Annotated in this window: 57 protein-coding genes (2 of these 57 only partly in view); 24 read left to right on the top strand and 33 right to left on the bottom strand. The window is 62.3% G+C overall.

Annotated features, from left to right (window positions below):
- Positions 1-280, top strand: partial view of a hypothetical protein gene (locus V7M64_RS05495; RefSeq protein ID WP_333677612.1) — the 3' portion only. The gene continues 113 nt to the left of window position 1, outside the view; 280 of the gene's 393 nt are visible here — the last part of the coding sequence; its start codon lies beyond the left edge, outside the window; its stop codon occupies positions 278-280.
- A gap of 3 nt (positions 281-283) precedes the next feature.
- Here the strand turns inward: V7M64_RS05495 and V7M64_RS05490 are convergent, their stop codons facing one another.
- Positions 284-1,486: a crosslink repair DNA glycosylase YcaQ family protein gene (locus tag V7M64_RS05490; protein WP_333677611.1), complete on the bottom strand. Its 1,203-nt coding sequence runs from the start codon at positions 1,484-1,486 to the stop codon at positions 284-286.
- Positions 1,487-1,674: 188 nt separating this feature from the next.
- On the opposite strand from V7M64_RS05490, the gene V7M64_RS05485 reads away from it, so the two are divergent.
- Together V7M64_RS05485 and V7M64_RS05480 are read left to right on the top strand one after the other, a co-directional pair.
- Positions 1,675-2,088, top strand: coding sequence for a hypothetical protein (locus tag V7M64_RS05485; RefSeq protein ID WP_333677609.1), 414 nt, complete (start codon positions 1,675-1,677; stop codon positions 2,086-2,088).
- A gap of 119 nt (positions 2,089-2,207) precedes the next feature.
- On the top strand, positions 2,208-3,290 hold the full coding sequence (locus tag V7M64_RS05480; RefSeq protein WP_333677607.1) for a phospholipase A: 1,083 nt from the start codon (positions 2,208-2,210) through the stop codon (positions 3,288-3,290).
- A gap of 37 nt (positions 3,291-3,327) precedes the next feature.
- On the opposite strand, the gene V7M64_RS05475 is transcribed toward V7M64_RS05480, so the two are convergent.
- Positions 3,328-4,506, bottom strand: coding sequence for an NAD(P)/FAD-dependent oxidoreductase (locus V7M64_RS05475; RefSeq protein WP_333677606.1), 1,179 nt, complete (start codon positions 4,504-4,506; stop codon positions 3,328-3,330).
- 49 nt (positions 4,507-4,555) lie between these two features.
- Positions 4,556-5,038: a peptidylprolyl isomerase gene (locus tag V7M64_RS05470; RefSeq protein ID WP_333677605.1), complete on the bottom strand. Its 483-nt coding sequence runs from the start codon at positions 5,036-5,038 to the stop codon at positions 4,556-4,558.
- Between the two features lie 130 nt (positions 5,039-5,168).
- Between V7M64_RS05470 and V7M64_RS05465 the strand changes: the two genes are divergently transcribed.
- Positions 5,169-6,506 (top strand): MATE family efflux transporter, encoded by a 1,338-nt coding sequence (locus V7M64_RS05465; RefSeq protein ID WP_333677603.1) that lies wholly within the window; start codon positions 5,169-5,171, stop codon positions 6,504-6,506.
- Positions 6,507-6,544: 38 nt separating this feature from the next.
- Positions 6,545-8,089, top strand: a complete 1,545-nt coding sequence (gene dacB / locus V7M64_RS05460) for a D-alanyl-D-alanine carboxypeptidase/D-alanyl-D-alanine-endopeptidase (protein WP_333677602.1) — start codon at positions 6,545-6,547, stop codon at positions 8,087-8,089.
- A gap of 59 nt (positions 8,090-8,148) precedes the next feature.
- On the opposite strand, the gene V7M64_RS05455 is transcribed toward dacB, so the two are convergent.
- On the bottom strand, positions 8,149-8,625 hold the full coding sequence (locus V7M64_RS05455) for a glutathione peroxidase (protein ID WP_333677601.1): 477 nt from the start codon (positions 8,623-8,625) through the stop codon (positions 8,149-8,151).
- Between the two features lie 148 nt (positions 8,626-8,773).
- Here V7M64_RS05455 and V7M64_RS05450 point away from each other — a divergent pair, with 148 nt between their 5' ends.
- From V7M64_RS05450 to V7M64_RS05440, 3 genes are all read left to right on the top strand, one after another.
- Entirely contained in the window at positions 8,774-9,784 is a 1,011-nt protein-coding gene (locus tag V7M64_RS05450; protein WP_333677641.1) for a methionine ABC transporter ATP-binding protein, read from the top strand.
- Positions 9,781-10,473 carry a methionine ABC transporter permease gene (locus V7M64_RS05445; RefSeq protein WP_333677600.1) on the top strand — a complete coding sequence of 231 codons (693 nt, stop codon included), beginning with the start codon at positions 9,781-9,783 and terminating at the stop codon, positions 10,471-10,473. Before V7M64_RS05450 ends, V7M64_RS05445 begins: the two co-directional genes overlap by 4 nt.
- 69 nt (positions 10,474-10,542) lie before the next feature.
- Entirely contained in the window at positions 10,543-11,340 is a 798-nt protein-coding gene (locus tag V7M64_RS05440) for a MetQ/NlpA family ABC transporter substrate-binding protein (protein WP_333677599.1), read from the top strand.
- 72 nt (positions 11,341-11,412) lie between these two features.
- Here V7M64_RS05440 and pncB read toward each other — a convergent pair whose 3' ends face one another.
- Complete coding sequence (gene pncB / locus V7M64_RS05435; RefSeq protein WP_333677597.1) at positions 11,413-12,612, bottom strand: nicotinate phosphoribosyltransferase; 1,200 nt, start codon at positions 12,610-12,612, stop codon at positions 11,413-11,415.
- A 385-nt stretch (positions 12,613-12,997) separates the two neighbouring features.
- On the opposite strand from pncB, the gene V7M64_RS05430 reads away from it, so the two are divergent.
- Together V7M64_RS05430 and V7M64_RS05425 are read left to right on the top strand one after the other, a co-directional pair.
- The gene (locus V7M64_RS05430; protein ID WP_333677596.1) at positions 12,998-13,816 is read left to right on the top strand and encodes a cytochrome c; all 819 of its coding nucleotides are present in this window, start codon (positions 12,998-13,000) and stop codon (positions 13,814-13,816) included.
- Positions 13,817-13,835: 19 nt separating this feature from the next.
- A complete protein-coding gene (locus V7M64_RS05425) occupies positions 13,836-14,660 on the top strand; it encodes a DUF72 domain-containing protein (protein WP_333677595.1) in 825 nt (274 codons plus the stop codon).
- Between the two features lie 57 nt (positions 14,661-14,717).
- Here V7M64_RS05425 and V7M64_RS05420 read toward each other — a convergent pair whose 3' ends face one another.
- The 4 genes from V7M64_RS05420 to V7M64_RS05405 form a co-directional block, all read right to left on the bottom strand.
- Positions 14,718-15,779, bottom strand: coding sequence for an aminopeptidase (locus V7M64_RS05420; protein WP_333677593.1), 1,062 nt, complete (start codon positions 15,777-15,779; stop codon positions 14,718-14,720).
- Positions 15,780-15,857: 78 nt separating this feature from the next.
- Positions 15,858-16,244: a hypothetical protein gene (locus tag V7M64_RS05415; RefSeq protein WP_333677592.1), complete on the bottom strand. Its 387-nt coding sequence runs from the start codon at positions 16,242-16,244 to the stop codon at positions 15,858-15,860.
- A 150-nt stretch (positions 16,245-16,394) separates the two neighbouring features.
- Entirely contained in the window at positions 16,395-16,973 is a 579-nt protein-coding gene (locus tag V7M64_RS05410; RefSeq protein WP_333677591.1) for a hypothetical protein, read from the bottom strand.
- Positions 16,974-17,047: 74 nt separating this feature from the next.
- A complete protein-coding gene (locus V7M64_RS05405) occupies positions 17,048-17,662 on the bottom strand; it encodes a rhomboid family intramembrane serine protease (RefSeq protein WP_333677589.1) in 615 nt (204 codons plus the stop codon).
- 107 nt (positions 17,663-17,769) lie between these two features.
- On the opposite strand from V7M64_RS05405, the gene V7M64_RS05400 reads away from it, so the two are divergent.
- A complete protein-coding gene (locus V7M64_RS05400; RefSeq protein WP_333677587.1) occupies positions 17,770-18,657 on the top strand; it encodes a PhzF family phenazine biosynthesis protein in 888 nt (295 codons plus the stop codon).
- Between the two features lie 14 nt (positions 18,658-18,671).
- Here the strand turns inward: V7M64_RS05400 and V7M64_RS05395 are convergent, their stop codons facing one another.
- Positions 18,672-19,556: an NAD(P)-dependent oxidoreductase gene (locus V7M64_RS05395; protein ID WP_333677585.1), complete on the bottom strand. Its 885-nt coding sequence runs from the start codon at positions 19,554-19,556 to the stop codon at positions 18,672-18,674.
- Positions 19,557-19,617: 61 nt separating this feature from the next.
- Positions 19,618-20,796: an NAD(P)/FAD-dependent oxidoreductase gene (locus V7M64_RS05390; protein ID WP_333677584.1), complete on the bottom strand. Its 1,179-nt coding sequence runs from the start codon at positions 20,794-20,796 to the stop codon at positions 19,618-19,620.
- Between the two features lie 74 nt (positions 20,797-20,870).
- Here V7M64_RS05390 and V7M64_RS05385 point away from each other — a divergent pair, with 74 nt between their 5' ends.
- Positions 20,871-21,353: a YajQ family cyclic di-GMP-binding protein gene (locus tag V7M64_RS05385; RefSeq protein ID WP_333677583.1), complete on the top strand. Its 483-nt coding sequence runs from the start codon at positions 20,871-20,873 to the stop codon at positions 21,351-21,353.
- A gap of 272 nt (positions 21,354-21,625) precedes the next feature.
- Here the strand turns inward: V7M64_RS05385 and V7M64_RS05380 are convergent, their stop codons facing one another.
- From V7M64_RS05380 to V7M64_RS05370, 3 genes are all read right to left on the bottom strand, one after another.
- Complete coding sequence (locus V7M64_RS05380) at positions 21,626-22,306, bottom strand: DUF1345 domain-containing protein (protein ID WP_333677582.1); 681 nt, start codon at positions 22,304-22,306, stop codon at positions 21,626-21,628.
- Complete coding sequence (locus V7M64_RS05375; RefSeq protein WP_333677581.1) at positions 22,303-22,578, bottom strand: GNAT family N-acetyltransferase; 276 nt, start codon at positions 22,576-22,578, stop codon at positions 22,303-22,305. Before V7M64_RS05375 ends, V7M64_RS05380 begins: the two co-directional genes overlap by 4 nt.
- Positions 22,579-22,647: 69 nt before the next feature.
- Entirely contained in the window at positions 22,648-23,727 is a 1,080-nt protein-coding gene (locus V7M64_RS05370; protein ID WP_333677580.1) for a 3-deoxy-7-phosphoheptulonate synthase, read from the bottom strand.
- 226 nt (positions 23,728-23,953) lie between these two features.
- Between V7M64_RS05370 and V7M64_RS05365 the strand changes: the two genes are divergently transcribed.
- Positions 23,954-24,439 carry an FKBP-type peptidyl-prolyl cis-trans isomerase gene (locus V7M64_RS05365; RefSeq protein ID WP_333677579.1) on the top strand — a complete coding sequence of 162 codons (486 nt, stop codon included), beginning with the start codon at positions 23,954-23,956 and terminating at the stop codon, positions 24,437-24,439.
- A gap of 169 nt (positions 24,440-24,608) precedes the next feature.
- The gene (locus V7M64_RS05360; RefSeq protein ID WP_333677578.1) at positions 24,609-25,358 is read left to right on the top strand and encodes an SH3 domain-containing protein; all 750 of its coding nucleotides are present in this window, start codon (positions 24,609-24,611) and stop codon (positions 25,356-25,358) included.
- 35 nt (positions 25,359-25,393) lie between these two features.
- Here the strand turns inward: V7M64_RS05360 and V7M64_RS05355 are convergent, their stop codons facing one another.
- Positions 25,394-27,685, bottom strand: coding sequence for a winged helix-turn-helix domain-containing protein (locus V7M64_RS05355; protein ID WP_333677577.1), 2,292 nt, complete (start codon positions 27,683-27,685; stop codon positions 25,394-25,396).
- A gap of 399 nt (positions 27,686-28,084) precedes the next feature.
- Positions 28,085-29,650, bottom strand: a complete 1,566-nt coding sequence (locus tag V7M64_RS05350; protein WP_333677576.1) for a protein adenylyltransferase SelO family protein — start codon at positions 29,648-29,650, stop codon at positions 28,085-28,087.
- A 207-nt stretch (positions 29,651-29,857) separates the two neighbouring features.
- On the opposite strand from V7M64_RS05350, the gene V7M64_RS05345 reads away from it, so the two are divergent.
- The gene (locus V7M64_RS05345; protein ID WP_333677575.1) at positions 29,858-30,004 is read left to right on the top strand and encodes a hypothetical protein; all 147 of its coding nucleotides are present in this window, start codon (positions 29,858-29,860) and stop codon (positions 30,002-30,004) included.
- A 307-nt stretch (positions 30,005-30,311) separates the two neighbouring features.
- On the opposite strand, the gene V7M64_RS05340 is transcribed toward V7M64_RS05345, so the two are convergent.
- The 4 genes from V7M64_RS05340 to V7M64_RS05325 form a co-directional block, all read right to left on the bottom strand.
- Entirely contained in the window at positions 30,312-31,022 is a 711-nt protein-coding gene (locus V7M64_RS05340) for a pseudouridine synthase (RefSeq protein WP_333677573.1), read from the bottom strand.
- Positions 31,019-32,080, bottom strand: coding sequence for a class I SAM-dependent methyltransferase (locus tag V7M64_RS05335; protein ID WP_333677572.1), 1,062 nt, complete (start codon positions 32,078-32,080; stop codon positions 31,019-31,021). The genes V7M64_RS05340 and V7M64_RS05335 overlap by 4 nt, the downstream gene beginning before the upstream one ends.
- Before the next feature lie 120 nt (positions 32,081-32,200).
- Entirely contained in the window at positions 32,201-34,198 is a 1,998-nt protein-coding gene (locus tag V7M64_RS05330; protein WP_333677570.1) for an oligopeptide transporter, OPT family, read from the bottom strand.
- A gap of 222 nt (positions 34,199-34,420) precedes the next feature.
- Positions 34,421-34,942: a hypothetical protein gene (locus V7M64_RS05325; RefSeq protein WP_333677569.1), complete on the bottom strand. Its 522-nt coding sequence runs from the start codon at positions 34,940-34,942 to the stop codon at positions 34,421-34,423.
- 161 nt (positions 34,943-35,103) lie between these two features.
- Between V7M64_RS05325 and V7M64_RS05320 the strand changes: the two genes are divergently transcribed.
- Positions 35,104-36,600 carry a peptidase S10 gene (locus V7M64_RS05320; RefSeq protein ID WP_333677568.1) on the top strand — a complete coding sequence of 499 codons (1,497 nt, stop codon included), beginning with the start codon at positions 35,104-35,106 and terminating at the stop codon, positions 36,598-36,600.
- Here V7M64_RS05320 and V7M64_RS05315 read toward each other — a convergent pair whose 3' ends face one another.
- Positions 36,601-36,807: an oxidoreductase-like domain-containing protein gene (locus V7M64_RS05315; protein ID WP_333677639.1), complete on the bottom strand. Its 207-nt coding sequence runs from the start codon at positions 36,805-36,807 to the stop codon at positions 36,601-36,603.
- A 95-nt stretch (positions 36,808-36,902) separates the two neighbouring features.
- Between V7M64_RS05315 and V7M64_RS05310 the strand changes: the two genes are divergently transcribed.
- The gene (locus V7M64_RS05310; protein WP_333677567.1) at positions 36,903-38,027 is read left to right on the top strand and encodes a glycoside hydrolase family 18 protein; all 1,125 of its coding nucleotides are present in this window, start codon (positions 36,903-36,905) and stop codon (positions 38,025-38,027) included.
- Positions 38,028-38,045: 18 nt separating this feature from the next.
- Here V7M64_RS05310 and V7M64_RS05305 read toward each other — a convergent pair whose 3' ends face one another.
- From V7M64_RS05305 to thpR, 3 genes are all read right to left on the bottom strand, one after another.
- The gene (locus V7M64_RS05305; RefSeq protein ID WP_333677565.1) at positions 38,046-38,240 is read right to left on the bottom strand and encodes a hypothetical protein; all 195 of its coding nucleotides are present in this window, start codon (positions 38,238-38,240) and stop codon (positions 38,046-38,048) included.
- Between the two features lie 86 nt (positions 38,241-38,326).
- The gene (locus tag V7M64_RS05300; RefSeq protein WP_333677563.1) at positions 38,327-39,112 is read right to left on the bottom strand and encodes a methyltransferase; all 786 of its coding nucleotides are present in this window, start codon (positions 39,110-39,112) and stop codon (positions 38,327-38,329) included.
- Between the two features lie 128 nt (positions 39,113-39,240).
- Positions 39,241-39,825 carry an RNA 2',3'-cyclic phosphodiesterase gene (gene thpR / locus V7M64_RS05295; protein WP_333677562.1) on the bottom strand — a complete coding sequence of 195 codons (585 nt, stop codon included), beginning with the start codon at positions 39,823-39,825 and terminating at the stop codon, positions 39,241-39,243.
- Positions 39,826-39,897: 72 nt separating this feature from the next.
- Here thpR and V7M64_RS05290 point away from each other — a divergent pair, with 72 nt between their 5' ends.
- Complete coding sequence (locus V7M64_RS05290) at positions 39,898-40,698, top strand: glucose 1-dehydrogenase (RefSeq protein ID WP_333677561.1); 801 nt, start codon at positions 39,898-39,900, stop codon at positions 40,696-40,698.
- Here V7M64_RS05290 and V7M64_RS05285 read toward each other — a convergent pair.
- On the bottom strand, positions 40,695-41,201 hold the full coding sequence (locus V7M64_RS05285) for a DinB family protein (protein ID WP_333677560.1): 507 nt from the start codon (positions 41,199-41,201) through the stop codon (positions 40,695-40,697). The two genes, V7M64_RS05290 and V7M64_RS05285, sit on opposite strands and share 4 nt — an antisense overlap.
- 285 nt (positions 41,202-41,486) lie before the next feature.
- Here V7M64_RS05285 and V7M64_RS05280 point away from each other — a divergent pair, with 285 nt between their 5' ends.
- On the top strand, positions 41,487-42,674 hold the full coding sequence (locus V7M64_RS05280; RefSeq protein ID WP_333677559.1) for a YXWGXW repeat-containing protein: 1,188 nt from the start codon (positions 41,487-41,489) through the stop codon (positions 42,672-42,674).
- Between the two features lie 81 nt (positions 42,675-42,755).
- On the opposite strand, the gene V7M64_RS05275 is transcribed toward V7M64_RS05280, so the two are convergent.
- The 4 genes from V7M64_RS05275 to V7M64_RS05260 form a co-directional block, all read right to left on the bottom strand.
- Complete coding sequence (locus tag V7M64_RS05275; protein WP_333677558.1) at positions 42,756-43,598, bottom strand: DUF3014 domain-containing protein; 843 nt, start codon at positions 43,596-43,598, stop codon at positions 42,756-42,758.
- A gap of 92 nt (positions 43,599-43,690) precedes the next feature.
- Positions 43,691-44,674, bottom strand: a complete 984-nt coding sequence (locus V7M64_RS05270) for a sulfotransferase (RefSeq protein WP_333677557.1) — start codon at positions 44,672-44,674, stop codon at positions 43,691-43,693.
- Between the two features lie 374 nt (positions 44,675-45,048).
- The gene (locus V7M64_RS05265) at positions 45,049-46,599 is read right to left on the bottom strand and encodes a carbohydrate-binding protein (RefSeq protein WP_333677556.1); all 1,551 of its coding nucleotides are present in this window, start codon (positions 46,597-46,599) and stop codon (positions 45,049-45,051) included.
- 253 nt (positions 46,600-46,852) lie between these two features.
- Positions 46,853-48,202 carry a carbohydrate-binding protein gene (locus tag V7M64_RS05260; protein ID WP_333677555.1) on the bottom strand — a complete coding sequence of 450 codons (1,350 nt, stop codon included), beginning with the start codon at positions 48,200-48,202 and terminating at the stop codon, positions 46,853-46,855.
- A 565-nt stretch (positions 48,203-48,767) separates the two neighbouring features.
- Here V7M64_RS05260 and V7M64_RS05255 point away from each other — a divergent pair.
- Entirely contained in the window at positions 48,768-49,265 is a 498-nt protein-coding gene (locus V7M64_RS05255) for a VOC family protein (protein WP_333677554.1), read from the top strand.
- Positions 49,266-49,455: 190 nt separating this feature from the next.
- On the top strand, positions 49,456-50,679 hold the full coding sequence (locus V7M64_RS05250) for an MFS transporter (RefSeq protein WP_333677553.1): 1,224 nt from the start codon (positions 49,456-49,458) through the stop codon (positions 50,677-50,679).
- Between the two features lie 96 nt (positions 50,680-50,775).
- On the opposite strand, the gene V7M64_RS05245 is transcribed toward V7M64_RS05250, so the two are convergent.
- On the bottom strand, positions 50,776-51,150 hold the full coding sequence (locus tag V7M64_RS05245) for a hypothetical protein (protein WP_333677552.1): 375 nt from the start codon (positions 51,148-51,150) through the stop codon (positions 50,776-50,778).
- Between the two features lie 124 nt (positions 51,151-51,274).
- On the bottom strand, positions 51,275-51,664 hold the full coding sequence (locus V7M64_RS05240; protein ID WP_333677551.1) for a hypothetical protein: 390 nt from the start codon (positions 51,662-51,664) through the stop codon (positions 51,275-51,277).
- A 149-nt stretch (positions 51,665-51,813) separates the two neighbouring features.
- Between V7M64_RS05240 and V7M64_RS05235 the strand changes: the two genes are divergently transcribed.
- Positions 51,814-51,984 carry a hypothetical protein gene (locus V7M64_RS05235; protein ID WP_333677550.1) on the top strand — a complete coding sequence of 57 codons (171 nt, stop codon included), beginning with the start codon at positions 51,814-51,816 and terminating at the stop codon, positions 51,982-51,984.
- A 46-nt stretch (positions 51,985-52,030) separates the two neighbouring features.
- On the top strand, positions 52,031-52,705 hold the full coding sequence (locus V7M64_RS05230; protein ID WP_333677549.1) for a restriction endonuclease: 675 nt from the start codon (positions 52,031-52,033) through the stop codon (positions 52,703-52,705).
- Positions 52,706-52,905: 200 nt separating this feature from the next.
- Here V7M64_RS05230 and V7M64_RS05225 read toward each other — a convergent pair whose 3' ends face one another.
- Positions 52,906-53,643 carry a 2OG-Fe(II) oxygenase gene (locus V7M64_RS05225; RefSeq protein WP_333677548.1) on the bottom strand — a complete coding sequence of 246 codons (738 nt, stop codon included), beginning with the start codon at positions 53,641-53,643 and terminating at the stop codon, positions 52,906-52,908.
- A gap of 325 nt (positions 53,644-53,968) precedes the next feature.
- Here V7M64_RS05225 and V7M64_RS05220 point away from each other — a divergent pair, with 325 nt between their 5' ends.
- The gene (locus tag V7M64_RS05220; RefSeq protein ID WP_333677547.1) at positions 53,969-55,219 is read left to right on the top strand and encodes a hypothetical protein; all 1,251 of its coding nucleotides are present in this window, start codon (positions 53,969-53,971) and stop codon (positions 55,217-55,219) included.
- Positions 55,220-55,288: 69 nt separating this feature from the next.
- On the opposite strand, the gene V7M64_RS05215 is transcribed toward V7M64_RS05220, so the two are convergent.
- On the bottom strand, positions 55,289-55,771 hold the end of the coding sequence (locus V7M64_RS05215) for an MFS transporter (protein ID WP_333677546.1). Its footprint extends 780 nt past the window's final position; the window shows 483 of its 1,263 coding nt (coding positions 781-1,263); its start codon lies beyond the right edge, outside the window; the stop codon is at positions 55,289-55,291.

The raw sequence follows: 55,771 nt of genomic DNA, 5'->3' as shown, positions 1-55,771 counted from the left end.
CGTTCCTTCGCAAAAAGCCGCGCTTACCGGCATTCCCGCCTGCGACAGCTACCTGGACAGCTATCTGGCCTGCCACCGTGCAGCCGGCACCTATACCGCCGAAGCCCTGCAAACGCACTACCAGACCATGCGCGACACGCTGCTGCAGGAAGCCAATGATCCCGGCACGCGCCCTTACCTGGCCAATCGCTGCCTTGGGCTTACCCAGCAACTACAGGCAAGCCTGCAAGGCCGTGCCTGCACACCACCAAGCGTGCCGAACACCGCCTCTTCCCGCTAATCGTCAGCGCCAATACGCGCGCAATGCCGGCCCGAGCGAGGCCGGTCGGCATCGCCCCAGCCGCACGTCGGGCGTGCCATGCCACGCCGCGGCCGCGGAGATCGACGCGGCCACGTCGGCAAGCAGGCGGTGCGTTGGCAGCACGGCTTCCTCAAGAAACAGCGCCTTGATCTCGAACATTCCCTCAGCGCGATGCGCCTTGGCGTCAAGGCGCCCGATCAGGCGCCCGCGATGCAGGATCGGTAGCACGTAGTAGCCATAGCGCCGCTTGGCGGCTGGCACGTAGCACTCGATGGTGTAGTCGAAATCGAACATGGCGCGCACCCGCGCGCGATCCCACACCAATGGATCGAAGGGCGACAACACGGTGGTATGGGTCGCCCGCAAGCGCCCTGCACAGGCACTGTCGAGCAAGGCGGCATGATCGCGATGCACGTACGCAGCACTGTCCCAGCCGGCGACTTGTACGCGTAACAAGTCGCCCGAGCTCAGCAATGGTGCAAGTTCCTTCTCATCCACCGCGGGCTTGAGCCGGAAGTAATCGGCAATCCATCGCGCCTGCGTGATACCCAGCGCACGCACACTGTCGAGAATGAAGTGCTGCCGCAGCTCGGCAGTGGGGCGGCGCAGCACCGCATCGTCGAAGGGTGGATCGAGCTTGGCAAGCACGCGTTCGGCCAGATCGTAGACACGCTGGAAGCGTTCGCGGCGGGTCACCATCAATTCGCCTGAGGCAAACCATGCTTCAAGCCAGCGCTTCTCCGGCTTCCATTCCCACCAGCCCGACGCGGCGCGCTCGGCACGCTCGAAATCGGAAGCACGCACCGCACCGGTGGCGCGCACGCGTTCGAGCAAGGCATGCATTTCCTGCGGGTTGGTGTCACGAGCGCGCGCCGCATGCTTGTCCGCCCAGTGATTGCTTTGCGCCTGCGCACGCCATGCGCGATGAAAACCGATATCGGCAGCCGTGACGAAACAGGCTTCGTGTGCCCAGCATTCGGCAATGCGTCCGGCTTCCAATGTCTCTTCCAACCATGCTTGCGGATAAGCGCCCAGCCGCGCGAAGAGAACCAGATAAGGGCTGCGTGCAACGACGTGGATGCTGTCGATCTGCAGCAGGCGCATGCGCTGGATGGTCGCGACCAGATCTTCACGTCGAGCGCGGCGCTTGGATGCTTGCAGCAAACCTTGTGCAGCCAATTGCAAAGCACGAGCCTGTGAGAGTGTTAGAGCTTTGCTGCTCGATAAAAGTTCGCGCAAAGGGAGCCGCCTTCACTAAATGGAGACATCAATATTCTGCTTGGATTTACGCCCTTATTGCTAATTTGGACAGCAAGCTTGGCGGATAGCTGACGCACAGCCACCTCGCGCAAGCGCTGCAAGGAGCCAACTTAATGAAAACCCGTATCCCTACCCTCATCGCGATTCTCGGCACCGGCCTGCTTGCCGCAGGCATGGCATCGGCGCAAACGCAGAACCAGCCGATGCAACCACCCACCACATCTCCCACACAAAGCACCAGCAAGGCCAGCGTCAACAACGCAACCGCCAATACCGGCGGCAACGGGGCAAGCAGCGCCACCTTCAACACGGCCAAGGGCCAGGTCACCATCAACTCCACGATGGGTTCGGCCCCCTCCACCACCTCTCCGCCATCGTTCGAGCAACTGGCCAATGGCAAGAAATACATCAGCAAGGACGACGCCGAAGCGTATCCCCCGCTAGCCAACGATTTCGAATATGCCGCCCACAACGGCAGCCGCATCAGCAAGACGCAATACGAGAACTGGGTGAAGGACCTGAACTAGGCAAGACGCTTGTTTTTTTCACCTGCGCCGGCCGTCCTGAGACGACCGGCGTTTTTATTGCATCCATAGATGGCTAGACTTGCCGGGAGCGCGCCAGGAGTGGCGTTTTAGGAGCCTGCATGAAACCTTGGTCCGGCTTTCTGCTGGTCGGCCTGAGCGCCAACCTGATGGTGTCGCCAGTGCACGCGCAAAATGTTGCCCCCGCCGACATCAAGGCATGCACGGGGGTCAAGAACGACGCTCAGCGGCTTGCCTGCTATGACCGCGCCACCGGTCGCGCGCAGATGCCCGCCGCGCAAAAACGTAGCGAGCCCGCTGAGACGCCGGAATCCAAACTGTTCCATCCCGAACATGAGGTGGCCGACGCGTCGGAAAACACGCCCGCGCCACTTTCGTTGCTCGATAGCCGCTGGGAGCTTTCGCCGCAGAGCAAGCTGGGCACTTTCAACCTGCGTGGCTACAAACCGATTTACGTATTGCCGCTGTTCGCCACCACTCACCAGAACAATCTTCCCTACAGCCCCAATCCGGTCGACGCCGTACACACGCCGCTGGGCATGCAGAGTGTCGAAGGCAAGTTTCAACTGAGCCTAAAAACCAAGTTATGGCAGGGTGTGTTCGGCGATGCCGGCGATTTGTGGGTGGGCTACACCCAGGACTCCTATTGGCAGGTCTACAACGCCAAAATCTCGCGCCCGTTCCGCGAGACCGATTACGAACCCGAAGCCATGCTCGTATTCAATACCGACTACCACCTGTTCGGCTGGAACGGGCGGTTGCTGGGCATCGGCATTGATCATCAATCCAACGGTCAATCCGATCCCCAGTCGCGCAGCTGGAATCGCGTGATGGGGCAGGTCGGCTTCGAGCGCGCGAACTGGACGATCATCTTCCGTCCCTGGTGGCGCATCCCCGAATCCGACAAGGACGACAACAACCCGGATATCAGCAATTACATGGGCCGTGCCGACATGCAGATCATCCATGAGTGGAACGGCCAGGAATTCAGCTTGTTGCTGCGCGACTCGCTACGCGGCGGCAGCCGCCAGCATGGCGCCGGACGCTTTACCTGGAGTTTTCCGTTGGCCGGCAACCTGCGCGGCTACATGGAGTTCTTCAAGGGTTACGGCGAGAACATCCTCGACTACAACCACAACGCTACCTACCTTGGCGTTGGTATTTCGCTATTGGATTGGTATTGATGGCTGCGCGCCCTTCGTAAGGTCGATCCGGCCACTCTCAGCGCCACCACGCCGTCTTCGTGCCCGTCAGTATCTTCAACATCTGGCCGCGCGCCAGTCGCCCTAATGGGCCAAACGCAGCATCGCGCGCTATAGCCAGTGCGCTGCGTTCCGACTGAAACAGCGGCGTCAGCCATCGGCTGAGGCGCTGATAGACCGACAAGTGCGCGCGCCGGCGATGCGCATATGCCTGCAATGCCTCACCGATGCCAGAGCTCGCTGCCAGCGCCTGCGCCAACGCCTCGGCATCGAGCAATGCCATGTTCACGCCTTGCCCAAGCTGAGGGCTCATGGCGTGCGCGGCGTCACCCATAAATACGATCCGGCCATGTACCGGCGCGCGCATCACCACATCGCGATAGCGAGCGCGATTGAGGTGTTGCGGTGAATCGATGCCTTGCAGCAGCCCTGATGCTTCCGGCCATATCGCTGAGACGCGTTCACGCAAATGCTCGAAACCTCGCTCGTCGAACGCATCTACCTGATCGCCGGGCGCGCTGAAGTAAAACGTCAGCCAGCGCCCTGTATGGTTTACGCGACGGCCGACGGGCAGCAACCCGATCATCTCCCGCGTGCCGGCGTAGCGCTGCCGCAACTCATCGGGATACGGCCAGTCGTCTCCGGGCACCAGGCACCACAGCGCTCCCCACGGATACAGGGTTTCGCGTTGTAGCAAGTTCGGCGCGCAGCGGCGCAAACGGGAATGGGCACCATCGGCCACGACGATCAGGTCGAAGGGACCGTGGCATGTGCCTTCGGTATCAAACAGACTAAGCCCATCCTGCGCGATGTGGTCGATGCAAACGCCAGTACGCACCGCATGCGCATCCGGGTACGCCTCACGCAGCACGTTGAAAAGGCTGCCTCGCGTCATGCCCAGGCCGAAGCTGTCGGCCGCATGATGGGCATAGCGCATGTCCATCACCATGCGTCCGCGCTCATTGCAGCCGTGCAGGCGTTCGATGCGTTGCCCTTGCGCAAACGCCACGGCGTGCAGACCCAAGCGCGCGAGCACGCCCAAGCCGGTCGGCTGCAACAGGAACCCGGCGCCGACAGGCCGCAGCACCGGAGCCTGCTCGAACACGGTCAGCACATGGCCTTGCGCGTGCAGCATGATCGCCGCCGCCTGGCCGGCGGTGCCGTAGCCAACAATCGCGATGCGCAAGCGTCCTTGCATGCCGTGCGCCCTTTGGCGTCGAATCCCTTAGATAGCCGGCAGGCGCGGCTTAGTGATGATGGCCATCCGGACCGTGCACGTGCCCGTGCGAAAGCTCTTCCTCGCTGGCCGCACGCACGTCGGTCACCTGGATGTCGAAATGCAGCGTCTGGCCGGCCAGCGGATGGTTGCCGTCGATATGTACGGTGTCGCCATCGAGCTGGGTGACGGTAACGTGCACGACACCTTGCGGACCGTGCGCCTGGAACTGCATGCCGGGCTGGATATCGTCCACGCCCTGGAAAGCTTCGCGCGGCACGGCCTGCATCAGTTCCGCATGATGCACGCCGTAACCTTCCGCAGGCGCCACGTCGACCTTGAACTGATCGCCAGCCACGCGGCCGACCATCGCTTTTTCCAGGCCCGGCACGATCTGGCCGGTGCCATGCAGGTAAGTAAGCGGCTCGCGGCCCTCGGAGCTGTCGAGCACCTGACCCTGGTCGTCGGTAAGCGTGTAGTGGAAGGAAGCAACGGCGTTGTCGGCGATCTGCATGATGGTCTCGCTGGGTAAGGATGAGCGCCGACCTTGGCCGGCGGGGAATGTGCAAGCGTACCACCTGGCACTCGTGCCCCGGCCGAGGCATGCCACAATCCTTGGCAACTACCGGCGAATCCCCCCGTTTATGACGACGCTGCTTGAAGCCTGGCGCCACCGCCCGACGCACCGGCAAGTGTGGGCGCTGGCCGTACCGATGATCCTGTCCAACCTGACCGTGCCCTTGGTGGCACTGGTGGACAGCACCGTGGCCGGCCACCTGCCGCTCACGCAAGACCTCGGTGCCGTCACCGTGGGCAGCGCGGTGTATGCCCTGCCCGTGTGGAGTTTCGGTTTCCTGCGCATGGGCACTACCGGTTTTGCCGCGCAGGCCAAGGGCGCGGGTGATACTTCGGCGGTCCGCACCGTGCAAGCGCAGGCCTTGCTGCTTGCCGCGATGCTTGGCGTGCTGGCGGGCGTCCTGATGGTGCCGCTGTTGCCGTGGCTGGTCGGGCAGATGCACTCCACCCCGCTTATGACCGGCCGCGCATTGGATTACCTGCATCTGCGCCTATTGGGCCTACCAGCGGCGCTACTCAACTATGCGCTCGCCGGCTGGTTCATCGGCGTGCAACGTGCGCGCACCACGCTCAGCCTGCTGCTGGTGACGAACCTGGTCAACATCGCGCTCAATCTGCTGTTCGTGCTCGGATTCGGCTGGGGTGTGCCAGGCATCGCGCTCGCCTCCGTAGTGGGCGAATGGTGCGGCGCTTTGTACGGCATGTGGCAGGCGCGTCGCGTGTTGCGCGGCTTCGGCGGCCAGGTGGATTGGCAAGCCATGGCCGCGTGGCAGCACTGGTTGCCGCTATTGCGCGTGAATCGCGACATTTTTGTGCGAACGATCGCCCTGGAAGGTGTGTTCTTCAGCCTTTCGCTGTTGGGTGCGAGGATTGGCGATGCCACCGTCGCCGCCAATGCGCTCTTGCTCAACGGCCTGTTTCTGACCGCGTTTGCGCTCGATGGGTTGGCCAATGCGGTGGAAGCCTTGTGCGGCCACGCCATCGGTGCCCGCGACCCGCATGCACTGCGCCGCGCCCTGGTGGTGGCGGGCGGATGGTCATTGATCGGTAGCATCGGTTTTGCATTGTTCTTCAGCAGCGCGGGGCATCTGTTCGTCAATTTGCAGACCAGCCTTCCCGAAGTGCGCCATGTCGCGTACCGCTGCTTGCCGTGGTTGGCGGCACTGCCGTTGGTCGGCGTGTGGAGCTATCTGCTCGATGGCCTGTTCATCGGCGCGACGCGTGCACGGGAGATGCGCGATGGCATGCTTGTTTCCGTGTTGTTCTTCGCGTTGCTCGCATGGCTCACGCGCAGCCTTGGCAATGAAGGATTGTGGTTGACGTTTCTCGCCTTCATGGCGATGCGCGCCGTGAGCCTGGGTTGGCTGGGCTTGCGTTTACGCCGACAACGCGCGTGGATCGCGTGAGCTACCGCGCGCTTTATCGTTTCCGCATACTGGCGCCCATGAAACTCTCGCCCTTCCTGTTACGGATCTGCGCGGCATGCATGCTGTTGGGCGGCATGGCCGGCACGCACGCTTACGCCGACACCTCGATCGCCGGGACGATGACGCGCGAACAGCTCGCCAACGCCATCGACGAACAGATCCAACAACCGCGCTTCAATGCCGCCAGCTGGGGCATTGCCGTGGTATCGCTCGATACCGGCCGCACGGTGTATGCGCACGACGCCGACCGACTGCTGCAACCGGCGTCCACCGCCAAGCTCTACACCGCCGCGTTGGTGCTGGACACCATCGGCACCGACTACCGCATTCCCACGCAACTGCTTGCCACGCGCCAAGTCATCCAGGGTCGGCTGCAAGGTCCGTTGATCTTGCGCGGCATGGGTGATCCGACGCTCGGCACGCCGGGCACCAACATGGATTGGGCCGATCAACTGGCCGAACAGGTGGCCGCCAGCGGCATGCATGACGTGCAAGGCGACCTGATCGCCGACGACAGCTACTTCCAGGGGCCGCAGACGGGGTCCGGCTGGGAAGCGCGTGACCTGCAAAGCTGGTTCGCGGTACCGGCTTCGGCGCTCAGCGTGCAGGAAAACGTGGCCGATCTCACCGTGGCTCCGGCAAATATCCCAGGTCATCCTGCATCGCTGATGCTTGATCCGCCCGGCACCCTCATGCACCTGGTGAACAACCTTGAGACCGGCGCACGCGACAGTCGCCCCGACATCAATCTCTACCGCGCACCGGGCACTGACAGCTTGTATGCCTTCGGCACGATTCCCGCCCATGCGGAAACACAAACCTACAAGCTCGCCATGGCGGATCCGGCCTGGTACGCCGGCACGCATTTGCGCGAAGCGCTGGAACGCCACGGCGTGCGGATCCATGGCAACTTGCGCGTGCGGCATTGGCCGGAACAGGACAGCACCGATCTCGGCAAGGCCGTGGTGTTGGCGCAAGTACTGTCGCCGCCGGTAATGGACATTCTCGATCGCGGCTTGAAGCGCTCGCAAAATCTGTATCTGCAAAACCTGCTGCAGATCGCCGGCGTGAAAGCGCAGGCCAATGCCGAACAATCGGGTGATCCCCCGGCCGGCTTTCGAAGCAGCGATGCCTGGGGCATCCGTGCGCTCAAGCAATTGCTCGACAGCATCGGCATCGCGCCGGGCATGGCGCAGATCGAAGACGGCGCAGGCCTGTCGCGACAGGACCTTTCCACGGCCAACGCGATGGTGCATCTGTTGACCTACCTTGCCCACCAACCCTATGGCGATGCCTTGCGCAATGCCCTGCCCTCAGCCGGCGTGGACGGCACGCTCCAATGGCGCATGCGCCATACGGCCGCGGCGGACAACGTGCATGCCAAGACCGGCAGCATGGGCAATGTGCGCTGCCTGGTGGGCTATGTGACGACGGCAGCCGGTGAGCATCTGGCGTTCGCGATCATGCTCAACAACTTTGTGCGTGGCGAGGATGAGCCGAGCCCGAGCCGCAATCTGGATGCGATTGTGGAGTTGTTGGCGTCGTTCCAAGGGCACAGTTGAGCGGACTCCATGAAACACAACCCCAGCCACGTGGCCGTTATTCCCATAGCGCCCTACGTTCACCGTTTCGCCAAATCCTTCTCGATCTTCTCCGGCGTGTCATTGGGCGCATAACGCTTCACTACCTTGCCCTGCGCATCAACCAGAAATTTGGTGAAGTTCCACTTGATCGACTCGCTACCCAACAAACCCTTGGCTTCTTTCTTCAGCCACTGATACAGCGGATGGGTATTGTCGCCGTTGACCTCGATCTTGGCGAACATGGGAAAGGTCACATCGTAGGTGGTTGAGCAGAACTGCTTGATTTCCGCCTCGTCGCCCGGCTCCTGATGGCCGAACTGGTCGCAGGGAAAACCCAGCACGGCCACGCCCTGCTCGCGATGCTTTCGCCACAGCTCTTCCAACCCCTTGTATTGCGGGGTAAAGCCGCACTTGGAGGCCACGTTGACGATCAGCAGGGTCTTGCCGCGCCAATCACCCAGTGAACGCTCGTTGCCATCGATGTCGCGCGCGCTGAAGTCGTATACGGTGGTCATGTCATCGCTCCGGTCCTATCCACTACACAGGTTGGGTTGGCGCAAGCGTAACCCAACTATGTCTCGCGCCTGGAAAGGATTCCCCTGCGCACTGCCGTCACCCAAGTGGCATAGAATGCCCGCCTTCGACCCATCGTCCAGGCCCACCGTGATCCGCTTCATCGACGTGCACAAATCCTACCGTGTCGACGGCAAGGACATTCCGGCGCTGGAGCCTTTCGGCCTGGAGATCGCCGATGGCGAGGTGTTCGGCATCATCGGTCACTCAGGCGCCGGCAAGTCCACGCTGATCCGGCTGATCAACCTGTTGGAGCGGCCCAGCGGCGGGCGCATCCTGATCGGCGATATCGAGATCACCACGCTGCCCGATGACGCACTGCGCACCGCCAGGCAGCACATCGGCATGATCTTCCAGCACTTCAACCTGCTCTCCTCGCAGACCGTCACGGAGAACATCGCCTTTCCGATGCGCCTGGCCGGCAACAAGGATGCGAAGACGATCCGCGCACGCGTGGATGAGCTATTGCAGCGCGTCGGCCTGACCGCGCATGCGAACAAATATCCCTCGCAGCTTTCCGGCGGGCAGAAGCAGCGTGTGGGCATTGCGCGTGCCCTGGCCAACCATCCGTCGATTTTGCTATGCGACGAAGCGACCAGTGCGCTCGACCCGCAAACCACCGCCTCCGTGCTCGATCTGCTGGCCGAGATCAATCGCGAATTGAAACTTACCATCGTGCTGATTACGCACGAGATGGATGTCGTGCGCCGCGTGTGCGATCGCGTGGCGGTCCTGGATACCGGGCGCATCGTGGAGCATGGCGCCGTGGCCGACGTGTTCCTGCATCCGCAACACCCGACCACGCGGCGCTTCGTCAGCGAGGCGCTGCCGGAAGAAACGGCCGGCGAGCACGCCATCTACGAACACGTGCCCGGCCGCATCATGCGGCTTTCCTTCCGCGGCGAAGCCACCTGGTCGCCCACGCTGGGGCGTGTCACGCGCGAAACCGGCGTGGATTTCAACATCCTGGCCGGCCGCATCGATCGCATCAAAGACCTGCCCTATGGCCAGCTGACCCTGGCCATGCAGGGCGACAACGTGGATGGTGCCCTGCGCGCATTGCGCGAAGCCGGCATCGACGTGGAGGAACTTGCCCGATGATCATCAGCGAACTGCCCCTGCTGCACACGCTGTTCCCCAACATCGACGACTGGGGCGAAATGGGCCAGGCGTGCATCGACACGTTGCTGATGCTCGGCGGTTCGCTGCTGCTCACGGTGATCATCGGCCTGCCGTTGGGCGTGCTGCTGTTCCTCACCGGCAAAGGACAGTTGCACGCGATGCCCAAGCTGTATGGCGTGCTGTCGCTGGTGGTGAACGTACTGCGCTCAGTGCCTTTCATCATTTTGATGATCGTGCTAATGCCGCTTACCTACGTGCTGGTCGGTACCAAGCTCGGCATTCGCGGTGCGATTCCGCCCTTGGTGATCGGCGCCGCGCCATTCTTTGCGCGACTGGTGGAAACATCGTTGCGCGAAGTGGAGCACGGCGTGATCGAAGCCTCGCAAGCCATGGGCGCCACGACTTGGCAGATCGTCCGCCACGTATTGCTGCCGGAGGCGCGCGCCAGCTTGTGGGCGGGTGTCACGGTGACTGCCGTGGCGCTGGTCGGCTACACCGCCATGGGTGGCGCGATCGGCTCCGGCGGCCTGGGCGACCTGGCCTATCGGTACGGCTACCTGAGCTACAAATCCGACTACATGGTGGTGACGGTGCTGCTGCTGATCGTACTCGTCCAGATCCTGCAGATGCTGGGCGATCGCATCGTGGTGCATTACAGCCGGCGATAATCCCCTCGCTCTTTTGCATCCGGCCGTATGGATGGCTATTCTGGCGCACCGCACAAGGATAGCCTTCCCATGAAAATGCTGCTTTTCCTGGCTGCCACGGCACTGCTCGTGGCCGGCTGCTCATCATCCGGCCCCGGCAATTCCAACGGCCAGACGCTGACCGTGGCGGCTACCGCCGTGCCGCATGCGGAAATCCTCAAGGAAGTGAAGCCGATCCTGGCGAAGGAAGGGGTGAACCTGGACATCAAGGTATTTGCCGACTACGTGCAGCCCAACACGCAAGTGGCCGAAAAGAGCATCGACCTGAACTACTTCCAGACCAAGCCGTACCTGGACACGTTCAACCGCGAGCATGGCACGCAACTGGTGATCATCACGGGCGTGCATATCGAGCCCTTCGGTGCGTACTCGCACAAGTACAAGTCGATCGACCAGCTTCCCAACGGTGCCACCGTGACCTTGCCCAACGATCCGAGCAACCAGGGCCGTGCCCTGCTGCTGCTGGCCCACAATGGCCTGATCACGCTGAAAGACCCGAACAACGAACTGGCTACGCCGAAGGACGTCGCCACCAATCCGAAGAACCTGGTGTTCAAGCCGCTGGAAGCGGCGATGCTGCCGCGCACCTTGGACGAAGTGGATCTGGCGCTGATCAACACCAACTATGCACTGGCCGCCGGCCTCAGCCCGACCAAGGACGCGCTGCTGATCGAAGACAAGAACTCACCCTACGTGAATTACCTGGTTGGACGTCCGGACAACAAGGACGATCCGCGCGTGCAGAAACTGGCCAAGGCGCTGACCAGCCCGGAAGTGAGGGCGTTTATCGAGCAGAAGTATCACGGGGCCGTGTTGCCGGCGTTTTGAGGCTCCACCCTTTTCGCATAACCATATGGCTGTCATTTCCACGCAAGCGCGAATGACAGCCACATTTTTACCTCACGCTGCAGATTCCGCTTCCATCAATACCGGAATCTCGAATACCTGCCGCAGGTAAGCGAGGTACGCCTTGTCCTCGCACATGTTCTTGCCCGGCGAATCACTGAGCTTCGCCACCGGCTGCCCATTGCAGCGGACCATCTTGATCACGATGTTGAGCGGCGTGGGGCCCACGTCATTGGTGAGGTTGGTGCCCACCCCGAACGCGAGCTGGCAACGTCCGTGGAAATGCTTGAACAGCTCCATCACCTTCGGGATGCTCAAGCTGTCGCTGAATACCAGGATCTTGCTGCGCGGATCGACACGGTTGGCCTTGTAATGCGCCAGCACGCGCTCGCCCCAGGCGAAGGGGTCGCCTGAATCATGGCGGGTGCCATCGAACAGCTTGCAGAAGTACATGTCGAAGTCGCGCAGGAACGCCGTGAGGCCATAGACATCCGATAGCGCAATGCCAAGGTCGCCGCGGTATTCCTTGGCCCAGGCTTCCAGCGCCGCCACCTGCGAATCGCGCAAGCGCGGACCCAGCGCCTGGTGTGCCTGCAAGTACTCGTGCGCCAGCGTGCCGAGCGGACGCAAGCCAAGCTGCCAGGCCAACCACACGTTGCTGCTGCCGGCCAGCTGCGAGCCGAGGCCCTGGTGCAGCGTTTCCGCCACTTCGCGATGCCACTCGCGCGAGAAGCGCCGGCGCGTACCGTAATCGGCGATGCGGCAGTCCTGGTACCCGGGTGTGTCACGCAACAGCGCAATTTTTTCCTTCAGGCGCCTGCGCCCTTCGGCCAGGTCCAGGCCCGCATGCGTGTGGCGGAAATACACTTCGTTAACGATCGCCAGCAACGGCACTTCAAAAAGAATCGTGTGCAGCCAAGGACCGACAATGCGGATCTCGATCTCACCGTTATTTAACGGGGACGGCGTGATCTCCACATATTTCGCATTGAGCTGGAACAGGCCGAGGAAGTCGACGAAATCACTCTTGATGAAGCGCCAGCCGCGCAGGTACTCAAGTTCCGCCTCGGTGAAGCGCAGGCTGCACAGCGCGTGCAGTTCGGCGCGAATCTCTTCGATGTACGGCACCAGGTCGATGCCCGGATTACGGCACTTGAAGCGGTACTCCACCTGCGCGGCAGGATACTGATGCAACACCACTTGCATCATGGAGAATTTGTAGAGATCGGTGTCGAGCAGGGAGCTGACGATCATGGAGCGGCCATGTCGGGGGAAAGAGAAGCGGCGCGTGCGGCGCGCGGCATCTGGCGATTATCCCGCCTAAGTCCCGGCCGTGAATAGTCAGTGCAGAACTGGAAAAGATAAAACCCCGGCAGCCAGGGGAATAACTGCCGGGGTTTGTTAGGTCGCGTTCCGGGGGGAGGGTAAACTTGGAACCGACCCCTGGATACCCCGATGATCTGCGGCATCCTCTTGTCGCCTCACGGCGATTCGAAGAGTTAGTGTGTCCGGTATGGATGAAGTTCAAGGCCCCGGTCGAATTGGTTCAGGTTTCTGATAAGTAACCGCAACGCCATCGATGGTTTCATCTGCACCGTTTTCCCAACTCCTTGTCAGTCAAATACGTAAAGGCCCACGCATGAGCATCCTGCATCGATGTCTTGCCCTGTTCGCACTGTGCTGCGTCCTGCCGCTGCACGCGGCGGATCTGCGTATCGATGTAGGCCCCAGTGCCCATGTCTGGACGACTGCTCAATTATTGAGCAACCAAAATGCACAGAGCGTGACGATTCCCGACGACGTTGCGTTCCACCGCAGCATGACGTATCGCGCCATGCCCCTGCGCGCATTACTGCCTGAGCTTGCACAGGGCGAACGTTTAAAATTTGTTGCGAACGACGGCTTCTCGGTCGACATTCCCGCGGATGCATTGCTCAATCGGTCAGGCGCGCAAGCGTGGCTGGCGGTGGAAGATCCACAGCATCCCTGGCCAGCGTTGCCTGGCCATAAAGGTGACGCAGGTCCCTTCTACGTCGTGTGGACAAAGCCGGCCGCTGCCCACATCGGCAGCGAATATTGGCCGTACCAGTTGGCGCGCATCGAACGTGTGCAAGACGTGGCCTCGCGCTTTCCCGCCACCGCACCGGCAGCTTCGGTGCCTGCGGACAGTCCTGTGCGCCAGGGCTATGCGGTGTTCCAGCGCACCTGCTTTGCCTGCCACACGCTCAACGGCGAAGGCGACGCGCACATGGGGCCGGATCTCAATATTCCCCACAGCCCAACCGAATACCTCAGCACCGACATGCTGCGCGCCTTCGTCCGCAACCCGCAATCGCTGCGCCGCTGGCCGGAAGGCAAAATGGCTGGCTTCCCCACGCAGCAATCACTATCGGATGCGGATCTTGATGCGGTGATCGCTTACTTGAAGTACATGGCGCAGCACAAAGTGCAGAAATAATCTGCGAGGTATTGGAACCATGACCTTGTTCGACGAAGCTCCCTCGCCGGTGAACGGTATTCGCGTCGGCATTGGCGGCTGGACCTTTGCGCCGTGGCGCGACAATTTCTATCCGAAAGGGTTGGTGCAGCGGCGAGAACTGGAATACGCCAGCCGCAAGCTCACAGCGATCGAAATCAACGGCACGTACTACGGCACGCAGAAACCCGCGACGTATGCCAAGTGGGCCGCGGAAACGCCGGAAGGTTTCGTGTTCTCGGCCAAGGCGCCGATGCGCATCATGCAATCGCGCCAATTGCAGAAAACCGGGCCGCAGATCGAAGACTTTCTGGGTGGCATCGCCTCGCTCGGCAGTCGGCTCGGCCCGATCGTGTGGCAGTTCGACGCCGGCCAGCGCTTGCAGCGCGACAGCTTTGCGGCATTCCTCGATTTGCTGCCCAAGCAGATCGACGGCCGCACGCTGCGTCACGTGCTGGACGTACGCGACCGGGAATTCGTCGATGCCGATTACCTTGCGCTGGCCCGCCAGCATGGCATGGCGACGGTGTTCACCGATTCGCCGGACTATCCATCTTTTGCCGATATCACCGCGGATTTCGTCTACGCGCGGCTGATGCGTTCGCGCAGCGACGTGACGACGGGTTACGCAGGTGATGAGCTGGATGGCTGGACGAAACGTACGCACGCGTGGGCGGATGGAGAGCAGCCGGCGGATCTTCCCTATCTTGCTAAGGAACGCGCACCGCAGTGCAAGCGTGACGTCTTTGTTTTCTTCATCAGTGCTGCCAAAGAGCGCAACCCAGCAGCGGCGATGGCATTGATAGAGCGGCTAGGTACCAAATAGGTTGAGTTAGGACTTGATCCGCGGCAACCCAACAATCACCTAGCGCCGAGGCACCCGTCATGATGAAACTCTCCCAAGGGTCGTCATTGAAGGGTTGTGTTTCATGGCAACCTGCAAAAGCGCGCGTAGCGAACCTTCCCGCCGCACCTTCGGCTCCTTCGCCAACGCACGCACGCGCTCAAAGAACGACGGCCACTGACCGCCCGCTTGCTTGAACAACACCGCAAACGCCTGCTTCCATTGATCGTACAAACCAAACGGCAGCAACGTGGCGTTGTTGATCGGCTGCGCCACCCACTTGTCGTAACGATGATCGTTCGGCCAGTTCGCGTCGCGCCATGCGGCGTAGCGATTCCGGAAATCCTCGATCGCCCGTTGCTTCCCTTCCGCCATCGCCTGCTCGTCCACGCCGCTGGCGTAAAGTTTCTTCAGGCGTTCGCGCAGATCGAGCACCAGCTTGGTGAAGCCGTCATCCATCACCTGGTCGTGGTCGTCGCCGACCGGTTCACCACGCGCGTGATGCCACTCGCGCAGGCCTTCATTCTCGACAAACATGGCGTAGCTTTCGTTGAACGCCGTATCGCCTTTCACGTAGATTTTTTGATGCGCCAGCTCATGGAAAATCGTGCCGACCAGCTCGTCGTCATCCCAACGCATCATGCTGCTGAGAATGGGATCGGCAAACCAGCCCAGCGTCGAATAGGCCGACACGCCGCCGATATAGACGTCATCGCCTTTCGCGCGCAAACGTTCGACGCTTGCCCTCGCCTTCTGCTCGTCGAACCAGCCGCGGTACGCCACGCAACCGGCGATCGGAAAACACTGCGGCACCGCGTCCACCGAAAAGCGTGGCGTCGCGAAGACGTTCCACACCACATAGGGGCGATGCAACGACACGTAATAGGTGTAGCTGCGGTTGCGCGGCAGATCGAGCTGTTCGGAAGCGAATTGCCGCGCCTGCTGGGAAAGCTTCAAGCGCGCCGCCAGCTTGGGGTCCGTAGCCGGGTCGCCGATGACCTTGCTGACGGAACGGCGCTTGAGCAGCAAGGCGCTTTCGCCGTGCGTGACGTGCGCGTAGTAGCGCAGATCGGCACAAGCACCCAGGACGGCAACCACCATGATGCAGAGAGTCCATCGCGTGGCGGACAGAAAAATGCGGGGACGAATCATCCCCGCATTCTGGCAAAAGATTGGCGTTCAGTGCCCGTGGCCATGCCAGCCGCCGCCGTGGCCGCCGGACCAATGGCCGCCGCTGTGACCACCGCCATGCCAATTCCCGTGGCCGTCATGCCAATCTCCGCGGCCACCGCGCCAGCCATGATCACCATGCCCCCAATAACGGCCTCGGCCATACCAGCCGCCGTAACCGTAATAACCCACGCCACCGTAATAGCCGTAGGGATAGCCGTAATAGTCATACGGATAATCGTAGACAACGGCAGGAGCACTGCCGTAATACGCGTCGCCGGCGTAACCGTTGCCTCGCACGTAGCTATAGCCCGGGGCGACGTAACAGCCTGAAAGCAGGCTCATCAGGCCCGCCAGCATCACGCCGGCAAATACGCGTTTGACTGAGATGTTCATGGTGGGGACTCCATGCGCTTTACGGTTTGCAGCCTAGTCCTGCGGCAATAAATGCGCCCTGAGCAAAGCCACTCGGCGATGACAACCTTGATCGCACGTCTGGGCACGTCGCGTCATCCCAGCCATCTGCCGGGATGACGACCGGGTCGATCAGCTCTTGCCACCCTTGGCTTGATCGCCACGGGCATGTGAAAGGTGGTGCAAGGGGCCGCTGCCGGGATTGCCGCCGCCATGTTGTGCATGGCCGTTGACGGCACCGGGGTTCAACGTGGCACCGGGCCAATGGGGCCCTTGTTTCAAGCGCTCCTGCTTTGCCCGCAACAATGCCTGGATATGCGCGACGGCTTCTTCAGGGCTGAGATGCGAAGGTTCGGGGGCACGCGCTGCGGCAGGCTTGGGCGATACCTGCGCGGCTTTTTTCGGTGGCTTGGCTTTGGCAGGCGATGTCTTGGCGTTCGCTGTCCTTGGCTTGGCCGGCGCCGGCGATGCCGCCGCTTGCTTGGCCGTTTTCTTCACGACCGCTTTCTTGGCGGTTGCTTTCTTCACTGCTGTTTTCGCTGCCGGCTTGGTTGTCGCCTTCTTCGCCGTTTTCTTGACGGCAGGCTTTTTGGCGGCTTTTTTACTGGACGATGCCGATGTGCCGGCACGCTTCCTCTTGGCCGAATCCTTACCCTGGCTTGCCTTGCGAGCCGCGGACTTCTTCGCGGCAGACTTGCGCGTCGTTGCCATGCGTACGTACTCCAGCGGTGGTAGGTACGCCCATCATCGCGAAGTGCACGCGCCCGGCAAGTGCCAAAGGCTGGCTACATGCCGGGGCGCAGCAAGGCCGCAAGGAAGTGCGGCAATACCGGCGGATTGGCCAGCACCGTAAACACCACGCCGTAGGCCGCACCCCACAGATGGGCACTATGGTTGATGTTGTCGCGCCCCTGCCGATCCATGTAGATGGAATAACCCACATACAGCACGGCGTAGATGATCGCCGGCACGGGTATGAAGAACACCAGGATGCGCGTCCAGGGCGCATACAGAATGAAACCGAACAACACCGCGGACACCGCGCCGGACGCCCCCAGGCTGTGATAGTTCGTATTGCGGCGATTCTTCAAATAGGTCGGCAGGATCGACACGATCAATCCGCCCAGATAGAACAACGCAAAACCGAACGCACCCAAAGCGCCGTTGTAAACCGGCTCCATGATTCGGCCAAAGAAAAACAGCGTCATCATGTTGAACAGCAAATGCATGGGGTCGGCATGCAACAGGCCGTAGGTGACCAGCCGGTAATACTCGCGTTTACGCTCGATCGCGGGTGGCCACAGGATCAGATCGTCCACCAGGCGCCGGTTGTTGAAGGCCATGAAGGAGACGATGCAAGTAGCGGCGAGGATGATGAGCAGCGTAATCGGTATGGACATATGACGAATTGGACGAACTTCGGAATCCGCCCATCTTGACGTTCACGCACCCAGTTGTCGACCGCTAGAATGCACGGCCACCCCCGCTGCGCGCTTTTCCCAGCCGTATGACACCCATCCGCTACATGCACCTGGACGTTTTTGCCGCCAGTCCCGGCGGCGGCAATCACCTGGGGGTGGTCACCGACGCCAGCGGATGGAGCGATGCCGACATGCAGCGCTACGCCCATTGGACCGATCTGGTCGAAACGACCTTTCTATTGCCGCCCAGCGATGCCAAAGCCAGCTACCGCGTGCGCATTTTCACGCCCGATAAGGAAATCGCCTTCGCCGGCCACCCCAGCGTGGGCAGCGCGCATGCGGTGCTCGAATGCGGCCTGGCCGAACCGAAAGACGGCCTGCTGTGGCAGGAATGCGGCGCCAACGTGCTGCCGATTCGCGTCGAGGGCACAGGGCCGCAGCGCCTGCTGATGCTGCAATCACCTGACGCACGCGTCGTAAAAACCGGCCTGCATGCACATCCGCTATTGGCTGCCACGCTCGACAGCATTGGCTTGGGCAGGCTGCCGCCGGCACTGGTGGACGGCGGCCGTCGCTGGTGGCTGGCCGAATGCGTGGATGAAGCCAGCCTGCGTGCGTGGACACCCGACCATAGCGCCATCGGCGCACTTGCGATCGCCAGCGGCAGCATGGGCTTGTGCGCGTTTGCACGCAGCAGCCATCCGGATTACCGGCTGGTGGTACGCGCCTTTCCGTCTGGCGTCGGCATCGTCGAAGATCCTGCATCCGGTGCCGCCAATGGATTGATCGCCGCCTATATCGCGCACGCGGAACCCGGCGGCCCACTGGCGCGTGGTTATGCCGTCAGCCAGGGGCGCGAAATGGGACACGATGCGCAGCTGATTGCGCATATCGTGGATGGCACGATCTGGATTGGCGGGCGCACGAACACCGTCATCGACGGCACGCTGCATTGGAGTGCACGCCATCCGTAATCCCATGATTAGAACTAAGCGCGCCGGTCAAGATTCGCTCGACGCGCGGAGACTTGCGCCAGCGCGGCGAGATCCAATCCTTCGGCGCCATGGGCCACTGCTTCGATCAAACTGTCGCGCAGCACGCTTGCCAGCGGCATCGGCACCTTCTCCGCTTGCGCGGCATCCTGGGCCAGCATCACGTCCTTCAAGCCCAGCGGCAGCGCAAAACCCGGCGGCGTGAAGCGTTCCTCCGCCATCGCTTTGCCATACCCCTGGTACACCGGCGATGCGAACAAGGTACTGGTCATCAATTCAATAAAGTCGACCGCGCTCACGCCATAGGCGCGTGCGAGCACCGATGCCTCGGCCATGCTTTCGATCGCCGACACGATCATGAAATTGCCGGCCAGTTTCACCGCGTTCGCGCGCTCCGGGCTGTCGCCCATTGGCCATAGCTTTGCCGCCATGGTTTCGAGCAAGGGCCGCACTTTTTCGATGGCGCCGTGCGCGCCGGCCAGCAGCATGTTGAGCTTGCCTGCGGCTGCCACATCGGGACGGCCGAATACCGGCGCGGCGACGTAACCCAAGCTGCGCCTGGCATGTTCTTCGGCCAACTGCCTGGCGAGCGCGACGGAAATGGTGGCGTGGTTGACATGCACGGTGCCCGGATCCATCGCATCGAGCAGGCCGCCATCGAGGATCACCTCGCGCACGGCCTGGTCGTTCGCCAGCATGCTGTGCAGCACGTCAACCTGCGCCGCGCGATCCGGCGTGCTCATCACTTTGGCGCCCAGCGATTCCAGTTTCTGCATTGCCGCTTCCGAGCGGTTCCACACCAGCACCTGGTGGCCGGCCGCGACCAGGTTGCTGGCCATGGCGCTGCCCATGGCGCCGAGTCCGATAAAGCCGACTTTCATGGAGAATCTCCTGTGACAGATGCTTAGTGGAACATGGCAGATGTCCAACCGAAGCGAAGTTTCAAACCACTTCGCCGGCGGCATGCCCCGACGCCCAAGCCCATTGGAAGTTATAGCCGCCCAGCCAGCCGGTGACGTCGACCACTTCACCGATGAAATACAACCCGGGCACACGCTTGGACTGCATGGTCGCGGAAGAAAGCTCGTCCGTATCCACTCCGCCCAGTGTAACTTCCGCGGTGCGGTAGCCTTCCGTACCGCTGGCAACGATCGGCCAATCGTGCAATCGCACGCCTGTATCGTGCAGTTCGGCATCGCGATACTGGCGCATCGGCTTGCTGCCCAGCCATAGCTCGCACAGTCGCTGCGCCAACCGGCGCGGCAGCAGATCGCCCAGCACATTGCGCAGTTCCGCCGCCGGACGCGCAGCGCGCTGGGCCACCAGCCAGTCGCCGATGCCCTGCTCCGGCGACAAGTCGACACGCAACTCCTCGCCCGCCTGCCAATAGGAAGAAATCTGCAGCACGGCAGGCCCGCTGATGCCGCGATGGGTAAACAACAATCCTGCGCGAAAGCCTCGCTTACCCACCCGCGTCCCGGCCACCGGCAACGCCACGCCGGCCAGTTCCTGGTAATGCTCCAGATGCTTGCCGCTCAAGGTCAGCGGCACCAGGCCTGCGCGCGTCGGCAACACGTTGTGGCCGAACTGCCGTGCCAGCTCATAGCCGAATCCGCTCGCGCCCATGCTGGGAATTGAAAGGCCGCCGGTGGCGATCACCAGTGAATCGGCATGCACTTCGCCATGGGCCGTCATGACCGCAAAACCCTCGCCCGTTTCGCGAACCCGTTCCACCGCGCAACTGGTTTCGATGCGCACGCCTGCCACCGCGCATTCGTCCAGCAGCATGCGCACGATCAGCTTGGAGGATTCGTCGCAGAACAGCTGCCCCAGCTCTTTCTCGTGATAGGCAATGCGATGCTTTTCCACCAGCGCGATGAAATCCCATTGCGTATAGCGCGCCAGTGCCGATTTGCAGAAATGCGGATTGGCCGAGAGGTATTGCGCCGGCGTCACGCCCAGGTTGGTGAAATTGCAGCGCCCGCCGCCGGACATCAGGATTTTCTTGCCCGGCTTGTTCGCATGATCCAACAGCAGCACGCGGCGCCCGCGCTGGCCGGCGGTGATCGCACACATCAAGCCGGCGGCACCGGCGCCGATCACCAGAACGTCCACTTTCACGCGATCACCGCCCTTCTCATACGTCCGCCCATTATCCAATAAACTTGGCGCCTACCCTGCCACGGACTTAGACCATGCCTTCTTTCGACGTCATCTCCGAAGTCGACAAACACGAGTTGACCAATGGAGTCGACCAGGCCAATCGCGAATTGTCCAACCGCTTCGACTTCAAAGGCAGCGATGCGAAGTTCGAGCTGGACAAATCCGTGATCACGCAAAGCGCACCCAGCGAGTTCCAGTTGCAGCAGATGCTGGACATCCTGCGCGGTCGCCTGGCCGCGCGGAAGATCGACCTGCGCGCGCTCGACATCGCCGATCCGGAAGTGAACCTGGGCGGTGCGCGGCAGAAGATCACCGTGAAGCAAGGCATCGAGCAGCCGATCGCCAAGAAGCTGATCGCCACGCTGAAAGAAGCCAAGCTGAAAGTGGAAGCGCAGATCAATGGCGACAAATTGCGCGTGAGCGGCAAGAAGAAAGATGACCTGCAACTGGCGATGGCTGTATTGCGCAAGGCGGAGGTGGAGCTGCCGTTGCAGTTCGATAACTTCCGCGACTAAAAGCCACGGGTGGATGCAGACCCAACATAGCAATTCATGTTTCAGCCCCCGTGCATGGCTCGCCTCATGACCGTCATTCCCGCAAAAGCACATTGCTGTCCGGGGAAAATGAAGTTCTTCAGAAATGCGCGGGCATAGCACCCGGCATCGAAAATTTCCCATGGAAATTCAGTGCCATCAGCTCGTCATTCCAGCGAAAGCGGGAATCCAGGGCCTTTGCAGATTTTCAAGTCGCTGGATTCCCGCTTTCGCGGGAATGACGGCCGCGCGAGTTACGCCAAACCCGCGGCAATATTCACGCTGATCGCAATGATGAACACGTTGAAGAAAAACGCCACCACGCTGTGCAGCAGCGCCGTGCGGCGCAGCGTGCAGCTGGTGATCTGCACATCCGACACCTGGAAGCACATGCCGATCACGAAGGCGAAATACAGAAAATCCCAGTAATCGGGATGGATGGTGCCGGGAAATTCCAAGCCCTCGTGCTGCTTGCCGAAATCACCGTAGTACCCATGCGCATAGTGCAGCGCATACATGGTGTTCATGAACAACCATGACAGCACGATGCTGAGCGCGGCCACGGCCAGGGCCTGTGCGCCGCCACCCTTGGCCGCATGCAGTTCGGTGGACAACGCTACCAGCACCACCACCGATAGCGTGACGGCGACCCACAACGTACCGCGCCGCCCGGTATCCTGGCATTGCGCCTGCCTGGCCATGTGCTCGGCAGTGGCGCGATGAAACATGCGCGCCACCATGCTCAGATAGAGCAGCGCGCCGGCATCAAAGCCAAGCAGCAAGGCTGAAGCGGGTTTCGCGCCGGTCGTCAGCAGCGCAGCACAAACCGCCACGAACACGATGCTGGATATCGCCAGCCACGGACGCGCACGCACGAAGCGCACCGGCGCCCAGCGATGAAGCCTCGTGCGCTTTTCATGCAAGGTCGTATTCATGCGCGCAGATCGCCATAGGCCGGATGGCGTTCCATCCACACCTGCGCATAGCTGCACGCCGGCACCACTTTCCAGCCTTCGCGGCGCGCCGTATCGAGCGCGGTGCGCACCAGCTCGCTGGCGATGCCGCGTCCGCCAACCTGCTCGGGCACGCCGGTGTGGGTAATGGTCATCACTTGGCCATGCAGGTTGTAATCGAGCTCGCAGACATGGCCATCGACGGTGGTTTCAAACCGATGTGCTGCAGCGAGGTGCCGGATATCCAAAACCATGATGCGCTCCGCGGAAGTCGAAGGCGAAAGCATAGAATGCCGGCACTGCGACGGGGGAGATGCGCGGCATCAGGCAGCCACGACCTGCCCCGCCACCCGCTCGCGGCGCACCCGCACCGCCTTGGCCAGGCGATCGAGCACGTCCACGGTGGCATCCCAGCCGATGCAGCCGTCGGTAATGCTCTGCCCGTAGATGAGTTCGCAGCCCGGGGCCTGATCCTGGCGCCCGGCTACCAGGTGGCTTTCCACCATCACGCCATGGATGCGCGTTTCGCCGCCTTCGAGCTGTGCGGCGATGTCGGCCACCACGCGCGGCTGGTTTTCCGGCTGCTTGGCGCTGTTGGCATGGCTGGCATCGATCATCAGGCGTTCGGCGACGCCCGCTTTGGCCAGTGCGCTGCAGGCGCTGTCGACACTGGCGGCATCGTAGTTGGGCAGTTTGCCGCCGCGCAGAATCACGTGGCAATCCTCGTTGCCCGCCGTCGCGGCAATGGCCGTGCGCCCATGCTTGGTCACCGCCATGAAATGGTGCGGCCGCGCGGCCGCGAGCACGGCATCCACGGCAATTTTCACGTTGCCATCGGTGCCGTTCTTGAAGCCCACCGGACAGGACAGGCCGGAGGCGAGCTCGCGATGCGACTGGCTTTCGGTCGTGCGCGCGCCGATCGCGCCCCACGCCACCAGGTCGGCGATGTATTGCGGCGTGATCAGGTCGAGGAATTCGGTACCGGCCGGCAGGCCCAGCGCATTGATGTCGCACAGCAGGCGCCGTGCCAGGTGCAGGCCCTTGTCGATGTGATAACTCTCGTCCAGGTCCGGATCGTTGATCAGTCCTTTCCAACCTACCGTGGTGCGTGGTTTTTCGAAATACACGCGCATCACGATCTCCAGCGTATCGGCGTGCCGCGCGCGCTCGACGGCGAGGCGCCTGGCGTATTCCAGCGCGGCAGCCGGATCGTGGATCGAGCATGGGCCAATCACGACGGCAAGGCGATCGTCCTGGCCGTGCAGGATGCGGTGCAGCGCGTTGCGCGCGTCCGCTACGGTGGCGAGGGCCTCCTCGCTGGGCGTGCAATCCCGCATCACATCGGCGGGGGTGGGCACTTCCTTGATTTCGCGGATGCGAAGGTCGTCGGTACGGCTGGTCATGGCAATGTGTTCCTCAGTGATTTCCCGGCGACTGAATGAAAAAAGCCGCCAGGGTGGCTGGCGGCTTTTTGGAAAGTGGCTGATCTTGACTCGTTACGATCGCACACCATGCTCCGCCGCCGGCATCGGGTAGCCATACCAAAAGTAATAGCGGCTGGAGGTGGTGAGGATCATGGCGACCAGTGATACCACATCATTGCGGCGCTGCAAACTGAGGGAATGGACTATGGCCGGCCGCTACGATGCGGTACTGTCCCGCCGCCATCATCTTGTGGAGTTTTCCATGCCGCGTCCGCTCGCCTTCCTCGCCGCCGTCCTGCTCGCCCTGGGCGCCCTCGGCTCGCAGCCGGCCAGGGCCGACGACGTCCCGTCGATGGTGATCAAGGATGTGGTGGTGGGCACCGGCAACACCGCGCGCGACGATTCGGAGGTCCGCATCCAGTACACCGGCTGGCTGTACGACGCCAAGGCGCCCGACCACCATGGCGCGAAAATCGATAGTTCCTACGACAACGGCCGACCGCTCACCTTCTCCATCGGCGCGAACGAAGTCATCGAAGGCATGGAAAGCGGCGTGCGCGGCATGAAGGTGGGCGGCAAGCGCACCGTCATCGTTCCTTCCCGCATGGGTTACGGCCGGCGCGGCGCGGCGCCCGATGTGCCGGGCAACAGTGCGCTGGTGTTCGATATCGAACTGGTGGACGTTCGCTAAGCGTTGCGCAGGCGGGGATGAAATCCCGTTTTGTTGAGGTTCTCGATCCATGGATTTCCTCTCAGCCTACGGTGGCTTAGGAATCTTGGGCGGTAGGCGCCTGTGCCGAATGGCGGCATGATGGTCCGGCCATCACGTCGTACGTCCCCCCCGCCTGGAGGATTGCCCGATGAAGCGAATGCTGTGGTCGTTGATCGCCGCTGTTTTCACCCTGGTTCCAGCTGCCGCGTTTGCAGCACAGGGCTACACCGTAGCCACCGTGAACATGCTGGCCGGCCCGGACCCGCAATACCCGTTGATCTATACGCTCGATGCCGGCACGCCGGTGGACGTGCAAGGCTGCACCGACGGCTGGCAGTGGTGCGACGTGATCGCCGCCGGCAGCCGCGGCTGGATTGCCGGCCCGTATATCGAATACCTGTACAACGACCAGCCAGTGATCGTGACCGATTACGGCGCGCGCATCGGCATTCCGATCGTCACCTTTGCGATCGGCGCGTATTGGGGGCGTTACTACGTCAACCGGCCGTTCTATCGCGATCGCACCCGCTGGTATGGGCGACCCGTTCCCGTTCGACCCTATCCCGGCCCACGCCCGCCGATCCGGCCAATTCCCCGGCCACCGCACGACGGCAACCGGCCGGGTCCCGGCATACGCCCCCCGCCGAAGCCCGGTACGGGCGGACACGGTGGCAACTATGGGCCGCCGCCCCATGGCGGCAACCGCCCAGCACCATCGCCCACAGGCGGGCAAGGCGGAAATGTCGGCCCACGACCCGGTAGTAACGGCCAGCACGGTGGCAACGCCGGCACGCGGCCGGGCAATGGCCGCGGCCCGCAAAGCAATCGGCCGGCGCCGGCACCGCCGCCGCGCAATCCGTCTTCGCAGGGCAACAACGGCAACAACAACGGCGGCTGAGTTTTTATGACGCGGCCGGACCACTGGGCCTGCGTTCAAAAACTCGGCAACCCAGGTTGCGTCAGTTGCGGACGGTCGCCGGCAAGCGCCTGTGCCTTGCTTCGATACTTCTCCCACGCCGGCATCTGGCCCAGCGCGCGATACACGCAGGCTTCCGCCCACGCAGCTCGCCAATCCAGCTCGCTCCAGCTTGAAAGCCGGCCACTGATCGCCACTGCCTGATCGATGTTGCCCGCGCTCACCAGAGCCAGGGCGTACGATTGCCCGACACTGACGATAAGGTCAGGCACACCGAGCTTGTCCGCCACGGCCATGGCGAGCTTGAGCTGTTCGAACGCTTGCTGGCGGTTCCCTTCGCTCCATGCTCCCGCGGCCGTGGCGCGCATGACGTAAAGCGCAAGCCACTCATCCTGCTCCATCAACGGCGCGGCCCAGGCTTTCATGGCGGCAACCGCGCGCTGCACGTCATCGGCACGACCGGCGCGCAACAGGATGTTGATCTGGACAAGCCAGGCCTGCGCAACATTGCGCTTGTCATCGTCCTGCTTGAGCGCCGTGCCATCCATCGCCTTCCCTATCCACGCCAACGCTGCCTGGGTTTGTCCACGTTCCAACGCAAGCTTCGCCAGCAAAGCTTGCGTCGATGCGCGCTGTGCCGGATCGTCGCCTGGCTTGAATTGCCCAAGCAGTTGTTCGAGCACCGTACTCGCCTCGGCGGTGCGTCCGTTGTCGGCCAACGCGACGGCGCGCAGGATCACCAACGCATTGCGCACATAGTTGTCGCAAAACTGCATGTTCTTCTGTTCGAACGGCCAATACAGCTCGGTCGTCGCCAGTTCGTCGGGAAATTGCAGCAACATCTTGTGCGAATACGTCAGTCCTTGCAGCGGCATCGACAACAGCTCGCGCATGCCCATGCGCTGAAAATGCTCGTACGCCTGTTGCAGCAACGTCAGCGCCTGCGCGAATTGCCCGCGTTGCATCGCAATTTCAGCCATCGATACATCTACCTTCGACTGGCCCACGGTGTCGCCCGCCAAGGTGTAATTGACGCGGGCAAGGCCCAGGTCCATCGCCGCCCTGTCCAGCTTGGCGTCAAAGAACTCCAGATGCGATCGGTCGAGGTAGGCGGTCGCCAGGGACTCGACATCCTTCTGCCCTTGCAACAGGCGAAGCGCTTCGCTCAATGCCGTTTCGCCCTGTGCATACTGATGCTTGCGGTAATAGCTGTACCACAGGCTGGTCAGCACCTTGGCGCGCAGCACACGCTTGTCGGCGGGCAATTGCTTCAGCAGATCATTGAACGCCTGTTCGCAACGCTCAACCTCGCCCGCATTGCAATGGAAATCCGCTTCCGCGTAAGCAAACTCGGGCGTGCGGCGCAGATCGGGCGGCGCCTGGGCAATCAGCGATTGTGCAAGTTCCGGATGGCCGGCCAGCTGGGCCGCCTCGATGCGCAATAGATATTGCTGTTGCGTATCGCCGCCATGGCGTTCGGGGCCGGCGCCATAGCCGAGCTGCGCCAGCAGCAGATCGCCCGCCGCATGCGCCGCGTCAAGCACATCGGCGGACGAGGACTCCACCTGCCAGGCCTGCCCGTCGCGGCTTTTCGCATCCAGATGCACGTGCCAGGTATGGGCAACCAGCGTCACACGCGGACTGATGACCAGTGCGAACGACGCCAGGTCGGCGCGTCCTTTATCAGCCTGGTTCAGCAGATTGAGCACGTATTGGCTGTTTTCGGTAGGCACCTTCCCCGTGCGCAGCTGGTTGGAGATCAAATCCATCAGGCCGATCTGCAGCCACTTCCAATCGTCCGGGCCGTTCACCGTGGCGGGCAGCACGAGCGCGGAACGGTGATCGAATTGCAACGCGGACTGCGCAGCCTTGGCGCCGTGAAACTGCGTTCCCCAATACATCGTCGCCAGCGCAACCGTAAACAGCAAAGCCGCCAGCAACGCGGGACGCACCCGCTTCGCACGTTGCGCCGAACCGTTGCTCTCAGCAATGGCAGGCGCTGCAACCCTCGGCTGGGCTTGCGTTGAAGGCAGCGCAGAAGCCTGCACGACTACCGATGTATCCAGCATCCAGCGATAGCCCACGCGCGGTACCGTCTTGATGCAGGATTGCTCGTTGCCCGCATCAACCATCGCGCGCCGCAAGCGCACGATGGTTTGCGCAAGCAGGTTGTCGCTGACGTCGGCGCGTCCCCACACGGCGGAAATCAGCTCGTCCTTGCCGACCGGACGCGCCCGGTTCTCGATCAAATACACCAGGCAATCGAATGCACTGGCCGGCAAGGAGACCGGCGCACCGTTGCGAGTCAATTCCCGTGCAAGAGGATCAAGGCGGCAATCGTCAAAGCAATAAACTGGATTCCCCATGCGGAAATTTTATCATCCAGGTTTGTGTAGCCGTTATTTCAAACAGTCAGGATGCGCACTGCGTAAAGTTTTGCTTGCCTGGCAAATAACGCAACAGCGGTCGGCAGATATCGCAATGTCGATTGCGTTCGACGTGCCTGTCACTTGCTTTGCTTTGCCTGCGAATCTTTTTTGCGTGCTCGGACGTCCTGATCTCATCACACGTGGCCAGCCCCATCCCATTCTGGTTTGCGTTCTGGCGTATGCGCCGGAACGACACGCGAAGACACATGTAGAGTGAGCGGATGCGAACCCCGACAGCCCTTCCTTGGGCGCCGCGTCAGGCTTCGCCTCCATCTACGTTTAGGAGCTGCAGGACAGCATCGAACAACCTGCACGATGCTTCGCCCACTCCGGCCGCTTCTGCGCAAACGGCCCGCGGCCCGGCTGTTCCTCGTACGGATGCCGCAATACATCGAGCAGCGAATGAATGCCTTCGTAATCACCCTGCATGGCGCGATCGATCGCTTCCTGCGCCAGATAATTGCGCAGCACATAGCAGGGGTTGGCAGTGTTCATGCACTGCGCGCGCTGTTCCGGTGCCCACGCATCTTCTCGCGCACGCCTGGCGTAGTCGTCGAGCCAGCGCAGGAAATCAGCTTCCACCGCGTCGTGGTTGGCATCGTCGTAGAACGCATGCCGCAATGGCTGCAGTTGCGGCGTGTGGAGATCGACATGGCTGAGCGCACGGAAGAACAACGTCATGTCCACTTCTGCTTGATGCATCAGCTGCTGCAGCGTTTCCATGCGTGTGACGTCGTCGTCGCGGCACGCCATCAGCCCGAGCTTGGCGGCGATATCCCGGCGTGTCTGCAAGCTGTATTCGGCCACGTAGCGATCCAGGCCTGCCTGCAAGGGTGCGATGTCACCGAACAACGGCGCAATCGCTGCGGCGAGACGGCTGAGATTCCACCACGCCACGTTCGGCTGCTGGCCGAAGCGATAGCGGCGGCGCATGGCATCAGTGGTGTTGGGCGTCCAGTCCGGATCGAAATCGTCGACCCAGCCGTAGGGACCGTAATCGATGGTGAGACCGAGTATCGACATGTTGTCGGTATTCATCACGCCATGCACGAAACCCACGCGCATCCAGTGCGCGACCATCGTTGCCGTGCGCGCGCACACCTCGGCAAACCAGTCGGCGTACAAGGTTTCGCCCTCGCCGTGCAGATGCGGGAAATCCCTGCGGATCGTGAAGTCGACCAGCTGGCGCAGCAGCTCGATCTCGCCGCGCGACGCCGGCAGCTCGAAATGCCCGAAGCGAATGAACGACGGCGCCACGCGGCAGACGATCGCGCCGGGTTCGTCCTGCGGGTGGCCGTCGTAGAACATGTCGCGCTCCACCATGTCGCCCGTCACCACCAGGCTGAGTGCGCGCGTGGTAGGCGCGCCGAGATGATGCATGGCTTCGCTGCAAAGGAATTCACGGATCGACGAGCGCAATACCGCGCGTCCGTCTGCTCCGCGCGAATATGGCGTGCTGCCTGCGCCTTTGAGTTGCAGTTCCCAGCGCCTGCCTTGCGTCGCTACGACTTCGCCCAAGGAAATGGCGCGTCCGTCGCCGAGTTGTCCCGCCCACACGCCAAACTGGTGCCCGCCGTAATTGGAGGCCCACGGCTGCATGCCTTCGAGCATGCCGTTGCCGCCGAACACTTGCGCGAAGAACGGGCTGGCGATGTCAGCCTCCGAGAAGCCCAGCTCCGTCGCCATCTCCGGCGACCAGGCGACGGTGCGCGGTGCCGACACGGGGCTCGGATCGACATGGGAGTACAAGGCACCCGCGACCTGGCGCGCGCCACGGCCACGGTCGGGATCGCCCGGCAATTCACGGATGAAAGCGTTATCGAAGTTGAGTGGCGTAAGCATCATGTAAGTGTATATCCGGCCGTGACCAAGCTTGTGCAAGGCAACAAAATTGCGAGCAACTGCACGTTCTTCACATCACCTATACATGCGCGGTTAAAGCTTGGTACAGTTTGCCCGCGGCTACGCAGGGGTAGCCGGTGGAGTAAAAAAACTATGCACATGCTTCTTGCTCGTTCCGCCCTCGTACGCGGAATGCAGCTGGTAGCAGGGATGCTTTCAAACCACGCACAGGACAATCACAAGCACGCCGTCGGCGACGCGCTTGCGGAGCTCAAGCTGGTTTCCTGGACCTCCAACGCACGGTCGCGGCGCGAAGACGAGCTGGCCCGCATTCACGAGATGCAAGCCAAGCCTTAAGGCAACACTGAATAAGTATCCGCCGTCGTCACCAGCCCTGTCTGTTCGCAGGCCACAGGGTCGGCGCCGAAGGCAGACTGGCGCATCGTCGAGACGGGGACCTGCGGCATGCGGACAGACAGGGCTGGCCCCAACAGGTTGAATTCAAAGTGATGGGGTGATGTCTGGAAGGCCCGCAGGCTGCGCCGCGCGGCTTGGCAAGACGGCCAGTCTTCCCGGCGCCACGCAACACACCCTGCGAGCCTTCCAGACATCATGACGACGGCGATACTTATTCAGTGTTGCCTTAGATGACAGTCCCGGCAGCTCATGCGGCTGCCGGTTCGAAGATGCGCTCGATGTCATCCGCACCAAGCTGGCGCCATGCACCCGGCGGCAAGCTTTCCAACTGCAATTGCCCCACTGTCGTGCGCTGCAAGGCTTCGACGTGGTTGCCAGTGGCGGCGAACATCCGGCGCACCTGGTGGTAACGCCCTTCGGTAATCGACAGCCGCACATGCCGCGGCGCCAGCACGTCCAGTTTTGCCGGCAACAAGGGCGTGGTTTCCGCTTCCAGCATCAGCGTGCCGCTGGCGAATAACGCCTGTTCGTCGCCGCGCAGATCCTGCGCCAGCGTGGCTTCATACACCTTGGTGATGTTCGCGCGCGGCGAGATGATCCGGTGCAACAGCGCGCCGTCGTCCGTGATGAGCAGCAAGCCCGAGGTGTCGCGATCCAGCCGGCCAACCGTGGAAAGCGCAGGACTGCGCTGGCGATAACGCGGCGGCAGCAGGTCGTACACCACGCGGCCCGGATCCTTGCGCGAGCACGTCACGCCAAGCGGTTTGTGCAGCATCAGCAGGATGCCGGCCGGCGGATCGAGCGGTTCGCCATCGATGCGGATCTGCGCGTGCCCCGCCTTGTCATCAGCGTACAGCACCTCGCCATCGGGACTGGTGATGCGTCCCTCGCGGAACATCCATGCGACATCTTTGCGGCTGCCATAGCCTAGATTGGCGATCAGCTTGACCAGCCTCATATGCGTACACCTTCAATCACTTTGAAACCATCCTGCGTGGCCACGTTGCGCACATGTTCGAAGTGCGTCGCGAGCGTTGCTTCGTAGGGCAGGTGCCGGTTGGCCACCAGCCACAAGCGTCCGTGCGGCAGCAGCGCATGTGCGGCCTGCGTGATAAAGGCACGGCCCAGGTCCGGCAAGTCCGCCCTGCCCTGGTGGAACGGCGGATTGCACACCACGGCGTCGTAGCGCCGCTCGACGCCCTGCGTCACGTCGTACCAATACAGCTCGAAGGCAAGCTCGCGTGGGTGCTCGCGCAGGGCGCGTTCGAGATTCAGCCGCGCGGGCTCCAGCGCGCGCGCTTCGGCCTCGTAGAGATCCAATGCGGTGACGTGTGGGCAACGCGCGACGATCTGCGTGGCGAGATAGCCGTAGCCCGCGCCGAAGTCGGCGACGCGGCCGTGCAAGTCTTCCGGCAGATGTTCCGCGAGCAAGGCCGAGGCGGTATCCACGCGATCCCAGGCGAACAGGCCGGGGCGGCTGATGTAACCGGCGGTGTTTGCGCACGGGCGATCCAAATCCAACCACGCGTCGAGCAGCGCTTCATCGCGAGAAGTGTTGGACGTGCCCCAGAACACGCGGCATTTGTGCTTGGACAGATGGCTCACGCCACCGAGCAGGGCCGCGAGGTCGGCCTGCGCGGATTTCGCGCCCTCCGCATTCGGCACGCACGCCACCACCACGCCACCGCCTTCGGCATGACGCGCCGCCTTGGCGAACCAGGCACGCGCTTCGTCGCGCTGCCGCGGCGGTAACACCAGCACCAGCTTGAAGCGCGCCTCGGTATCGGCCTCGCCTACTTTGTAGCCGCTGCGTACCAGCGCATCGGCAAATGGCCTGAAGCCTTGTTCGCACAGCCAGGTCCGTTGCGCGACTTCACGCAGGCGCAAACCGTCGCGCGCGCGCAGGAACAGCACGTTGCCGTCGGCAGGCAGCTGCAGCAAGCCATCCGAAAAAGGCAGGAAGAGCGCATCGAGCGCCGCTTCAGGCGCGGAGGCATGGAAGCCGGGCGTGGTCAAACGGAGTGTCCGGTGGAAATGAGGCGCGTAGTTTAATGCGCGCACATCGAAGCGCCCGGATGCGCTAACCGTCGCCATCGACCTGCTCCCTCTCCCCGCAGGGGGAGAGGGAGCAAAAACTCAGCTATTGCGCCCCAAGCGCGCAATCCACCGATACATCGCAAACGTCACCGCCACAAAGGCGATGGTGCCGATCCACACCGAGGCGTTCTCGAAGCTGTCGCCCACCAGTGCGAGCGGCGCTGGCTTGCCGGAGAACACCACAATGGCCGCCACCACCACGCCGATGATGCTTTCGCCCACGATCAGGCCGGAGGCGAGCAACACGCCGAGCTGCTTGGTGGCTTCGGCCTTCGGCGTGCGATCGGCGCGCTTGTCGAAATACCAGCCGACGATGGCGCCGACCACGATCATCAAGGTGGTGGACGTCGGCAGATACATGCCCAGACCGACGGCGAGCGGCGGCAGGCGCACGGATTTGGTCGTGCCCGCGAGAATCGCATCCAGCACGATCAGGCCCGCACCGATGACGGCACCGATGATGATCAGGCTCCAGTCGATATTGTTCTGGATCACGCCCTGCGCCAGCGCCGAGATCAAGCCGGCCTGCGGCGCCGGCAATGCATGCGCGGGATTCACGCCCGGCGCGCCGAGGAAGCCATAGGCTTCGTTCAGCAGTCCCAGCACCGGCGGAATCACCACCGCGCCGGCGATCACGCCGATCACCAGCGCCACCTGCTGGCGCCACGGCGTGGCGTTCACCAGCTGGCCGGTCTTCAGATCCTGCAGGTTGTTGTTGGCGATCGCCGCCACGGCGAACACCACCGAGGTAATGAACAACGCAAAGGCCACCAGCGCCTTGCCCGAATCGACCGGCAGGTCGGACTTCACGCCCGCCACCAGCAGCAGCGCCGCGATGATCACCACCAGGATGCCGATGCCGGAGAGAGGACTGTTGGACGAACCGATCAGGCCCGCCATGTAACCGCACACGGTGGACACCAGGAAGCTCAGGATCAGCACGAACAGCACGCCGCCGATCACCAGCAGCGTGGTGTGCGAAGCCAGTCCGCTGACCACGCTGAAGTGTCCCAGCAGATACGCCACCGGGATCATGCACAACAGCACGATCACGCCGACGATGCCGATCGGCATGTCGCGCTCGGTCAGCGGCAGCGTGTCGCCCTTGCCCGCCTTGCGCACGCGCGAGGCGGCCATCGCCGAGGCGAGGCCGCTGACCACCGGCTTGACCAGCTTGAGCAAGGTCCAGATGGCGGCCACGCCGATCGTGCCGGCGCCGACGAAGCGCACGTATTTGCTCCAGATGCCTTGCGCGACATCCGCGACGTCACCTGCAGCCGGATGCAGCAGGCTGAAATGCGGCACCGCCCAGCCCCAGCTGATGATGGCGCCGACCAGCATCGCGATGCCCACCCACAGGCCGACCAGGTGCCCCACCGCAAACAGCGCGAACGAGAGCGAAAAGTCGTAGCCGCTGGATGCGCCGCGATCGCCGATGCGGAAGTATTGCGCAAGATCCGAGGCGAACAGCTTGGTCTGCACCACCACGTAGAACAGCGCCGAGACGACCGAGCCGACCACCACCGCCTTGAGGCCCGCGCTGCCGCCTTCCACCGCAGCCGAATCGGAGGCTTCCACCTCTTCGCCGGAACCCACCTTCAACACCTCGGCGCAGGCCACGCCTTCCGGATACGGCAGGTCCGAATCGGTGACCAGCGCGCGGCGCAGCGGGATCGTATACATCACGCCGAGAATGCCGCCCGCCGCGCAGATGCCGAATGACACCCAGAACGGAAAGCCGGTCCACCAGCCCACGATGATCAGGCCCGGCAGCACGAAGATGATCGACGAAAGCGTGCCGGCCGCCGAGGCGACGGTCTGCACGATGTTGTTTTCCTGGATCGTCGCGTCCTTCATCGCGCGCAGGATGGCCATCGAGATCACCGCCGCGGGAATCGAGGTGGCGAAGGTCAGGCCGGCCTTGAGGCCGAAGAACACGTTGGCCGCCGTGAACACCAGCGTGATCACAATGCCGATGATCAGGCCGCGTACGGTCAGTTCGGCGCGTTCCGCACCGGGTCGGGGTACTGCATTCACGGGTGGTCTCCCCAGGATGTCCAGCGCGGAAGATTAGCGTGGATCGCTCTGAGGTTGTTGCCGCGCTGCAGTGCGTTGCTCCCCTCTCCCATCGGGAGAGGGGCTGGAGGTGAGGGCTCGGGCGAAGCGCCATGCCAACTCATCGCAAGCCTTCATCTATTGCACGCTGATCGTACCCTCGCCCCCCTCCCCATCGGAGAAGGGCATGCTCTACTCGGCGATTCAACGCGCCACTTTGCGAATGTCCCCACGCATCTGCGCGGCGATATCTTCCGCGCCGTCGGCCAGCAGCTTGGGCAATGCCTGCGCATACGCCTGATCACCCACGCCACCCGCCACCGATGCGGACGGCTGCGTCTTGTAGTCGTGATCGGTCTCAAAACCATGCGCCCACAGCGAGCAATGCAAGCCCAGCTCCATCGCGACGTTGCCGGGCGACTTGTCTTCATGGACGCGCAGGCTGGTGGTCAGCCCGTTGCAGGTCACCACCAGGTCCTGCACATAGTTGGCGGCCAGCTGTGCGCCAAGCTGCGATTGCACGGCTGTCGCCAGATCCGGCGACGGTTCCAGCGTAAGTTTGTGGTCCAGTCCACGCACTTCGAGCTTGTCCGCGCCGCCGGTCACGGTGAGCCAAGGCGTCGTGCCCGGCTTCACCAGATCGCTGAGCGGTGCGGCTTGGTGCACATTCTGCCCGCCGCAAGCAGCCAGCAGCGCCGTGGTGGCAAGCACCAGAAAACGTTTCATATGTAACCCCTGTGTCCCCAAAATCAGCGCCGAATTTAATGCAGCGCAGCAACTGCTTCAATCTTTAGTCGCCCAGAACCGTGACCCATGCCTTTGGGCACAATGCCGCAGGCGCGTGCTTGGCTACCCTTGCCGGATTTCATGCACTTGAAGGAAGCCTCGTGCGCAAGACCCTGCCATCCGCCCTGCTCGCCGCGCTGCTCGTTGCCGTGGTGCCTATCGTTCATGCCGCCGACGATGCCAAGGCTGCATCCACCCAAGATGGCGCCGATGCGTTCCATCTGCCGCCACTGCCGGCCGATGCGCACGTGGGCCAGTCCGTCGACGTCGACGGACGTACGCTGAAATACACCGTCACCGTCGGCAAGCTGCCGGTGCGCGACGAGAAAGGCACGATCACCGGGCAGGTGGTGTTCACCGCTTACACGATGCCAGGCAAGCATCGACCGGTGACCTTTGCCCTCAATGGTGGTCCGGGCGCTTCGTCGGTCTACCTCAATTTCGGCGCGATCGGCCCCAAGCGGGTGAATTTCGGCGTGGACGGCGCCAACCCTTCCGATCCTGCCGTGCTGCATGACAATCCCGGCACCTGGCTCGGCTTCACCGACCTGGTCTTCATCGATCCGATCGGCACCGGCTACAGCCGCGCGCTGGTGCCGCAGGACAAGGCCACCAAGCTGTTCTACAGCACCGACAGCGACATCACCTATCTCTCGCGCATCATCTACGACTGGCTGGTGAAGAACGGCCGCATGGAATCGCGCAAATACCTGGTGGGCGAAAGCTACGGCGGCTTCCGTGGGCCGCGCATCACCGAATACCTGCAGACCCAGCTGGGCGTGGCGATGAACGGCGTGGTGCTGCTGTCGCCGTACCTCGACGCTGCCGCGTCCGACAACGACAACGTGTCGCCGCTGCCGTGGATGCTCACCCTGCCCTCCATCGCCGCCGCGCATCTGGAGCGCGAGCACCGGCTGACCGCCGATGCGATGGCACCGATCATCGACTACACGCGCGGTGATTACGCCGTCACCCTGATGCGGGGCCACACCGACCCGGCCGCCACCGACGCGATGATCAAGAAGGTGACCGAACTCACCGGCCTCGATCCGGTGTTCGTCAAACGTTCCGGTGGACGCATCGAAACGCAGGCTTACCTACGCGAGGTGTATCGCAGCGAAGGCAAGCTCGGCAGCCGCTACGACTCCAACGTCACCGCATGGGACCCGTTCCCGTATGCGCCGCACCAGGTGGGCGGCGACCCGATCCTCAACGGCATCATCGCGCCGACCACCACCGCGATGGTCAACTTCGTCACGCAAACCGTGGGCTGGAAATACGACGGCCGCTACAGCGCGCTGAGCTATGACGTGAACAAGGCCTGGCACGACGACGATGACGCCAACGAAGGCTCGGTGAAACAGCTGCGCGAAGCCGTCGCCAACGATCCCAACCTGCGCGTGCTGATTGCACACGGCTGGGACGATCTGTCCTGTCCCTTCATGGCTTCCGTGCTGATCGTGGACCAGATGCCGGACATGGGCGATCCCACGCGCGTACAGGTCAAGGAATATCCCGGCGGCCACATGTTCTACACGCGGCCGAGCAGCCAGGCGGCGTTCCTGCAAGACGTCAAGGCGATGTACGGCGCGCGCTGATCAGCGTGTTTCCGGGTCCACGCCTGGGTGACGCTCACGCCATGCTGCCAAAGCATGGCGATAGTGCTGCCGCGCTTCCTCATACAAGTCGAAGATGCAGGGATCGCAACCGTTGCCGCAGCAATCGCCGGCATCGGGCTCGATCGGTGGGCGCGGTGGCGGATCGTCGTGCAGGATATTTTCGGTTGGGGAAGATGTGTCGTTCATGTGCAAGCGGAAATCAGACATCATCAACATGGTAGCCCGCCGCCGTGGCATCAAGCGCAGCGGTGAATCGTCGTTTTCATAGAGGGAATGCACCGATGCATCACGTTCCATTTCGCCCAGGCCGCTGGATGGCCGCGCTTGCGCTGTCGTTGCTATGTGCAGCGAACAGCGCTGCCGCGGCAGGCACTTCACCGTACCGCGTCGTCGGCTACGCCACCGGCTGGGAACCGGCGCAGACCAAGGACGTCGGCAAGATCGACACGCTGATCTTCGCCTTTGCGCAGTTCAAGGATGGCCGCGTCAGCCTTGATGACAAGCATGCGGCGGGCTTGCAGAAGCTGCTCGCGCTCAAGGCCGACAACCCCAAGCTCAAGGTGGACGTGTCGGTAGGCGGCTGGACCACCGGCGGCTTTTCCGAAGCCGCCAGCACGGCCGAAGGGCGCCAGCTGTTCGCCGACACCGCCGCGCACATGCTCTCCAGCCAGCATGCCGATGGCCTCGACGTGGATTGGGAATATCCCGGCCACCACGAGTCGGGCATCAAATCCAGCCCCGACGATAAGGCCAACTTCACCTTGCTGCTGAAAGCCGTCCGCGACAGCCTCGACCGCATCGGTAAAACGGATGGCAAGCACTACACCCTGAGCGTGGCGATTGCCGATGGCCCGTTCGTCAGCGACATCGACATTCCAGCGATCAATCCATTGCTGGATTGGTTCAACTTGATGACCTACGACTTCGTCAACGCGAACACGCCAACGACAGGTCATCACACCGGCCTGCACGCCTCGCCGCTGATTCAGGGCGACGGCCGCACCACCGACCGCGCCGCGCAGCAGTTCCTTGCCGCCGGCGTGCCGCCGCAGAAATTGCTGATTGGCGCAGCGATGTATGGCCGCGAATTCGCGGACGTGAAACCCGAGCACGATGGCCTGTATCAGACCTACGGGCATTTCCAGGACATGGTTCCGTGGCCGGTGTTGAAGCAGCACTTCATCGACAAGCAAGGCTACGTGCGCCACTGGGACAAGGTTGCGCAGGCGCCGTGGCTATGGAACGCGAAGACGCGCAGCTTCATTACTTATGACGATCCGCAGTCGATGGCGGCGAAGGCGGCTTACGTGAAAGCGGAGCATCTGGGCGGGATCATGTATTGGGAGCAGACGACGGATCCGACGGATGAATTGCTGGATGCGATTTGGAAAGGATTGAGTCGCTAAAACATGCTTCAATGGCCGTCATTCCCGCGAAAGCGCACTGCTGTCCGGAGAAATTTTCTCCCGTCCTTGCAGGAAAGCTAAAACAACGTCATTCCAGCGAAAGCTGGAATCCAGCGACTTGAAAATCTGCAAAGGCACTGGATTCCAGCTTTCGCTGGAATGACGAGCTGTGGCACTGAATTTCCATGGAGAATTTTCGACGCTGGGTGCCATGCCCGCGCATTTCTGGAGAACTTCATTTTGCCCGGACAGTAGTGCGCTTTCGCGGGGATGACGGCCATGTGGTTATCCGATGAACATCAACCCGGCTTGCGGAACCGATACATGAATTGATCCGTATGCCCCTGGATCGATTTGTCGAACACCTTGATCGTATGCGGATCATTCGGATTGCGCAGCGCACCGCTTTCGCCGGCAAACACGAAACCCGCCGATTCCACCTGCTTCTTCACGATCGCCGGATCGATGCGATGCAAGGTATCCGTATCCGCCATGCCTGATCCCGCCGGCGCCACGTGATCGATCACGATGAACAAGCCACCGGGCTTGAGCGCGTTGTAGACCTGCTTGTCGAATGCCACCATATCCACCTTACCCATGAACTTGTCCGGGTAATCGTGATAGTTCTGCGAGGTGAACACGATATCCACCGGCTCGGGCACGCTCAGCTGCGCGGCTGGCTGCTTGAGTATGCTCACGTTCGAATAATGTGGATCGGCCACCAGCTTCTGGAATGGCGGGAATTCGTCACCATCGACCTTGACGTACTCATCGGGCCAGAGCGCGTAGACATGGCCTTTCGCGCCAACGATATTGCTGAACACGCGCGTGAAATAACCGCTGCCGGGGATCAGTTCCAATACTTTTTCGCCCGGTTTCACTTCGCTGAAAACCATCACGTCAGTGATCTTGCGGCGCGCATCGTTGCTGGTGTCCTGCCCGCGTGCCGGATCGGCCACCGCGGCACGAACATAGGGCGGTACGTACTGCAGAGCATGCATATGATTCGCTTGCGGTGTCTGTGCCAGCAGGGTAGCCCCTGGCACAGCCAATGCCGCAAGCAGTACAACGGATATCGAACGCATGACGATCTCCTGAGGGTTGGGAAGCCCGTGGATTGTGCTCCCCGCTCACAAGTGCCGCCTAGGTGACTTGTGGCCCATTCGCTGGGCCAGGGATGCATGCCGGGCGGGTGGAACAGATCAGAGTATCCCTAGCCAGACAATCCCCAAGTCCCAAGAACCTGATAATCGCCCTTCCCCACTACGTTATGCACCAGCACGAAGCGGTCGACCTGCCAAACCAGGCGCGGTACCGGCGTCGCTTGCGGCAGTGCGTGCCGGGCATAGGCCAGGGTGACGTGCGGCGTGAACTGGCGTTCGTTGCGTAGCCGCAAACCTGTCTCGACAAGTGTTGCGTGCATGTTCCGCCGCAATGCCAGCAACGGCTCCGGCACCTGCGAACCACGCAGCACGCAAGGCGGCTCGCGGCCGCGGAAGCTGTCGACATAATCCAAGGCCCACGCAAACGGTGCTGCACGCACGCCATGGGCCGCGGCACTCGCCTTCGCCACCGCCTCATCCGTCAGCACCGGAAAATCACCGAGAAAATTCAGGGTGGCATGGAACCGCTCGGGCCGTACCCAACGCGCGCGCAACTCGGGATGCTGTTGCTGCACCCATGCGGCGACATGATTGATTTCATGACGCGTAACGGCATCCGGCATCAGTGCAAAGAACAGACGATGTGTTTCGCTACGCGCGGCAACCTGGGGCGCAGAGGGTTCGATCCTGCTCATCCGTCCAGGGTAACGCATTCGTCATGCAGGCATGCACTACGATGCCCAGCGACTCATCACGGACAAATCACCATGCCCAAGGCACCTGCCATCGCCGCCTACCATGCTCAACCATTGCACGGTCGTGCCGTGTTGGTCACGGGCGGCGCGCAGGGCATCGGCCGCGGCATTGCACAGGCCGTGCTCGGCGCGGGCGGCAGTGTGATGATCGGCGACCTGGATGCGGATGCCGGAAAAGCCTGTCTGCAGGAATGGCAAGCAGGTGATCGCGCCGCCTTCCGTCAACTGGACGTGTCGCGCGAGAGCAGCGTGCGCCATTGGATCAAGGCCGCGCTCGACCGCTTCGGACAACTCCACGGCCTGGTGAACAACGCCGGTATCGCCGATCCGCATCAAGGTCCCTTGCACGAATTGCCGCTGGAGACCTGGAACCGTTACCTCGCCACCAACCTCACCGGCGCCTTCCTGTGCAGCAAACATGCGTTGCCGGCGTTGCAAGCTGCCGGTGGCGCGATCATCCATATCGCCTCCACCCGCGCACTGCAATCCGAGCCGGATACCGAAGCCTACGCGGCCACCAAAGGCGGACTGGTCGCGCTCACGCATGCCATGGCCGTAAGCGCGGGACCGCAAGTACGCGTGAACGCGATCCTGCCCGGCTGGATCGCCACAGACGCCTGGAAGAAACCGTCAGAACGCCATGCACCCAAGCTGGGCAAGCGGGATCACGCACAGCATCCTGCCGGACGCGTGGGCACACCGGAAGACATCGGCGCCTTGGCCGTCTATCTGCTCGGCGATGCCGCGCGTTTCGTTACCGGCCAGCGTTTCGTCGTCGACGGCGGCATGACGATCAAGATGCAGTACGTTTAGTCACTCAACCCGTCACGCAGAAAGACGGGAAGATCGGTGGTCGGCGGCGGCACCGCGATGCCGTACATCATCATCGCCACGTGCCCGCGATGGTAGGTTGCATGGTTGACGACGTGCACAAGAATGTCGCCACGGCGCATCTCCCCTTCACCGCCCCCGATGAACGTGAATCGCACGATGTCATCGCACGCCTGCGTATCGAGCGTGTCGGCGTAGCGCACGTACCATTCGTCGATCTCCGCCTGGGCGGCACGCAACCCGGCGAATGATGGGCATTCCTCCGGATTGCGCGAGGTGTAACCGTGCGGCATGCCTTGCAGATGCGCGCTCCACACTTTGTCCATGCAGTAAGCGTGATGCAACGTGCGCAACAAGTTGCCGAACACGATCGGCTGCGTGGCCGTCAGCGACGCTTCGGGCACATCGGCCAGCGCCTGGAAAAGCAAGCGATCGGCCCATGCGCGGTAGCGGGTGAGCATCTGCAGATGACGAAGCTGAGGCATAAGTTTTCCTTGGTTTGATTGACGCCGATTCCGGCTCGCGGCGGAACAACAAATCCCGAACGATCCGCATCGCCATGGTTCATCTAAGCAAATGCTCACGTTTTCCGTTTAGCGGTGATTCGGAAAACAGCAAACTTGCACCCACACAAGGAGTTGCACGCTTCGTGCAGGCGGCACGCATGCGTATGCTGCTGAACCGCTGCGAACTTGTCACGTGTCGTGAAGGCAACGTGGCGATTCTTCCTGCGTTTTCTCTAGTACGGTGCAGACCCAGGAGGAAACGCCATGAAAACCACCAGCCTTACGCAGCAAGTTTCCGGGCGCACCTTGCTCGTGCGCGCGCTGGCGGGTCTGCTTGGCGCGATAGCCGCACTCGCGGCATTGCCACAAAAAGCCGAGGCCGGGGTATACATCGGCGTCGGCGTTTCCGTAGGCGTCCCGCCCCCGCCACTGCCTGTCTACGAGCAGCCGCCCATTCCCGGTCCCGGCTACATCTGGACCCCTGGTTATTGGGCTTGGGATGGCGCCGAGTATTACTGGGTGCCCGGCACCTGGGTGATCGCGCCGTTCTATGGTGCGCTGTGGACACCGGGCTATTGGGGCTGGAATGATGGCTTCTACGTCTTCCATCGCGGCTACTGGGGTTACCACGTGGGCTTCTACGGCGGCATCCATTACGGCTGCGGCTATACCGGCGTGGGCTATGCCGGCGGCTATTGGGGCCACGGCGGTTTTTATTACAACCGCAGCGTCAACCGCATCAACAACGTGCACATCACCCATGTCTATGACAAGACAGTGATCAACCACGTCAACCGCGTCAGCTACAACGGCGGCCGCGGCGGGGTGATGGCCCACGCCACGCCGCAAGAGGCTGCCTTCGCCCGCCACTCGCGCATGGGACCGATCGCCGCGCAGCAACGACAGATGACCCTGGCCAGCCATAACCCGGCGATGCGCGCCACGTTCAATCATGGCGACCCGCCGATCGCCGCCACGCAACGGCCCGGCGCTTTCAACAGTGCAGGCCTGACACCTGCTCGCGGCAGCCAATTCAGGCCATCGGCATTCAATGCGCAGCGCATGAACGACCATGTGGTACACGCACCGCCAACGGTGGGCAGCAATCCGGGCCTGCGTTCGGCCAACTTCGCGCCGCATGCGAATACGGCGGGCACGGCGAACGTGGCACGTCCAACAGGCCTCTACAGGAATGTCTATCGGCCTGGCGGCGTTACCGGTGTTGCACCTGCAAGCCATCCGGCTCGGCCGATCATGAACACCTATCGGGCACCGGCAACGGCTTACCGCGCGGCACCCGCTTTTCATGCGGCGCCCGCCTATCGCCCGCAGCCTCAATACCATGCGCCCGCCGCGCCGCAATACCGTGCGTATCGCCCTGCCCCCGCGCCACATCCGTCAGGTGGCGCATTCCACGGCGCCAGCGGTGGGCATGCGCCGCGCCGCGGATAACAGCACGGGTTCGATGGTCACATGAAAAGGCCCGGATATCCGGGCCTTGTCAAAACTCAACGTCACATATGCCGCTGCGACCTAGTGCCCTAGCTGCCCACCCGCCAGCAATGTGCGGATCATGCGCAACTTCGCCTTGAACTGCTCCTCGTTCGCCGGCCCCATTCGCACCATCAGCTTCTGGCCATTCGACAGCGCTTGCAACTGGGCGTCGACGAAATGGTAGTGCGCACCTGAGCGCACCACCGCAACCGGATCATGCACATCGGGTGCGGCCAGCATGTCATCGATCGCAACGACCAAACGGTCGTTGAAGTAGCCATGCGGATAACCCAGCTCCCGATAGGCTTCCTGAAACAGCGGGTAGTTGTGCTTGTACCAGGTCACCAGCATGTGCGGATCGACATCGTTCAACACCGTCATGTAGGTTGCATAACGTTCTGCATTGCGGGCGGTGATGACGGTGGCGCCGTTGGCCTGTTCCGTCAGCAGCGTGCCGCTTGGCGTGCGCAATGGCAGGATATTGGTGCTGCCCATGGCCTGGCGCGGCAATGCATCGACGGTTGCGACCACGCGCGAAATGATCTGGCTCTGCAGCAGCGAACCAAGCTTGCCGCCGTGGATCATGCCCTCGAGTGCCTCGCGCACGCTGGCGTCGCTATCCATCAGGGGCGGCAATGCGGCCGTGGATGCCGACGCCGGTCCTGCATTTGCTTCGGCAATCGGATGCTGGATGACCGACGATGCCCTGGCAGGTTGCTGAGCGGTTTGTGCTGGGGCCGGCGTTGCCAAAGGAGTGGGTGATGCCACCGGATGCATGGCGCACTGCACCAGATAAATACCCGCCGCCACCACGGCGAAGACGACAATGACGGCTGCGATCCAACCGCCGTACGAAGTCTGCTTGGGGACTCTACGATTCACGATACTGCCTGTTTCACGGAGGGGAGTGCCCATTGTGACAGGCATGCACGATATTCGTTCGGCATGAAACCCGCCGCTTCATGCTGCATCCATCAAGCGACGCGGAAACGTCCCTCCTTGGCGATCGTCGCGAGCGCATCGGTTTCGAGGGCAGCCTTGTCGTCGCGCCTTTTCGTTGGCGCGAGCACTGGCATGCCGAAGCTGTCATCGCGGTTGTAGGCCAGGCTGCTGGCGGCATACAGGTCTTCATAGCTGCTCAGTTTTTCGCGCAGCCATTCGCGCAATTGCGGGCCGAACAACTGTTCCACCTTGCTGTCCGCCGGCTGCGGCAGGCCACTCAACGCGGCCTGTTTCCAGGGTTCCGCCGTGGGATCGGCAATATGCTGATGGCAGGTCTGGTCAAGTTCGAGATCGGTCGGCAGCTCCAGGAATTTGCACAGCCGTTGCCACTCCACCGCCGGCTGCCGCACCAGATCTTCCAGGAAGACAAAATAATGATTGCGTACGCCGATGCAGGTGCGATGGATGTCCACCGCGCGATTCCAGCGGCGCGTCCACAACCGCAAGCCACCATTGAACGACGTGTTGTTGTAGCGCAGATGCGCATCCATGATCGAGGCCAGCACGTCCATGCCGGGGCGAATCACATGGATGAAACGCGCCTCCGGCAGGTAGCGTTCGATCTCGGGCAGATACAGCAAGTGATGCGGTGTTTTTTCGATCCACACGGCGCGTCCTGCGCGCTCGGCGAGTTGATCCAGTGTGGCGAAGAAACGCTTTACGCACGTGTCCACCAGCCACGGCGCGCGCGGCGATGCCTGGTCGTCACCCAGCAGCGAACGCTGCAATGCAGTGTATTGGCGCCTGCCATAACGGCGCGTCAGACCGAGGCGACGCGCGATATTGCGCCGGCGCGGTTGCGCGCCCTCATCGCCGAAGCGGTGGCCGAGACCGCCTAGCAAACGAGGAAAGAAATCGGTTTCCGGAAGGGTGAAAATTTGCGGATGCCGCGCCAGCATGGCCTGCACGATCGTGGTGCCCGAACGCGGACACCCAACAACAAACGTTCTTTGCATGAGCAGCTGACGCCCCCTGCTTATTTTTATTGGCTGCTGGAACCTGGACCCGTGCACCCATCAAAGCGAGCGGACACGTCAGGCTGCCGTAAGTTGACACAACTTACACATCCCTCCCCGCTCTGTCCACAAAAATACCTGTATTGCCTTAAGTCGAGCCCGGCCGCTTGCCGGCAACCACCGACCGGTGTGTTCCGTTCAACTGATTTCCCCTTGCGGCCGCCACTCCCTCCGACGGCGACGCGCACCCCAACGTGCGGAATGTCACGCGCGCGTGTTCGCCTGTTTCCCGCTGCAACACACCAGCGGCGACCTCGCCGCCGTGCCGGCCAGGCCTGTTTCCCCGGCCAGCACGGATTCCTCTACTCCTATCGCTACTTACCGATGTCCTTGAGGATTTCGTTGGTGTAACCCAGCTGGCCCACGCTCGGGTACGAGTTGCAGGTTGCCGAGGCCGAGCCGGCTGCACAGGGTGTGTCGCGATCCAGCGACCAGAAATGCACGCCGGCCAGACCGTTGGCGGTTGCGTAGTTGGTAATGGTGTCGATATCCGCCAGCGTAGTGATTTCGCCGGCCGCATCGTTCTGGCCGATCATCGGCGTCAGCTCGATGTGGCTGGCCGGGATGCCATAGCCGTGCTCAAGATTCACCACCGCCTGCACTGCTGATTGGCCCATTTCGCAGACACCATTTGCCACCACGCAGTTGGAGGGAATGGCGCCGCCGTAGTCCATCGTCATCAGGTTGATGGTGTAGTGATTGATCGCTGGGCTGGCCGACTGGATCGCCTGGATCACCCACTGCCCCAGTTGATTCACGCCGCCATAGCTGCCATCGGATGCGCCCAGCGTGGCCAGCGTGAAGGAGAAGCGCAGGTTCGGATACTGCGATTGCGCGGCCGCCACGTCTGCTACCAATTGCTGGATTTCCGCTTGCGATTGCCCGCCCTCGATATCGAAATCCACGCCGACCATTTGCGCGGTGTAGTACTTGGCAATAAAGCTTTCGAACGCGGACGGCGATCCACAGGTGAACACACCGTCCGCGCCACCGGTCGAGATGATGTAGTGCAAGCCTGCACTGGCCAGCGAATTGGCCGCACCCGGCGTGATGTTCGCCGAGATGAATTCCGCCGGCGTCACACCGGCCCAGCTTTCGCTACCGCATTCACCTGTCGCGAATGCGATGGAAATCGCCGGCAGTTGCGGCACGTCGTTGGAATACAAACTGCCGCTGCCGACGACCGGAATCAGCGAGCCGGTAACTTCCGTGGACATCGCATAGGTATTCCAGTTCATGTTGATGCTCATGTCCTTGTACGGACTGAACACGAAGCCGCCCGGTGCGGGGGTCGGAGTTGGCGTGGGTGTTGGTGTCGGAGTGGGTGTTGGTGTCGGCGTGGGAGTTGGGGTGGGTGTTGGCGAACCGTTGCAAGCCCCCAGCGACGTCCATGGCGCACCGCTGCCGGCGGCGCCATTGTTGGTGGCGGGGTTCTGGTTCTGCGTCCAGAAATTCGCCTTGTAGTTGACGCTGTTCTCGCTGACTTCCGCGCCGCCGTTGTAAGCGGTGGAAGCATTCCAGACTGGATCGCAGCCTGTGGGAGTCGGCGTCGGCGTCGGCGTCGGCGAACCACCGCACGAGCCTTGCGACGTCCACGGTTCGCCACTTCCTGCACCACCATTGCTGGTGGCCGGATCATTACCTTGCGTCCAGAAATTCGCGACGTAGTTGACGCCGTTCTCGCTGGCCTGGTTGCCAGCGACATACACATCGGTCGACACCCAGGGTGCTGCGCAGGTGGCTTGCGCATGCACGGTTTGCACGGGCGCCACGGTGAGCACGGTGGTGGAAAGCGCCGCGCAGATGGCGGTGCCCAATGAACTCATTGTCAAGGTGGACCACTTCGTTGATCTCTTCACTTGCATGGGACTGTCTCCACAATTGGATGAACCGTTACAGGTGAGAAATAGCGGCGTGGTGATGACCGCATTCCGGGCGGCCATGCGGGAGCGGACGCCGTCACGCATCCATGCACCGGTATTGCGTTGAACAGGGTCTGCGATCGCTCGCATCGACGCGGCGCGCCTCCGCCAATCCGCCTTCCGCGCTATAGCGTCCGCAGCGATCCGGCAAATACGCCGGATCGCTGCGGGGGATTTCCCTTGATGTCCCTGCTTGTTATTTGCCGAGATCCTTCAGGATCTCATTGGTGTATCCCAGCACTCCCACGCTGGGATACGAATTGCACGTGGCCGAAGCCGAACCCGCCGCGCACGGCGTGTCGCGATCCAGCGACCAGAAGTGCACGCCGGCCAGGCCGTTTGCGGTGGCGTAATTGGTGATGGCATCGATATCGGCCAGCGTGGTGATTTCGCCTTGCGAATCGTTCTGGCCGATCATCGGCGTCAGCTCGATGTGGCTGGCCGCGATGCCATAGGTGTGCTCCACATTGGTCGCCGCTTGAATCGCGGACTGCCCCATCTCGCACGCACCATTCACCACCACGCAGTTGGCCGCACTGGTGCCGCCGTAATCCATCGTCATCAGGTTGATGGTGTAGTGGTTGATCGCGGGGCTGGATGCCTTGACCGCCTGGATCACCCATTGCCCCAGTTGATTGACGCTGCCATAGCTGCCATCCGATGCACCCAGCGTTGCCACCGTGAAGGAGAAGCGCAGGTTCGGATACTGCGATTGTGCAGCGGCCACGTCGGCTACCAATTGCTGGATATCCGTCTGCGTCTGGCCGCCTTCGATGTCGAAGTCCACGCCGATCATGTGCGACGTGTAATACCTCGCGATGAAACTCTCGAAAGCCGATGGCGACGAGCAGGTAAACGTACCTGCCTGGCCACCGGTCGATACGATGTAGTTCAAGCCGGCGCTGTTGAGCGCATTGATATTGCCGGAAACGAAACCGGACGACGATACGCCGCCCCAGTTTTCACTGCCGCACGCGCCGGTAGCGAACGCCAGCGTAATCGCCGGCAGGTTGGGTTCGTAGCTGGAATACAGGCTGCCGCTGCCCACCACCGGGATCGTGGAACCGGTCACCGCGGTCTGCATGACGTTGGTATTCCAGTTGAGATTGATGGTGATGTCCTTATACGGACTGAACACGAAGCCGCCGGGTGCAGGCGTGGGTGTTGGTGTAGGGGTTGGAGTTGGAGTGGGTGTGGGTGTCGGGGTGGGCGTCGGGGTGGGCGTCGGCGTCGGAGTGGGGGTCGGCGTCGATGTGCACGAACCCTGCGACGTCCACGGCTGGCCGCTGCCCGGACCACCGTTGTTGGTGGCCGGGTCGTTGCCCTGCGTCCACCAGTTCGCCTTGTAATTGGTGCCGTTCTCGCTGGCCGTGTTGCCAGCGGTGTAAATGGTGCTTGCGCTCCACGGCGCGGCGCACGTGCTTTGGGCATGCACGGCTTGCACTGGCGCCACCGTCAGTACGGTGGTGGAAATCGCAGCACCCACGGCGGTGCTCAGCGAACTCAAGGCCAGGGTGGACCACTTCGTCGACTTCTTCTCAAGCATGTGACTGTCTCCAGACGGATGAACGGACAAGTGAAAAGACCATCGGCGATTCACGACCGCATTCCGGACGGCCATGGGGGACAGTCGCCAACCGCTTCCTGCGTAGCACCGCGTGTTGTCATGAAGCTGCAAAGTGGCGCGAGTATTGGCCTCGCATGACAACGTTGTCCAGTGCGATTGGCCGATTTGCCCACGCTAGAACGTGATTCCCATCGCAAAGGAAAAAATGTCATGTGAGCGCGCCATGCATTCACGCCGCATGCACATCGACATGCGCAAAACGCCGGAAACGCAGGTTTTTGCCGTTGCATTGCAACAGCCATGGCCGCGACACCGATGCGCGCCTCATCAATCGTCCTGGGCAAGCACATCCCGATCGGGCCAAAACAACGCGGCAGGATGAGCACGCAGGGCTCGGTTAGGTGCCGTGGAAAAAACCAGACATGCGTGACAACGATAGTCAGCATGCCTGGGTGTTCTCCGATGCAAAACACCGGCGCCATTGTCGAACCCGGGCAGCTACGCTCGTCGCATGGACAAGCCCTTCCCCACGGAGACATCAGCCATGAACGATCGCTTCCAGCGCATCTCGCCCTTCCTTTGGTTCAACGAGGAAGCCGAGCAAGCCGCGAACTATTACGTGTCGGTATTCGACAACGCACGCATCCTCGCCACTACTCGCTACAACATTGAAAGCGCCAGGGCCGCACGCCGCCCCGAAGGTTCAGTGATGACCGTGGCGTTTGAATTGGACGGCCAGCCATTTACCGCGCTCAATGGCGGCCCGGTGTTTACGTTCAGCCCCGCCATGTCGCTGGTGGTGAACTGCCGCACGCAGGCAGAGGTGGATCACTACTGGGATGCACTGTCGAAAGGCGGCGAGCCGGCCGCGCAGCAATGCGGCTGGCTGCAGGACCGCTTCGGCGTTTCCTGGCAGGTGGTACCGGTGCAATTGATCGAGCTGCTGACGTCTTGCAATCCGGAAAAAGCGCAGCGGGTGATGAAAGCCGTGCTGGCGATGAAGAAGCTGGAGCTGGATGTACTGCAGGAAGCTGCTGCGTAGGTTTCGCGCAAGACCCCATCCGAACGGCCAAACAGGGCGATGCCAGGCTTCACCCCAACCGGCGAGCAAGGCCGCGACGCACTGCGTTTTCCGATCAATGGGCAAGCATTGACCCGCTCCATGCATGACGCACCGCACCATGACGACCTATAATCGTCGCTGCCCTCCGGCTTTTGCTGTCTTTCCCACCATGGCTGATGCCTCACATTCTTCAGCGGCCCAGGAAGGCCGCCAGTCCGGCGTGCTGCTGGCGATTCTCAGCACCGTCGCGTTCACCTTCATGGCGTATCTGACCATCGGCCTGTCGCTGGCCGTGCTGCCCGGTTTCGTCAATACGAATCTCGGCTTCGGCGCGATGCTGGCGGGCCTGGCGATCAGCATTCAATACGTAGCCACCCTGCTCAGCCGGCCGCACGCCGGGCGCATGGCCGATGCCAAAGGCCCCAAGCGCACGGTGATGACCGGCCTCATGATGTGCGCTGCCAGCGGTGCGCTTTTGCTGCTGGCCGCGCTGGCCAGCCACGTGCCGTGGCTGAGTCTGGGCCTGATCTTCATCGCGCGCCTGGCCCTGGGTTGCGCGGAAAGCTGTGTCGGTACGGGCGCCATCGCCTGGGGCATGGGCCAGGTGGGACATCGCCATACCGCGCGCGTGATTTCGTGGAACGGTGTGGCGACCTACGGCGCGCTGGCGGCAGGCGCGCCGCTGGGCGTGCTGCTCGATCATCACTACGGTTTCGCCATCATCGGTGCAGCGACCTTGGTGCTGGCACTCGCCGCGTTGCCATTGGCGCAACTGAAGCGCGCCACTATCACCATCGCCGGCGAACGTGCATCGTTCCGGACGGTAGCCGCGCGCGTGGTGCCCTACGGCATCGGGCTGGCGCTCGGCTCGATCGGCTTCGGCTGCATCGCCACCTTCATCACGTTGTTTTACGCCGCGCACGGTTGGTCGAACGCTGCGCTGGCGCTGACGGTATTCGGCGTCGTGTTCGTGGGCGTGCGCTTCATCTTTGCGCGCACCATTCCGCGAGTGGGGGGTTACCGCGTTGCGATGGTGTCGCTGTCGGTGGAAGCCATCGGACTGATCGTGTTGTGCCTGGCCAACACCGCCGTGATGGCCGGCATCGGCGCGGCCATCGCCGGCCTCGGCTTTTCACTCGTATTCCCGGCGCTGGGCGTGGAAGCCGTGCACCGCGTGCCGGCGCATAGCAGCGGCTCCGCACTGGGCGTGTATTCGGTTTTCATGGACGTCGCCATGGCGCTTACCGGCCCGCTCGGCGGCTGGGCGGCCAGCGGCATGGGCTACAACGCCATCTATGGTTTTGCCGCGCTGGCGGCGATGGCTTCGGTCGTGCTTGCGCTGGTGTTGCAGATGCAGGCGATGAAGGAGCATGCACGGTCGCAAAGCCCATAGCTGCGGGATTGGGCTACACGCCCTGGAATGAAAAGCCCGGCATGCTCGTGGCGTCCGCTGCCGGATTTCATCCCCTTCGGCATCGATTCGAACGGCTCAGCCCACGTGCAACCAATGCACGTATACGCCGTTCGCCTTGTCCTCTTCACGGAACCCTTCGCGCCCTTCCGCGACCACACCCCAGACCGTGCGCATGCCGCCGGCGGCCATGCGATCCACGCGCACGTGTTCGCCTTGCGGAATCAGGAACATCGCTTCGAGCACCATCACGCGATCGGCTTCCCACACCAGCACTGCCTTGCGCGCCGCGCTGGCGCCCCAGCCGAGATGGATCTGCACATCCTGCGCGGGAAAACCCCCGCGATTGTCGAGCTTCCATTCCTCGGTTTTGCGCAATAGCGCTTCCAGGCGCGGATCGCTCCAGTCCACCTGCGTGTTCGACACCTTTGGCATGGATTTTATGTGGCTCATACCGCGTTATGTTTCCTGCAAGCGTCACGCCAGCAGCTTCCCGCTGCCGCATGCGGCAAGCCGGGTGAACGCTTTGAAAGGCTGATGTGCTCAAGCCGGTTATCGGCCTGCCATCGTCGTTTCTTTAGAACGACTCGTTGGGCTTGTTCAGCACCTGCAGCCAATACACATGGATGCCTTTGCGGCGATCCTCCTCGCGGTAACCCTCGCGACCATCCACCACCACGCCCCACAACGTGCGGATGCGATCACCCAGGTGCTTGTCCACCCGCACCTGCTCGCCTTGTGGAAGCGCGAAAGTGGCTTCCACCACCACCGCGCTATCGCGTTCCCACACCAGCGTGGCCGATCGGCCCACCGTACCGCCCCAGCCCAGATAGACCTGCACATGCTGGGAAGTGAAACCGCCACGGTTATCGATGCTCCAGCTTTCGCTGCGGCTTAGCAGCGAAACCAGCTGTGGATCGTCCCAGTTGACGGGGGTGTTGCGGGTCCAGGTGTCGGTCTTGCTCATAGCCATGCTTCCCCATCGAAGGCGGATTGACGAGGCGGCGATGCCGCGTGTCCGGTGTGGCATGCGAGATGTGAAAAAGCCGTGGAAATCCGGTCGTCGGCGGTTGACGCGGCAAAGCATACTGCTGCGGCCCATGGCATGGAGAAAGCGTGAAAAGCGAGGCGACAGCTGGCCTTCATATCGCCCGCCGGCCCCGGTTGGCACGAAAAATATCGCTGCGCCGCACCAATGTACCCATAAAAAACGCGCTGCGCCGCGACAGAACAGCACTGCGGCTGAATGCCGCGCTGCACGCTGATCTAAAGAAGGGTCCGCGCTAAGGTCGACTCACGGTTCGGTAGCAGCGTTCACAGCTCGGGGGAGTTGATGGCGAAGCAGAGAACACATCGTATTGAGCGGTTCATCCGGGTGCATTGGCCGGCCGGGGCGTTGCTTGGCGTGAGCGTTTACCTGGACGTTCACTACGGGCGCGGCCCGCATGGCGCCAGCTACATGACCTTGCTGTGGATGGCCCTGATCGCTTGCTGGTTCATGGCGTTCGCCACCTGTGTCGGCTATCGCAAGCGCATGCACCGCCTGATCGTGCGCGACCAACTGTCGGACCTGTGCCAGATCCACTGGCGTGTATTCGAGGAACGCGTGGCGCAGGCGTTCCGCTTTCGCGGCTACGCGGTAGAGTTCGCCGGCCGCACGGATGCGGATGATGGCCTCGATCTCATCCTGCATAAGCACAGCATGACCACCCTGGTGCAATGCCGCCACTGGAAACATCGCAACGTCGACGTGAAAGACGTGCGCGAGATGCATAACCTGATGAAGTACCACCACGCCTCTGCCGTGAAGATCGTTGCTTGCGGCGACTACACCGAGGAGGCGTGGAAATTCGTCACCGGCAAACCGTTCGAACTGATCTACGGCGAAACGCTGCTGGCCATGCTGAGCGACTCGCAGCTGCCGATCCATGCCGGCGTAGTGCCGTTCCGCGCACCGTCCTCGCCGCCGCCGATGCATCATCGGCCGCGTACGGCGGCGCAGACTTGATCAACGAAAACCGCGCGATGCGCGGTTTTTTCGTTTCACCTTGCGAGAAGTACGTCCTCTCCAGCTTGCATAGCGAGGGCCGCGGCTGAGTTATCCCTGCGTTTTTTTGCTCATCATCCGGATGAAGGCCGGAATGACGCCGTGCCCTGAAATAGCCCCGCCCCAACAGTGGGAGCACTGCGTCTTCTACTTTCGTGCCATCACGCCGCATCATGAAAAATAATCCCCAGCGTATGCCTATGCCCCGAACGAAGGCGGCTCACTCCATGCCGCATCATCACGCGATACACCCCGCGCGCACCCTGCACCGGCCGGTGGTGCACGGCAAACACCACCGCATCGCCCTGCTTTAGCGGCACCACTTCCGCCCGCGATTGCATGCGTGGCCGTTGCTCGGTCAGCACGAATTCTCCGCCGGTGAAATCCTTGCCTGGCTGTGAAAGCAGGATCGCCATCTGCAATGGAAACACGTGTTCGCCATACAGATCCTGATGCAGGCAGTTGTAATCGCCGGCCGCGTATTGCAGCAGCAACGGCGTCGGGCGGCCCTGGCCTGCCGCGTGGCAGCGCTCAAGGTATTGCGCGTGCGTAGCTGGATAACGCACGTCGATATTCATCGCCTGGTTCCAGCGATTGGCGATCGCGGCCAGCGGTGGATAGAAGCAGGTGCGAAGTTGCTGGATCAACGCAGGCAGCGGATAGGCGAAATACTTGTATTCGCCACTACCAAAACCGTGCCTGGCCATCACCACCTGGCTTCTGAAATGACGATCGTCGCCATACAGCGCAGTCAGCGCATGGCATGCGTCCGCCGGCAGCAATCCCGGCATATGGGCGGCGCCGTAACGGTCGAGGTCCTCGCCCAGGCGATGCCAATCAAGCTGATCCCGCTGATCGTTGCGTATCTGTGCAGCCCATTCGGCGTGATGGATTTTCATCGGCATCTCCCTCATGAAAACGGCATAAACTATCGCCTGTATCGATGCATGACACTCCGAATATTGCCAATGCACGCGCACGCAGCAAATCATTTTCACGCGGCACGTAAGGAGCAGCGCAAGCGATTCCCGCACCGCCGTTTTGGGTTTCACTCATGATTCATGTACAGATTACGTAAGCGGCACAAGTGCTTGCGTGTGAGTGCAGTGTCGAACCCCATAACGGTGCTTAATTGAACGGAAACGATACCGGCGCTCGCTCAGTATTCCGTTGCATGGCATGCGCTAGCTTCTCTCCACGCACTCCGCCAAGAGAGGAACACCCATGAAACACTATGTTCTGATGCGCAAGGCCGCAATGCATGGCAGGTCGCTCGCGCTCGGCGCTTGCGTGCTGACGGCCACGGCCTTGGCGTTCATAACGACGCCGGTGCAGGCCCAGGTATCGATCGGCGTCACCATCACGGCGGGGTCGCCGCCACCGCCCTTGCCGGTGTACGACCAACCGCCCATTCCGGATGACGGCTACATGTGGGTACCCGGTTATTGGGCATGGGATGGCGCCGAGTACTACTGGGTGCCAGGCACCTGGGTAACGGCACCATACACAGGCGCGTTGTGGACGCCGGCCTATTGGGCATGGAACGACGGCGTGTATGTCTTCCACGAAGGGTATTGGGGCCCGGAAGTGGGCTATTACGGCGGCATCGACTATGGCTACGGCTACACCGGCCGCGGTTACGAAGGCGGGCGCTGGGGGCCGCACGGTTTCTATTACAACCGCGCGGTCAACAACATCCGCAACGTGCACGTCACCAACGTGTACAACCAGACCGTGGTCAACAACATCACCGTCAAACGCGTGAGCTACAACGGCGGCAACGGTGGCGTCCGCGCTGCGCCGACTGCGCAGCAGATGGCTTATCAGCGCGCACAGCACTCGCCGCCGGTCGCCGCCCAGCGACAGCAGATGACGATGGCGAGGCAGAACCGTGCACTGCGTGCTTCGGAAAACCATGGGGCTCCGCCGATCGCGGCGACGGCGCGGCCGGCTGCCTTTACGGGAGCAGGCATCGTCGCAGCGCATGGCGCACGTGCAGCGGAAGCCGGTGCTTCGCACTTGACGCCGGGGGCACGTCCCGTTCCGGACGCACATCCGCAACCGGCGCAACGTCCAGGCCTGCCCTCCGAACATTTCGCGCCGCATTCGCGGCAAAACCCGAACGCCGAGCCCTTGCATGCACCGGTAACACCGAGCCGGCCGTTCGAACGGCCGGAGAACGTCGGGGCGCCACACATGCAACCGCATCCGGAAGCCGCGCCTGCGCCGCGCGCGGCACCACGCGAAGCGCCCGCTCCGCGTGAAGTGCCACACCAGGTGCCACCGCCGCGCGAAATGGCGCCGGAGCGCCTGCGTCCCGAACCTCAGCCGGCCTATCACCCTGCCCCGCCACCGGCACCGGCTTATCATCCGGCCCCGCGCCCCGAACAGGCGCCCCACCCCGCCGCGCCACCACGTCAGGCACCACCGCCGCATGAGAACAAGCACGAGGAACAACACCCGCCTGGTGGATAGGCCTTCCGCAACGACAAAGCCCTGGCCGCTTGCGCTGGTCAGGGCTTTTTTCTCGATCACTTCAAATCGTTACATCGTCTCGCGCGGTTTCGCGAGCAAGGCCAGCAAAGTCAGCACGGCTGCCGCAGACAAGTAATAACCCACGTATGCCAAGCCATAGGTCTTGGCCAGCCACGTGGCGACATACGGCGCCAACGAGGCACCAAAAATACCCGCCAGGTTGAACGCCAGCGATGCGCCCGTGTAACGCACGGCGGTGGGAAACATCTGCGCCAGCACCGTGCCCAGCGGCCCGTACGTGATGCCGACGATGCACATGCCCACCACCATGAACAGCATGCCGCTCTGCGCGAACAACGGTGCGTAGGCAATGCCGAAGACAAAGATCAGCACCGTCGCCAGCAACATGACGAAACGCCCGCCACGCCTGTCCGCCAGCCACGCCGAAAACGGAATGAACAACGCGAAGAACAATACCCCGACCATCTGCACGATCAGGAACGCTTCGCGCGAATAGCTCAGCCTGGACGTCGCCCAGCTCAACGCAAACAC

Origin of the sequence: Dyella sp. (genome assembly GCF_036746095.1) — a bacterium.
In the GTDB taxonomy this organism is placed as follows: domain Bacteria; phylum Pseudomonadota; class Gammaproteobacteria; order Xanthomonadales; family Rhodanobacteraceae; genus Dyella_B.
The sequence above is the reverse complement of the archived record's forward strand: the minus strand, read 5'-3'. Positions and strand labels throughout refer to the sequence as shown.

Bases quoted from the DNA above. Each gene is read 5' to 3' on its own strand.
- V7M64_RS05255 (WP_333677554.1), top strand. From the start codon at position 48,768: ATGAACGATCGCTTCCAGCGCATCTCGCCCTTCCTTTGGTTCAACGAG.
- V7M64_RS05360 (WP_333677578.1), top strand. From the start codon at position 24,609: ATGAAGCGAATGCTGTGGTCGTTGATCGCCGCTGTTTTCACCCTGGTT.
- V7M64_RS05345 (WP_333677575.1), top strand. From the start codon at position 29,858: ATGCTTTCAAACCACGCACAGGACAATCACAAGCACGCCGTCGGCGAC.
- dacB (WP_333677602.1), top strand. From the start codon at position 6,545: ATGAAACTCTCGCCCTTCCTGTTACGGATCTGCGCGGCATGCATGCTG.
- V7M64_RS05370 (WP_333677580.1), bottom strand. From the start codon at position 23,727: ATGACCAGCCGTACCGACGACCTTCGCATCCGCGAAATCAAGGAAGTG.
- V7M64_RS05440 (WP_333677599.1), top strand. From the start codon at position 10,543: ATGAAAATGCTGCTTTTCCTGGCTGCCACGGCACTGCTCGTGGCCGGC.
- V7M64_RS05260 (WP_333677555.1), bottom strand. From the start codon at position 48,202: ATGCTTGAGAAGAAGTCGACGAAGTGGTCCACCCTGGCCTTGAGTTCG.
- V7M64_RS05265 (WP_333677556.1), bottom strand. From the start codon at position 46,599: ATGCAAGTGAAGAGATCAACGAAGTGGTCCACCTTGACAATGAGTTCA.
- V7M64_RS05400 (WP_333677587.1), top strand. From the start codon at position 17,770: ATGACACCCATCCGCTACATGCACCTGGACGTTTTTGCCGCCAGTCCC.
- V7M64_RS05375 (WP_333677581.1), bottom strand. From the start codon at position 22,578: ATGGTTTTGGATATCCGGCACCTCGCTGCAGCACATCGGTTTGAAACC.
- V7M64_RS05285 (WP_333677560.1), bottom strand. From the start codon at position 41,201: ATGCCTCAGCTTCGTCATCTGCAGATGCTCACCCGCTACCGCGCATGG.
- V7M64_RS05240 (WP_333677551.1), bottom strand. From the start codon at position 51,664: ATGAGCAAGACCGACACCTGGACCCGCAACACCCCCGTCAACTGGGAC.
- pncB (WP_333677597.1), bottom strand. From the start codon at position 12,612: ATGATCGTCAGCTCCCTGCTCGACACCGATCTCTACAAATTCTCCATG.
- V7M64_RS05325 (WP_333677569.1), bottom strand. From the start codon at position 34,942: ATGAAACGTTTTCTGGTGCTTGCCACCACGGCGCTGCTGGCTGCTTGC.
- V7M64_RS05380 (WP_333677582.1), bottom strand. From the start codon at position 22,306: ATGAATACGACCTTGCATGAAAAGCGCACGAGGCTTCATCGCTGGGCG.
- V7M64_RS05350 (WP_333677576.1), bottom strand. From the start codon at position 29,650: ATGATGCTTACGCCACTCAACTTCGATAACGCTTTCATCCGTGAATTG.
- V7M64_RS05395 (WP_333677585.1), bottom strand. From the start codon at position 19,556: ATGAAAGTCGGCTTTATCGGACTCGGCGCCATGGGCAGCGCCATGGCC.
- V7M64_RS05250 (WP_333677553.1), top strand. From the start codon at position 49,456: ATGGCTGATGCCTCACATTCTTCAGCGGCCCAGGAAGGCCGCCAGTCC.
- V7M64_RS05225 (WP_333677548.1), bottom strand. From the start codon at position 53,643: ATGAAAATCCATCACGCCGAATGGGCTGCACAGATACGCAACGATCAG.
- V7M64_RS05425 (WP_333677595.1), top strand. From the start codon at position 13,836: ATGACCTTGTTCGACGAAGCTCCCTCGCCGGTGAACGGTATTCGCGTC.
- V7M64_RS05230 (WP_333677549.1), top strand. From the start codon at position 52,031: ATGGCGAAGCAGAGAACACATCGTATTGAGCGGTTCATCCGGGTGCAT.
- V7M64_RS05220 (WP_333677547.1), top strand. From the start codon at position 53,969: ATGAAACACTATGTTCTGATGCGCAAGGCCGCAATGCATGGCAGGTCG.
- V7M64_RS05455 (WP_333677601.1), bottom strand. From the start codon at position 8,625: ATGACCACCGTATACGACTTCAGCGCGCGCGACATCGATGGCAACGAG.
- V7M64_RS05365 (WP_333677579.1), top strand. From the start codon at position 23,954: ATGGCCGGCCGCTACGATGCGGTACTGTCCCGCCGCCATCATCTTGTG.
- V7M64_RS05290 (WP_333677561.1), top strand. From the start codon at position 39,898: ATGCCCAAGGCACCTGCCATCGCCGCCTACCATGCTCAACCATTGCAC.
- V7M64_RS05430 (WP_333677596.1), top strand. From the start codon at position 12,998: ATGAGCATCCTGCATCGATGTCTTGCCCTGTTCGCACTGTGCTGCGTC.
- V7M64_RS05385 (WP_333677583.1), top strand. From the start codon at position 20,871: ATGCCTTCTTTCGACGTCATCTCCGAAGTCGACAAACACGAGTTGACC.
- V7M64_RS05475 (WP_333677606.1), bottom strand. From the start codon at position 4,506: ATGCAAGGACGCTTGCGCATCGCGATTGTTGGCTACGGCACCGCCGGC.
- V7M64_RS05470 (WP_333677605.1), bottom strand. From the start codon at position 5,038: ATGCAGATCGCCGACAACGCCGTTGCTTCCTTCCACTACACGCTTACC.
- V7M64_RS05465 (WP_333677603.1), top strand. From the start codon at position 5,169: ATGACGACGCTGCTTGAAGCCTGGCGCCACCGCCCGACGCACCGGCAA.
- V7M64_RS05305 (WP_333677565.1), bottom strand. From the start codon at position 38,240: ATGGCACCCAGCGTCGAAAATTCTCCATGGAAATTCAGTGCCACAGCT.
- V7M64_RS05310 (WP_333677567.1), top strand. From the start codon at position 36,903: ATGCATCACGTTCCATTTCGCCCAGGCCGCTGGATGGCCGCGCTTGCG.
- V7M64_RS05485 (WP_333677609.1), top strand. From the start codon at position 1,675: ATGAAAACCCGTATCCCTACCCTCATCGCGATTCTCGGCACCGGCCTG.
- V7M64_RS05270 (WP_333677557.1), bottom strand. From the start codon at position 44,674: ATGCAAAGAACGTTTGTTGTTGGGTGTCCGCGTTCGGGCACCACGATC.
- V7M64_RS05480 (WP_333677607.1), top strand. From the start codon at position 2,208: ATGAAACCTTGGTCCGGCTTTCTGCTGGTCGGCCTGAGCGCCAACCTG.
- V7M64_RS05315 (WP_333677639.1), bottom strand. From the start codon at position 36,807: ATGAACGACACATCTTCCCCAACCGAAAATATCCTGCACGACGATCCG.
- V7M64_RS05445 (WP_333677600.1), top strand. From the start codon at position 9,781: ATGATCATCAGCGAACTGCCCCTGCTGCACACGCTGTTCCCCAACATC.
- V7M64_RS05280 (WP_333677559.1), top strand. From the start codon at position 41,487: ATGAAAACCACCAGCCTTACGCAGCAAGTTTCCGGGCGCACCTTGCTC.
- V7M64_RS05300 (WP_333677563.1), bottom strand. From the start codon at position 39,112: ATGCGTTCGATATCCGTTGTACTGCTTGCGGCATTGGCTGTGCCAGGG.
- V7M64_RS05340 (WP_333677573.1), bottom strand. From the start codon at position 31,022: ATGAGGCTGGTCAAGCTGATCGCCAATCTAGGCTATGGCAGCCGCAAA.
- V7M64_RS05415 (WP_333677592.1), bottom strand. From the start codon at position 16,244: ATGAACATCTCAGTCAAACGCGTATTTGCCGGCGTGATGCTGGCGGGC.
- thpR (WP_333677562.1), bottom strand. From the start codon at position 39,825: ATGAGCAGGATCGAACCCTCTGCGCCCCAGGTTGCCGCGCGTAGCGAA.
- V7M64_RS05420 (WP_333677593.1), bottom strand. From the start codon at position 15,779: ATGGTGGTTGCCGTCCTGGGTGCTTGTGCCGATCTGCGCTACTACGCG.
- V7M64_RS05245 (WP_333677552.1), bottom strand. From the start codon at position 51,150: ATGAGCCACATAAAATCCATGCCAAAGGTGTCGAACACGCAGGTGGAC.
- V7M64_RS05410 (WP_333677591.1), bottom strand. From the start codon at position 16,973: ATGGCAACGACGCGCAAGTCTGCCGCGAAGAAGTCCGCGGCTCGCAAG.
- V7M64_RS05405 (WP_333677589.1), bottom strand. From the start codon at position 17,662: ATGTCCATACCGATTACGCTGCTCATCATCCTCGCCGCTACTTGCATC.